48 protein-coding genes and 1 tRNA gene (1 of these 49 running past the window's edge) are annotated in these 57,671 nt (G+C 59.1%); 27 read left to right on the forward strand and 22 right to left on the reverse strand.

Annotated features, from left to right (window positions below):
• Positions 1–246: 246 nt before the first annotated feature.
• Positions 247–333, reverse strand: a tRNA-Leu gene (locus AAEZ03_RS12040).
• A gap of 223 nt (positions 334–556) precedes the next feature.
• On the opposite strand from AAEZ03_RS12040, the gene rnr reads away from it, so the two are divergent.
• From rnr to AAEZ03_RS12080, 8 genes are all read left to right on the forward strand, one after another.
• A complete protein-coding gene (gene rnr / locus AAEZ03_RS12045; RefSeq protein WP_350578868.1) occupies positions 557–3,220 on the forward strand; it encodes a ribonuclease R in 2,664 nt (887 codons plus the stop codon).
• Positions 3,217–3,984, forward strand: a complete 768-nt coding sequence (gene rlmB / locus AAEZ03_RS12050) for a 23S rRNA (guanosine(2251)-2'-O)-methyltransferase RlmB (RefSeq protein WP_048366586.1) — start codon at positions 3,217–3,219, stop codon at positions 3,982–3,984. Before rnr ends, rlmB begins: the two co-directional genes overlap by 4 nt.
• Before the next feature lie 300 nt (positions 3,985–4,284).
• Positions 4,285–4,710 carry a 30S ribosomal protein S6 gene (gene rpsF / locus AAEZ03_RS12055; protein WP_003439045.1) on the forward strand — a complete coding sequence of 142 codons (426 nt, stop codon included), beginning with the start codon at positions 4,285–4,287 and terminating at the stop codon, positions 4,708–4,710.
• Positions 4,711–4,738: 28 nt separating this feature from the next.
• Complete coding sequence (gene rpsR, locus AAEZ03_RS12060) at positions 4,739–4,969, forward strand: 30S ribosomal protein S18 (protein ID WP_003171373.1); 231 nt, start codon at positions 4,739–4,741, stop codon at positions 4,967–4,969.
• Between the two features lie 36 nt (positions 4,970–5,005).
• The gene (locus tag AAEZ03_RS12065; protein ID WP_048366585.1) at positions 5,006–5,902 is read left to right on the forward strand and encodes a YybS family protein; all 897 of its coding nucleotides are present in this window, start codon (positions 5,006–5,008) and stop codon (positions 5,900–5,902) included.
• Between the two features lie 19 nt (positions 5,903–5,921).
• Positions 5,922–6,368: a 50S ribosomal protein L9 gene (rplI, locus tag AAEZ03_RS12070; RefSeq protein ID WP_048366584.1), complete on the forward strand. Its 447-nt coding sequence runs from the start codon at positions 5,922–5,924 to the stop codon at positions 6,366–6,368.
• 122 nt (positions 6,369–6,490) lie between these two features.
• Positions 6,491–7,885, forward strand: a complete 1,395-nt coding sequence (dnaB, locus tag AAEZ03_RS12075; protein ID WP_048366583.1) for a replicative DNA helicase — start codon at positions 6,491–6,493, stop codon at positions 7,883–7,885.
• Between the two features lie 173 nt (positions 7,886–8,058).
• Entirely contained in the window at positions 8,059–10,365 is a 2,307-nt protein-coding gene (locus tag AAEZ03_RS12080) for a YgiQ family radical SAM protein (protein ID WP_123751166.1), read from the forward strand.
• A gap of 166 nt (positions 10,366–10,531) precedes the next feature.
• Here AAEZ03_RS12080 and AAEZ03_RS12085 read toward each other — a convergent pair whose 3' ends face one another.
• Positions 10,532–10,726 (reverse strand): hypothetical protein, encoded by a 195-nt coding sequence (locus AAEZ03_RS12085; RefSeq protein ID WP_123751167.1) that lies wholly within the window; start codon positions 10,724–10,726, stop codon positions 10,532–10,534.
• Between the two features lie 308 nt (positions 10,727–11,034).
• On the opposite strand from AAEZ03_RS12085, the gene azu reads away from it, so the two are divergent.
• Positions 11,035–11,481 (forward strand): azurin, encoded by a 447-nt coding sequence (gene azu / locus AAEZ03_RS12090; RefSeq protein ID WP_048366579.1) that lies wholly within the window; start codon positions 11,035–11,037, stop codon positions 11,479–11,481.
• A 61-nt stretch (positions 11,482–11,542) separates the two neighbouring features.
• Here the strand turns inward: azu and AAEZ03_RS12095 are convergent, their stop codons facing one another.
• Complete coding sequence (locus AAEZ03_RS12095; protein WP_350578875.1) at positions 11,543–12,565, reverse strand: DUF1338 domain-containing protein; 1,023 nt, start codon at positions 12,563–12,565, stop codon at positions 11,543–11,545.
• 223 nt (positions 12,566–12,788) lie between these two features.
• Here AAEZ03_RS12095 and AAEZ03_RS12100 point away from each other — a divergent pair, with 223 nt between their 5' ends.
• Entirely contained in the window at positions 12,789–13,988 is a 1,200-nt protein-coding gene (locus tag AAEZ03_RS12100; protein WP_350578877.1) for an N-acetylmuramoyl-L-alanine amidase, read from the forward strand.
• Positions 13,989–14,000: 12 nt separating this feature from the next.
• On the opposite strand, the gene AAEZ03_RS12105 is transcribed toward AAEZ03_RS12100, so the two are convergent.
• From AAEZ03_RS12105 to AAEZ03_RS12120, 4 genes are all read right to left on the reverse strand, one after another.
• A complete protein-coding gene (locus tag AAEZ03_RS12105) occupies positions 14,001–14,438 on the reverse strand; it encodes a DUF4440 domain-containing protein (RefSeq protein WP_350578880.1) in 438 nt (145 codons plus the stop codon).
• 141 nt (positions 14,439–14,579) lie between these two features.
• Positions 14,580–15,407: an NAD(+) synthase gene (gene nadE, locus AAEZ03_RS12110; RefSeq protein ID WP_278940576.1), complete on the reverse strand. Its 828-nt coding sequence runs from the start codon at positions 15,405–15,407 to the stop codon at positions 14,580–14,582.
• A gap of 3 nt (positions 15,408–15,410) precedes the next feature.
• Positions 15,411–16,625 (reverse strand): nicotinate phosphoribosyltransferase, encoded by a 1,215-nt coding sequence (pncB, locus tag AAEZ03_RS12115; RefSeq protein ID WP_153328482.1) that lies wholly within the window; start codon positions 16,623–16,625, stop codon positions 15,411–15,413.
• 196 nt (positions 16,626–16,821) lie between these two features.
• Positions 16,822–17,718, reverse strand: coding sequence for a LysR family transcriptional regulator (locus AAEZ03_RS12120; RefSeq protein WP_350578884.1), 897 nt, complete (start codon positions 17,716–17,718; stop codon positions 16,822–16,824).
• Positions 17,719–17,870: 152 nt separating this feature from the next.
• Between AAEZ03_RS12120 and amaB the strand changes: the two genes are divergently transcribed.
• The 9 genes from amaB to AAEZ03_RS12165 all read left to right on the forward strand — a co-directional run bounded on the left by amaB (position 17,871) and on the right by AAEZ03_RS12165 (position 28,890).
• On the forward strand, positions 17,871–19,361 hold the full coding sequence (gene amaB, locus AAEZ03_RS12125) for an L-piperidine-6-carboxylate dehydrogenase (protein WP_048366572.1): 1,491 nt from the start codon (positions 17,871–17,873) through the stop codon (positions 19,359–19,361).
• A 122-nt stretch (positions 19,362–19,483) separates the two neighbouring features.
• A complete protein-coding gene (amaA, locus tag AAEZ03_RS12130; RefSeq protein ID WP_350578887.1) occupies positions 19,484–20,767 on the forward strand; it encodes an L-pipecolate oxidase in 1,284 nt (427 codons plus the stop codon).
• A 362-nt stretch (positions 20,768–21,129) separates the two neighbouring features.
• A complete protein-coding gene (locus AAEZ03_RS12135) occupies positions 21,130–22,266 on the forward strand; it encodes a branched-chain amino acid ABC transporter substrate-binding protein (RefSeq protein WP_350578890.1) in 1,137 nt (378 codons plus the stop codon).
• 339 nt (positions 22,267–22,605) lie between these two features.
• Entirely contained in the window at positions 22,606–23,520 is a 915-nt protein-coding gene (locus tag AAEZ03_RS12140) for an ABC transporter permease subunit (RefSeq protein ID WP_048366569.1), read from the forward strand.
• A 2-nt stretch (positions 23,521–23,522) separates the two neighbouring features.
• The gene (gene livM / locus AAEZ03_RS12145; protein WP_153335000.1) at positions 23,523–24,806 is read left to right on the forward strand and encodes a high-affinity branched-chain amino acid ABC transporter permease LivM; all 1,284 of its coding nucleotides are present in this window, start codon (positions 23,523–23,525) and stop codon (positions 24,804–24,806) included.
• An 11-nt stretch (positions 24,807–24,817) separates the two neighbouring features.
• Positions 24,818–25,693 (forward strand): ATP-binding cassette domain-containing protein, encoded by an 876-nt coding sequence (locus tag AAEZ03_RS12150; protein ID WP_048385402.1) that lies wholly within the window; start codon positions 24,818–24,820, stop codon positions 25,691–25,693.
• The gene (locus AAEZ03_RS12155; RefSeq protein WP_350578893.1) at positions 25,690–26,406 is read left to right on the forward strand and encodes an ABC transporter ATP-binding protein; all 717 of its coding nucleotides are present in this window, start codon (positions 25,690–25,692) and stop codon (positions 26,404–26,406) included. The genes AAEZ03_RS12150 and AAEZ03_RS12155 overlap by 4 nt, the downstream gene beginning before the upstream one ends.
• 742 nt (positions 26,407–27,148) lie before the next feature.
• On the forward strand, positions 27,149–27,916 hold the full coding sequence (locus AAEZ03_RS12160; protein ID WP_350578895.1) for an SDR family oxidoreductase: 768 nt from the start codon (positions 27,149–27,151) through the stop codon (positions 27,914–27,916).
• Positions 27,917–27,984: 68 nt separating this feature from the next.
• A complete protein-coding gene (locus tag AAEZ03_RS12165; RefSeq protein WP_048366565.1) occupies positions 27,985–28,890 on the forward strand; it encodes a cation diffusion facilitator family transporter in 906 nt (301 codons plus the stop codon).
• Between the two features lie 119 nt (positions 28,891–29,009).
• On the opposite strand, the gene AAEZ03_RS12170 is transcribed toward AAEZ03_RS12165, so the two are convergent.
• The 6 genes from AAEZ03_RS12170 to AAEZ03_RS12195 form a co-directional block, all read right to left on the reverse strand.
• Complete coding sequence (locus tag AAEZ03_RS12170) at positions 29,010–30,143, reverse strand: AGE family epimerase/isomerase (RefSeq protein ID WP_048366564.1); 1,134 nt, start codon at positions 30,141–30,143, stop codon at positions 29,010–29,012.
• A gap of 133 nt (positions 30,144–30,276) precedes the next feature.
• Positions 30,277–30,888 carry an urease accessory protein UreG gene (gene ureG / locus AAEZ03_RS12175; protein ID WP_048366563.1) on the reverse strand — a complete coding sequence of 204 codons (612 nt, stop codon included), beginning with the start codon at positions 30,886–30,888 and terminating at the stop codon, positions 30,277–30,279.
• Positions 30,889–30,897: 9 nt separating this feature from the next.
• Positions 30,898–31,572 (reverse strand): urease accessory protein UreF, encoded by a 675-nt coding sequence (locus AAEZ03_RS12180; protein ID WP_278938595.1) that lies wholly within the window; start codon positions 31,570–31,572, stop codon positions 30,898–30,900.
• Entirely contained in the window at positions 31,569–32,069 is a 501-nt protein-coding gene (gene ureE, locus AAEZ03_RS12185; RefSeq protein ID WP_048366561.1) for an urease accessory protein UreE, read from the reverse strand. The genes AAEZ03_RS12180 and ureE overlap by 4 nt, the downstream gene beginning before the upstream one ends.
• A 159-nt stretch (positions 32,070–32,228) precedes the next feature.
• Positions 32,229–32,861 (reverse strand): TetR family transcriptional regulator, encoded by a 633-nt coding sequence (locus AAEZ03_RS12190; protein WP_278938594.1) that lies wholly within the window; start codon positions 32,859–32,861, stop codon positions 32,229–32,231.
• 178 nt (positions 32,862–33,039) lie between these two features.
• Complete coding sequence (locus AAEZ03_RS12195) at positions 33,040–33,312, reverse strand: hypothetical protein (RefSeq protein ID WP_048366559.1); 273 nt, start codon at positions 33,310–33,312, stop codon at positions 33,040–33,042.
• Between the two features lie 293 nt (positions 33,313–33,605).
• On the opposite strand from AAEZ03_RS12195, the gene AAEZ03_RS12200 reads away from it, so the two are divergent.
• Positions 33,606–35,672 carry an AsmA family protein gene (locus AAEZ03_RS12200; protein WP_350578902.1) on the forward strand — a complete coding sequence of 689 codons (2,067 nt, stop codon included), beginning with the start codon at positions 33,606–33,608 and terminating at the stop codon, positions 35,670–35,672.
• 118 nt (positions 35,673–35,790) lie between these two features.
• Here the strand turns inward: AAEZ03_RS12200 and AAEZ03_RS12205 are convergent, their stop codons facing one another.
• Together AAEZ03_RS12205 and AAEZ03_RS12210 are read right to left on the reverse strand one after the other, a co-directional pair.
• The gene (locus AAEZ03_RS12205) at positions 35,791–36,321 is read right to left on the reverse strand and encodes a ferritin-like domain-containing protein (protein WP_048366557.1); all 531 of its coding nucleotides are present in this window, start codon (positions 36,319–36,321) and stop codon (positions 35,791–35,793) included.
• A gap of 86 nt (positions 36,322–36,407) precedes the next feature.
• Positions 36,408–37,301, reverse strand: coding sequence for a DMT family transporter (locus tag AAEZ03_RS12210; RefSeq protein ID WP_048366556.1), 894 nt, complete (start codon positions 37,299–37,301; stop codon positions 36,408–36,410).
• A 97-nt stretch (positions 37,302–37,398) separates the two neighbouring features.
• Here AAEZ03_RS12210 and AAEZ03_RS12215 point away from each other — a divergent pair, with 97 nt between their 5' ends.
• The 3 genes from AAEZ03_RS12215 to AAEZ03_RS12225 all read left to right on the forward strand — a co-directional run bounded on the left by AAEZ03_RS12215 (position 37,399) and on the right by AAEZ03_RS12225 (position 39,763).
• On the forward strand, positions 37,399–38,184 hold the full coding sequence (locus AAEZ03_RS12215) for an AraC family transcriptional regulator (protein ID WP_048366555.1): 786 nt from the start codon (positions 37,399–37,401) through the stop codon (positions 38,182–38,184).
• Positions 38,185–38,269: 85 nt separating this feature from the next.
• Positions 38,270–38,557, forward strand: coding sequence for a PsiF family protein (locus AAEZ03_RS12220; RefSeq protein ID WP_048366554.1), 288 nt, complete (start codon positions 38,270–38,272; stop codon positions 38,555–38,557).
• 195 nt (positions 38,558–38,752) lie between these two features.
• Positions 38,753–39,763, forward strand: coding sequence for an AI-2E family transporter (locus AAEZ03_RS12225; RefSeq protein WP_048366553.1), 1,011 nt, complete (start codon positions 38,753–38,755; stop codon positions 39,761–39,763).
• Positions 39,764–39,907: 144 nt separating this feature from the next.
• Here the strand turns inward: AAEZ03_RS12225 and AAEZ03_RS12230 are convergent, their stop codons facing one another.
• Positions 39,908–41,173, reverse strand: coding sequence for an Hsp70 family protein (locus AAEZ03_RS12230; RefSeq protein ID WP_123751181.1), 1,266 nt, complete (start codon positions 41,171–41,173; stop codon positions 39,908–39,910).
• Between the two features lie 279 nt (positions 41,174–41,452).
• Here AAEZ03_RS12230 and cbpA point away from each other — a divergent pair, with 279 nt between their 5' ends.
• The 4 genes from cbpA (at position 41,453) to AAEZ03_RS12250 (ending at position 53,032) form a co-directional block, all read left to right on the forward strand.
• Entirely contained in the window at positions 41,453–42,364 is a 912-nt protein-coding gene (gene cbpA / locus AAEZ03_RS12235; protein WP_123751182.1) for a curved DNA-binding protein, read from the forward strand.
• A gap of 2 nt (positions 42,365–42,366) precedes the next feature.
• Complete coding sequence (locus AAEZ03_RS12240; RefSeq protein ID WP_123751183.1) at positions 42,367–42,672, forward strand: chaperone modulator CbpM; 306 nt, start codon at positions 42,367–42,369, stop codon at positions 42,670–42,672.
• An 83-nt stretch (positions 42,673–42,755) separates the two neighbouring features.
• The gene (locus AAEZ03_RS12245; protein ID WP_350578909.1) at positions 42,756–47,588 is read left to right on the forward strand and encodes a dermonecrotic toxin domain-containing protein; all 4,833 of its coding nucleotides are present in this window, start codon (positions 42,756–42,758) and stop codon (positions 47,586–47,588) included.
• Between the two features lie 143 nt (positions 47,589–47,731).
• Positions 47,732–53,032, forward strand: a complete 5,301-nt coding sequence (locus tag AAEZ03_RS12250; protein WP_350578912.1) for a dermonecrotic toxin domain-containing protein — start codon at positions 47,732–47,734, stop codon at positions 53,030–53,032.
• A gap of 19 nt (positions 53,033–53,051) precedes the next feature.
• Here AAEZ03_RS12250 and AAEZ03_RS12255 read toward each other — a convergent pair whose 3' ends face one another.
• From AAEZ03_RS12255 to ureA, 6 genes are all read right to left on the reverse strand, one after another.
• Positions 53,052–54,182, reverse strand: a complete 1,131-nt coding sequence (locus AAEZ03_RS12255; RefSeq protein ID WP_278938585.1) for a sensor histidine kinase — start codon at positions 54,180–54,182, stop codon at positions 53,052–53,054.
• 178 nt (positions 54,183–54,360) lie between these two features.
• A complete protein-coding gene (gene ureC, locus AAEZ03_RS12260; RefSeq protein ID WP_048366546.1) occupies positions 54,361–56,061 on the reverse strand; it encodes an urease subunit alpha in 1,701 nt (566 codons plus the stop codon).
• A gap of 141 nt (positions 56,062–56,202) precedes the next feature.
• Positions 56,203–56,511 carry an urease subunit beta gene (locus AAEZ03_RS12265; RefSeq protein ID WP_048366545.1) on the reverse strand — a complete coding sequence of 103 codons (309 nt, stop codon included), beginning with the start codon at positions 56,509–56,511 and terminating at the stop codon, positions 56,203–56,205.
• On the reverse strand, positions 56,508–57,041 hold the full coding sequence (locus tag AAEZ03_RS12270) for a GNAT family N-acetyltransferase (RefSeq protein ID WP_123751187.1): 534 nt from the start codon (positions 57,039–57,041) through the stop codon (positions 56,508–56,510). Before AAEZ03_RS12270 ends, AAEZ03_RS12265 begins: the two co-directional genes overlap by 4 nt.
• Positions 57,038–57,571 carry a GNAT family N-acetyltransferase gene (locus tag AAEZ03_RS12275; protein ID WP_350578916.1) on the reverse strand — a complete coding sequence of 178 codons (534 nt, stop codon included), beginning with the start codon at positions 57,569–57,571 and terminating at the stop codon, positions 57,038–57,040. Before AAEZ03_RS12275 ends, AAEZ03_RS12270 begins: the two co-directional genes overlap by 4 nt.
• 9 nt (positions 57,572–57,580) lie before the next feature.
• Positions 57,581–57,671, reverse strand: partial view of an urease subunit gamma gene (gene ureA, locus AAEZ03_RS12280; RefSeq protein ID WP_350578918.1) — the 3' portion only. Its footprint extends 212 nt past the window's final position; the window shows 91 of its 303 coding nt (coding positions 213–303); its start codon lies beyond the right edge, outside the window; it ends in the stop codon at positions 57,581–57,583.

Consider the following 57,671-nt stretch of genomic DNA (forward strand, 5'->3'; position numbering starts at 1 on the left):
ACTCGAACTTCCACGGCCTTGCGGCCACCAGCACCTGAAGCTGGCGTGTCTACCAATTTCACCATCTGGGCAGTATCAGCAACGTTGCCGCTGTTGATGTGGCGCACTATACGGAGAGCTATTTGATCTGTAAACCCCTGTTTTGGTTTATAAATCAAAAATCTTTATGAAACCCCCAAATGCAAAAAACCCGCTTTCGCGGGTTTTGTGTGAGATGCAAGATTGTACTAATCTCACTCTCTAAATTGGTGCCCAGAAGAAGACTCGAACTTCCACGGCCTTGCGGCCACCAGCACCTGAAGCTGGCGTGTCTACCAATTTCACCATCTGGGCAGTATCTGCAACGTCGCCGTTGTCGATGGCGCGCACTATACGGATGCCCCTTTGACCTGTAAAGCGTTGTGATTAAAAATATTCAAAATATTTCGCGGGCGGTGTGTTTGAGCCCGCCAGGCGCGTCAGAACCGGCTAATACGGCACTGCTAGAGTCCGAAATTTCCCGTTTCAATACGCGTATGCCAAACTAACCGCATATAGACAAGGTGAAAACTATCTAATGGCCGATTGGCAGACCCTCGATCCCGAGGCCGCACGTGAAGCGGAAAAATACGAAAACCCTATCCCAAGTCGCGAGCTGATCCTTCAGCATCTGGCTGAACGCGGTTCGCCTGCTGCTCGTGAGCAGTTGGTCGCAGAGTTTGGACTCACGACCGAAGACCAAATTGAAGCCCTGCGTCGTCGCCTGCGTGCGATGGAGCGCGATGCTCAACTGATTTACACCCGCCGTGGCACGTACGCGCCGGTAGACAAGCTCGACCTGATCCTGGGCCGCATCAGCGGTCACCGTGATGGCTTCGGCTTTTTGGTGCCGGACGATGGCAGCGACGACCTGTTCCTGAGCCCGGCGCAAATGCGTCTGGTGTTCGATGGCGACCGTGCGCTGGCCCGTGTTTCGGGTCTGGACCGCCGTGGCCGTCGTGAAGGCGTGATCGTTGAAGTGGTCTCGCGTGCTCACGAAACCATCGTGGGTCGTTACTTCGAAGAAGGCGGCATCGGCTTTGTAGTGGCCGACAACCCGAAAATCCAGCAGGAAGTGCTGGTGACTCCGGGCCGCAATGCGGGCGCGAAGATCGGGCAGTTCGTTGAAGTGAAGATCACTCACTGGCCGACCCCGCGCTTCCAGCCGCAGGGTGATGTGCTTGAGGTGGTGGGCAACTACATGGCGCCCGGCATGGAAATCGACATCGCGCTGCGCACCTACGACATTCCTCACGTCTGGCCGGAGGCTGTGCTTAAAGAAGCCGCCAAGCTCAAGCCAGAAGTTGAAGAGAAAGACAAAGAGAAGCGCATCGACCTGCGCCATCTGCCGTTCGTCACCATTGACGGCGAAGATGCCCGCGACTTCGATGACGCCGTGTACTGCGAAGCCAAGTCAGGCAAGCTGCGCTTGTTCGGCGGCGGCTGGAAGCTCTACGTGGCCATTGCCGACGTATCCAGCTACGTGAAAATTGGTTCGGCGCTGGACGCTGAAGCTCAAGTGCGTGGCAACTCGGTGTACTTCCCGGAGCGCGTGATTCCCATGCTGCCCGAGGAGTTGTCCAACGGCTTGTGCTCCCTGAACCCGAAAGTCGACCGTTTGGCCATGGTGTGCGAGATGACCATCTCCAAAACCGGCGAAATGACCGACTACCAGTTCTACGAAGCGGTGATTCACTCGCAGGCGCGTCTGACCTACAACAAGGTCAGCACCATCCTTGAGCACCCGAAAACCAACGACGCCAAGCAACTGCGCAGCGAATACGCTGATGTGGTGCCGCACCTCAAGCAACTGTACGCACTGTACAAAGTGCTGCTGGGCGCTCGTCATACCCGTGGCGCGATTGACTTTGAAACGCAGGAAACCCGGATCATCTTCGGTTCCGAGCGCAAAATCGCTGAAATTCGCCCAACCACGCGTAACGACGCGCACAAGCTGATCGAAGAATGCATGCTGGCGGCCAACGTGGCCACCGCTGAGTTCCTCAAGAAGCACGAAATTCCGGCCCTGTACCGTGTGCACGATGGTCCGCCGCCTGAGCGTCTGGAAAAACTCCGCGCGTTCCTCGGTGAGTTGGGTCTGAGTCTGCACAAAGGCAAGGATGGTCCTTCGCCGAAGGACTATCAGGCGTTGCTTGAACACATCAAGGATCGCCCCGATTACCACCTGATCCAGACCGTGATGCTGCGCTCGTTGAGCCAGGCGGTGTACAGCGCTGATAACCAGGGCCACTTCGGCCTGAACTACGAAGCCTATACCCACTTCACTTCGCCGATCCGTCGTTACCCGGACTTGCTCACGCATCGGGCGATTCGCAGCGTTATCCACTCCAAGCAGGATACCCCGCACGTTCTGCGTGCTGGCGCGATGACCATCCCGAAAGCGCGCATTTACCCGTACGACGAAGCGATCCTGGAGCAGCTCGGCGAGCAATGCTCGATGAGCGAGCGCCGTGCCGATGAGGCCACGCGTGACGTGACCAACTGGCTCAAGTGCGAGTTCATGAAGGACCGCGTAGGCGAGACGTTCCCGGGTGTGGTGACAGCGGTTACCGGTTTTGGCCTGTTCGTTGAACTGACCGACATTTATGTTGAAGGCCTGGTCCACGTGACCGCCTTGCCGGGCGACTACTACCACTTTGATCCTGTGCATCACCGCCTGGCGGGCGAGCGCACCGGTCGCAGCTTCCGCTTGGGTGACACGGTTGAAGTGCGCGTCATGCGGGTTGATCTGGACGAGCGCAAAATCGACTTCGAAATGGCTGAGAAAACCCTCAGCGCGCCGATTGGTCGTAAAAACCGCACCGACGACAAACCTGTGCGCAAAAACGCGGGCAAATCCGGGACCAAGCCGACTGAGCCGCCACCGGTTGAAGCGGCTAAACCCGCTCGCCGCAGCGCGCCAGCCAAAACCGTGAAAGCGTCTGACGGTGCTTATCGCTCTAGCGACGCAGCGGCCAATAACGCAGAAGTGCGTAAAAGCCGCGAAGTGAAAAAGGCGCTGTTGGCCGATGCGAAAAGCGGCGGTCGAGCGTCGGAGTCGGGAAAGTCGGGGAGGGCAGCACCCGCTAAAGACGCGGGCAAGCCTTCCAAACCCAGCAAACATCGTAAAGGCCCGCCAAAATCGGGCGCTGCGCCTGCCAGCAAAAGCGGCGGGTCGCGCAAACCTAAGGCCAAGTCATGAGTCAGTTGGAAAAAATCTACGGCATTCACGCCGTAGAAGCGTTGCTTCGTCACCACCCAAAACGCGTCAAGCACATCTGGTTGGCTGAAAGCCGCAACGATCCTCGCGTCCAGACCCTGGTCGCGCTGGCTGCTGAAAACCGGATCGACGTCGGTCAGGCCGAGCGCCGTGAAATGGATGCTTGGGTTGAAGGCGTACACCAGGGCGTTGTGGCGGATGTCAGCCCGAGCCAGGTGTGGGGCGAGGCCATGCTCAACGAATTGCTGGACCGCACCGAAGGTGCTCCGCTGATTCTGGTGCTGGATGGCGTGACAGACCCGCACAACCTGGGTGCTTGCCTGCGTACCGCCGATGCGGCCGGTGCACTGGCAGTTATCGTGCCTAAAGACAAGTCGGCAACGCTGACCCCGACGGTACGAAAAGTAGCCTGCGGCGCGGCGGAAGTGATTCCGTTGGTAGCTGTGACCAACTTGGCCGCGACGCTGAAAAAGCTGCAACAACGTGGCTTGTGGATCGTCGGTACGGCGGGCGAAGCCGAGCAGGAGCTGTACGAGCAAGACCTGACCGGCCCGACCATCATGATCATGGGTGCCGAAGGCAAAGGCATGCGCCGCCTGACCCGCGAGCATTGCGACTACCTGGTGCGCCTGCCGATGGCGGGCAGCGTCAGCAGCCTGAACGTTTCGGTAGCGACCGGCGTTTGCCTGTTCGAAGCCCTGCGTCAGCGCAGCGTCAAAGCCAAGGCTCCTGCCAAAAAGAAATAAGCCCGACCTGTAGTCGCTGCCGAAGGCTGCGATAAGGGCCGAAGGACCTTCGCTTTAATAAAGGCGGGGTCGCTTCGCAACCCATCGCAGCCTGCGGCAGCGGCTACAAGGTTAGTGGCGTTTGAATTGTTCAAATAATCACCAATCACCTTGCGTCGCTCTTGTCCCTTCTCTACAATTGCGCCCCTTGCCATCATGGCGGGCGCATATGTGCCTCTCTAGGCAAGACACACAAGTGTCATTCACTCCTTGTCTGACCGCTTTAAGTTAGCGGCAGGCTACAACCCGTAAGGAGCATTCATGCGTCATTACGAAATCATCTTTTTGGTCCACCCGGATCAAAGCGAACAAGTCGGCGGCATGGTAGAGCGTTACACCAAGCTGATCGAAGAAGACGGCGGCAAAATCCACCGTCTGGAAGATTGGGGCCGTCGTCAACTGGCCTACGCAATCAACAATGTTCACAAGGCTCACTACGTGATGCTGAACGTTGAGTGCACTGGCAAAGCCCTGGCTGAGCTGGAAGACAACTTCCGTTACAACGATGCTGTGATCCGTAACCTGGTCATCCGTCGCGACGAAGCCGTAACTGGCCAGTCCGAGATGCTCAAGGCTGAAGAGAACCGCAGTGAGCGCCGTGAGCGTCGTGACCGTCCTGAGCATTCTGACAGCGCCGATGGCGATGACAGCGATAACAGCGACGCCAGCGATAACGCTGACGAGTAATCCACGGACCTTTTGAGGAGCCAATTACATGGCACGTTTCTTCCGTCGTCGTAAATTCTGCCGCTTCACCGCAGAAGAAGTGAAAGAGATCGATTACAAAGATCTCAACACTCTGAAAGCTTACGTATCCGAGACCGGCAAAATTGTTCCAAGCCGCATCACCGGTACTAAAGCTCGTTATCAGCGTCAGCTGGCCACCGCTATCAAGCGCGCCCGCTTCCTGGCCCTGCTGGCCTACACCGACAGCCACGGCCGCTGAGACCGGGCAGTCGACAGGTAGTAAAGGATTGAATGCATGCGTGCCCTAGCTGAGTTCATCATGCGAGGCCGTGTGCAGGCCACGTTAATCGTGGCCGGATGTGCGGCATTGCCGTTTTTGTTCTGGTTGAGTGCTGCTGCAGGTTGCCTTGTGCTCCTGCGGCGCGGTCCGAGAGATGCCTTGAGCATCCTCTCATGGGCTTTACTGCCGGCCTTGGCCTGGTGGTTTATGGGCGAACCCCGCACCTTGATGGTGCTGTTGGGAACCCTGGGATTGGCGATGCTCTTGCGCGCCGGTCAGCCCTGGTACCGCGTGCTGCTGGTCAGCGTAGCGTTGGGTGTGGTGTATGGCGTGGTTCTGGGCACGGTTTTCCGCGAACCCATTGGTGCGATGGCGCAGGAGTTGGAAAAACTTCTGCCGCAGATCCTCAGTGGTCTCTACGACAAGTTATCTGACGTAGAGCGAGCGCGCCTCGGAGCACTGATTGCACCCGTCCTCACCGGTTTGATTGCAGCTTTGATGCAGGTCGTCAGCGTGCTGAGCCTGATTCTTGGGCGTTACTGGCAAGCGCTGTTGTATAACCCGGGCGGTTTTGCCAGCGAATTTCGCAGCATCCGCCTACCGCTGGGACCAGCGCTATTGTTGCTGGCGTGCATGCTTGTAGGGCCGAACTTCGGTCCGCAAATGGCCATGCTAACGCCGTTGTGCAGCGTAGCGTTGTTCTTTGCCGGCCTGGCCCTGATACACGGGCTGGTAGCGAAAAAGCGACTGGCCAAGTTTTGGCTGGTGGGGTTGTACGTCACGCTGCTGCTGTTTATGCAGCTGATCTATCCGTTGCTCGTGGTCTTGGCCATTGTCGACAGCCTGATTGATTTTCGCGGACGTCTGGCGCCGAAAGACGCTGATAAAGGCTCTGCGGACGGTGAAGGTTAAAAGTTAAGAGGATTTTCACATGCAACTGATCCTTCTGGAAAAAGTCGCAAACCTGGGCAACCTGGGCGACAAAGTAAATGTTAAGGCCGGCTACGGTCGTAACTACCTGCTGCCGTACGGCAAAGCTACCGCTGCAACCGCTGCCAACCTGGCTGCGTTTGAAGAGCGTCGCGCTGAGCTGGAAAAAGCAGCAGCTGACAAGAAAGCTTCGGCCGAAACTCGTGCTGCTCAACTGGGCGAGCTGGAAGTGACTATCACTGCCACCGCCGGTGACGAAGGCAAGCTGTTCGGTTCGATCGGTACTCACGACATCGCTGATGCACTGACCGCCTCTGGCGTTGAAGTTGCAAAAAGCGAAGTTCGTCTGCCGAACGGCACTATCCGCAACGTTGGCGAATTCGACGTGGCTGTGCACCTGCACGCCGAAGTTGAAGCAACCGTACGCGTTGTTGTGGTAGCTGCTTAAGCAGTCTTAACTGACTGGCACCGTGTGTGCTGGACGGTTAACATCGGGCACGATCCTGTTTACAGGTCGTGCCCTTTGTCTTTCTGCTGATCCTGATTTTCACCCCAAACTGACACGTGGCCATGAACGATATTTCCGCTCCTGAGCAATACGACCTGCAAACCGCAGCCCTGAAGGTGCCGCCGCACTCCATCGAGGCCGAACAGGCTGTACTCGGTGGTCTGATGCTGGACAACAACGCCTGGGAACGCGTGTTGGATCAGGTCTCGGACGGCGATTTTTATCGGCATGACCATCGCCTGATTTTCCGCGCCATCGCCAAACTGGCCGACCAGAACTCACCCATTGACGTCGTGACCCTTGCCGAGCAATTGGACAAAGAAGGTCAGACCTCGCAAGTCGGTGGTCTGGGCTACCTGGGCGAACTGGCGAAGAACACCCCGTCGGTGGCGAACATCAAGGCCTATGCCCAGATCGTTCGTCAGCGTGCGACGTTGCGCCAACTGATCGGCATCAGCACTGAAATTGCCGACAGTGCCTTCAATCCGGAAGGCCGCACCGCAGAAGAGATCCTCGACGAAGCTGAGCGGCAGATCTTTGCGATTGCCGAGGCCCGGCCTAAAACCGGCGGCCCGGTAAGCGTCAACGACCTGTTGACCAAAGCCATCGACCGTATCGACACCCTGTTTAATACCGACGAAGCCATTACCGGCTTGTCCACCGGCTATACCGACCTCGACAACATGACCAGCGGCTTGCAGCCAGCCGACTTGATCATCGTCGCGGGTCGTCCATCGATGGGTAAAACCACCTTCGCCATGAACCTGGTTGAGAACGCCGTGTTGCGCAGCGACAAGGCGGTACTGGTTTACTCGCTTGAGATGCCAGGTGAATCGCTGATCATGCGTATGCTCTCGTCCCTTGGGCGTATCGATCAGAGCAAGGTGCGTGCGGGCCGCCTCGAAGATGACGACTGGCCACGCCTGACCTCAGCGGTCAACCTGCTCAACGATCGCAAGCTGTTCATCGATGACACAGCGGGTATCAGCCCGTCCGAGATGCGTGCCCGTACCCGGCGCCTGGTGCGTGAGCACGGCGAGATTGGCATGATCATGATCGACTACCTGCAGTTGATGCAGATCCCGGGTTCGGGCGGCGATAACCGAACCAACGAGATTTCTGAAATTTCGCGGTCCCTGAAAGCGCTGGCCAAGGAATTCAACTGCCCGGTGATTGCCCTGTCGCAGCTCAACCGTTCCCTGGAACAACGGCCCAACAAACGCCCGATCAACTCCGACTTGCGTGAATCCGGAGCCATCGAGCAGGACGCCGACGTCATCATGTTCGTGTATCGGGACGAGGTGTACCACCCCGAAACCGAGCACAAGGGCGTTGCTGAAATCATCATCGGCAAGCAGCGTAACGGCCCGATCGGCACGGCACGTTTGGCCTTTATCGGCAAATACACGCGCTTCGAAAACCTCGCGCCGGGCAGTTACAACTTCGACGACGAGTAACCAGTAGCCCGCTGTCAGCAACGCCCGCCATTGGCTCCTGCTACAGCTGGCCTTACACTTGCCAATTCCGACCGCCGCCGTCGGAATTGGTCATTTTTTGTGCTATATTCCGCGCCCGCGAATTTCTCAGTAAATGTCGCGCCCTTTTTTTGCACTCAACACCGGTCATCGACATGCAAGCAGCGAAGCCAATTTTTGACTATCCGAAGTACTGGGCCGAATGTTTCGGGCCAGCGCCATTCCTGCCCATGAGCAGGGAGGAGATGGATCAGCTTGGCTGGGATTCATGCGACATCATCATCGTGACCGGTGATGCGTATGTCGATCACCCGTCGTTTGGCATGGCCATCATTGGCCGTTTGCTGGAGTCCCAGGGTTTCCGTGTGGGCATCATTGCCCAGCCGAACTGGCAGTCCAAAGACGACTTCATGAAGCTGGGCGAGCCGAACCTGTTTTTCGGCGTCGCGGCCGGCAACATGGACTCAATGATCAACCGCTACACCGCCGACAAAAAAGTCCGTTCCGATGACGCCTACACCCCCGGTGGCATGGCAGGCAAACGTCCGGACCGCGCGAGCCTGGTGTACAGCCAGCGCTGTAAAGAAGCCTACAAAAATGTCCCGATTGTGCTCGGTGGCATCGAGGCCTCCCTGCGCCGCATTGCCCATTACGACTACTGGCAAGACCGCGTACGCAACTCGATCCTGATCGACGCTTGCGCCGACATCCTGCTGTACGGCAACGCCGAGCGGGCCATTGTCGAAGTTGCCCAGCGCCTGTCCTATGGCCACAAGATCGAAGACATCACTGACGTGCGCGGTACCGCGTTCATTCGCCGTGACACGCCCAAAGACTGGTACGAAGTGGACTCCACGCGTATCGACCGTCCGGGCAAGATCGACAAGATCATCAACCCGTACGTGAACACCCAGGACACTCAGGCCTGCGCCATCGAGCAAGAAAAAGGTCCGGTTGAAGACCCGAACGAAGCCAAGGTCGTGCAGATCCTGGCCAGCCCGCGCATGACCCGTGACAAGACGGTGATTCGCTTGCCGTCTGTTGAAAAGGTCCGTGCTGACGCGGTGCTGTACGCTCACGCCAACCGCGTGCTTCACCTTGAAACCAACCCGGGCAACGCCCGTGCGCTGGTGCAAAAGCATGGCGAAGTGGACGTGTGGTTCAACCCGCCTCCGATTCCGATGACCACCGAAGAGATGGACTACGTGTTTGGCATGCCTTACGCACGTATTCCGCACCCGGCCTACGGCAAGGAAAAAATCCCGGCCTACGACATGATCCGTTTCTCGGTGAACATCATGCGTGGCTGCTTTGGTGGCTGCACCTTCTGCTCGATTACCGAGCACGAAGGCCGGATCATCCAGAACCGTTCCGAAGAGTCGATCATTCGTGAAATCGAAGAGATCCGCGACAAGGTGCCGGGTTTCACCGGCGTCATTTCCGACCTCGGCGGCCCGACCGCGAACATGTACCGCATCGCCTGCAAGAGCCCGGAAATCGAATCCGCGTGCCGCAAGCCGTCATGCGTGTTCCCGGGTATCTGCCCGAACCTGAACACCGACCACTCGTCGCTGATCCAGCTGTATCGCAGCGCCCGTGCCCTGCCGGGTGTTAAGAAGATCCTGATTGCTTCCGGCCTGCGTTATGACCTTGCGGTCGAGTCGCCGGAGTACGTTAAAGAGCTGGTAACCCACCACGTGGGCGGTTACCTGAAGATCGCCCCGGAACACACCGAGGAAGGTCCGCTCAACCAGATGATGAAGCCGGGCATTGGCACCTATGACCGCTTCAAGCGCATGTTCGAGAAGTACACCAAGGAAGCAGGCAAAGAGCAGTACCTGATCCCGTACTTCATTGCGGCGCACCCTGGCACCACTGACGAAGACATGATGAACCTGGCGCTGTGGCTCAAGGGCAACGGTTTCCGGGCAGACCAAGTACAGGCGTTCTATCCGTCGCCCATGGCCACGGCCACGGCGATGTACCACTCGGGCAAGAACCCGCTGCGCAAGGTCACTTACAAGAGTGACGGCGTGACCATCGTCAAGAGCGAAGAGCAGCGTCGTCTGCACAAGGCGTTCTTGCGTTATCACGACCCTAAAGGCTGGCCGATGCTGCGCGAGGCACTGACCCGCATGGGCCGTGCTGACTTGATCGGCTCGGGCAAGGATCAACTGATCCCGCTGCATCAGCCGGCGACCGACAGCTACCAGAGCGCGCGCCGTAAAAACTCGACGCCGGCTGGCAGTCACAAGGTTGCCGGTGGCAAAACCACCAAGATCCTGACGCAACACACCGGCTTGCCGCCGCGTGCCAGCGATGGTGGCAACCCGTGGGACAAGCGTGAAGAGGCCAAGGCTGCGGCGTTTGCCCGTAACAAACAGGCGGCCAAAGAGCGCCAGGAAGCCGCCAAGGGCGGTAAAGGCAAGAAGCCTGTGCGCAAGCCCGTAGTCCCGCGCTAAATGCCTGTGTAGCCGCTGCCGCAGGCTGCGATCGAGCCCGAAGGGGTCGCGCTTTTTCAGAGCGAAGGTCCTGCGGCCCTTATCGCAGCCTGCGGCAGCGGCTACACAGTGATGCCTACACCAACGCCAGCCTTCGGGCTGGCGTTGTGCATTCTGGGGTGTGGGGTTATGCGTGGGGGGCTGGGGTTTCGGTGGCGTCAGCGTCTTCTTGCGCGACCTCGTGTTCTGCATCAACGTCTTGATCGTTCTCTACAGGAGTGCCTTCTGCTGCGGCTTTTTTGCGCGCGAGCTTTTCCTCTTTCTTCTGCTCTTTAGCCAGGTCTCGTTGACGTTTGGCGAAGTTATAGTTGGGTTTGGCCATGAGCGATCCTCTTGGGGTCGAAGGTGAGGTTGAGCGGCGCGTATTCTGCCCTGTATTAGTGCCTTGCCGTTAGCTGGGTTTTTGCCATCAGGCTGTTTGCGCGCAAAACACGACTCTACACCCAGATGCCGATTAAACCCCGAAAAAGCCCAAAATGGCCTAAGGATGCTGGTCTTACGTTCGTTTGCCTGATAGAAGGTCATGACAAAAAACGTCAGGACGTGACGTGGGTCATTGGAACAACGCCCGTTTTCGTGCATCCTGTATACAAATAATGGATTTTTTGTACCCTACCTCGGAGAAAAACCATGTTTGCAAAAGTTGTTGCGGTATCTCTTTTGACCTTGGCCAGCGGCCAATTGTTAGCAGCTGAGTGCAAGGTCACCGTTGATTCGACCGACCAAATGTCGTTCAACACCAAAGCTATCGAGATCGACAAGTCCTGCAAAACTTTCACCGTAGAGCTGACACACTCCGGTAGCTTGCCAAAAGCAGTCATGGGCCATAACTGGGTACTGAGTAAAGAAGCCGATATGCAGCCTATCTCCACTGATGGTCTGAGCGCGGGTATCGACAAAGACTATCTGAAGGATGGCGACACGCGCATCATCGCGCACACCAAGGTGATTGGCGCTGGCGAAACCGACTCCGTGACCTTTGATGTCTCCAAGCTCAAAGCGGACGAGAAGTACGGGTTCTTCTGCTCGTTCCCGGGCCATATCTCGATGATGAAAGGCACCGTCACGCTGAAATAAGCGCAGGTCCCTCAAACAGCCCTGACGTGCGTTGCGCCGTCGGGGCTGTTTGCATTCAGGCTCAGGCTTTTGAGTCGGTCATCTTGAAAATGCCTTGGGCGTTGCTGCTGTCGAAGTTCAGGTCGATGCGCCCGGTGTCCGGGTCGACCTTGCGCTGAATAAATTCGACAAACGAGCCCGGCACTTGATGCTCGCGGCACTGACCTTGGGCATCGATCAGCTCGCGGGTGACGGTGCAGGCGCGGTAGGCCGTCTGCATGACCCGCCCCGAAGCTGACACCTCAATGCTGTCTTTCATTGGCCGCTGCAATTCGCGCTGCTGGGCGACGCAGGCGTTCAGGTCCTGCACGCGGTCGGTCAAATGGTTGAAGCTGTTGCCCTCGGTGGCGATCCAGGCCATTTCTGCGCTTTCGTTGAGCAAGCACTGGTAGTCCGCAGCGTGGACCACGCCGTGTTGGCGGCCAAAGGCGCGGTGCAAGGCGGGCAACAGCGTGCGGGCCTCGCTCAGGCTGCAATGGCGGGTCAGGCTCAGGCGGTTGAGCAGGCTCAGGTGTTCAGGCTGCAGCGGGTCGAGGCTTGAGCCGACCACGCGGCTGACAGCGTGCTGAAAGGCCTCGCTGAAGCGCCCGGGGTGCAATTCCGAGACAAAAAACTGCGCAATGTCTTCAGGCAGGTCCATCTGGCGATAGCCCCAGCCGGTCATGCTCAGTTTGGTCAGCGGGTAGGTGCGCACATCGGTAAAGCCCAGCGGCTCCAGCAAGCGCGCAAACGCCTGACGGCCGCGCGGCAATTGGCCGTTAATGGGCCAGTCCACCGTGCGAATGGCGCCGTGATCAAACACCACCTTGCGCCCTTGCCGGGTTTGTTCTTCGACATACCGTCGGCCATCTGGCACAGCGTTGACCAAGGTGTGGAACAAACACAGGTTCAGCGCTTGCGCGAGCCATACGCGGTGCAGCGACTGTTCGCTCCAGTTAAAGCGCTGCAAGGCAGGGGGCACCTCAACATGCTCGCGCAACCAGTGAGCGGTTGGCTGATCGAGTGCCGATTCAACCAAAGAGAACAAACCATCGAAAGAAGACATGGGGCAGGGCTCTGACGACCAAATAGAGGTCTATCAAAGCCGCTAAGCCCCGTGCGGACAAGCGAAAAAAAATGCGGGGTTCATTCCGTTTTTTCTGGCTGTGACGCAGACAGGTCTGCGCGGTCTTTTGATGATAAAACCTGCCCGTCAAAATCTTCATCTAGCCGTTATAACGTAACGAGTAAGATGACGCGACCGGAGTATTCGAGTGCGTGGAAGGTGTATGGACAGACGTAGCGTGGTGAAATTTCTCTTGGCCGGGTTGGCATTGCCGACGCCACTTATAGCGTATGCCTCACAAGCAGTGCGGCGTGTGAGTGTCAGTCGAGTGCAAGGTTCGACCACGCTGCTGTTTGACCTCAGCGGGCCGGTCATCGCCAACAGCTTTACCCTCGAGTCGCCGCCCCGCGTGGTGATTGACCTCAAACGTGCAGTGTTGGCAGCGCCCTTGGAAGGGCTGGTGCTGGACGGCACGCCTGTCACCGCCATCCGCAGCGGCAAAACCCCGGCGGGTGATCTGCGCATCGTGCTGGACCTGGCAGATGCCGGTGTGCGCGCAGCGCTTCGGCCCTTGTCGGCCAATGGCCACCGCCTGGAGCTACAACTGACGGGCCAGCCGGCGAAAGCAGTTGCCTCATCAGCTGTCACGCCCAGCGCCCCCGAGCGCCCGGTAGCCAAGCGCAACCGGGACCTGCTGGTGGTCATTGATGCTGGCCACGGTGGCAAAGACCCCGGCGCGGTGGGTTCCAAGGGCGAACAAGAAAAAATCGTTGCGCTGCAAATCGCCAAGCTGCTGGCCAAGCGTATCGACGCGCAAAAAGGCTACAAGGCCAAGCTGGTGCGTACCGATGACATCTTTATTCCGCTGCGCAAACGCGCCGAAGTGGCGCAAAAGCTCGATGCCGATCTGTTTATCTCTGTGCATGCCGATGCGGCGCCGAGGTTGACGGCGTCTGGCGCGTCGGTCTTTGCGCTCTCGCAAAACGGGGCGACGTCTTCGATGGCGCGCTGGATGGCGGATCGTGAAAACGACGCCGATTCGGTGGGCGGCGGCTTGAACGTCAAGCTGCACAAGGACGACCCGATGGTGGCGGGCGTGCTGCTGGACATGTCGATGAACGCGACCATCTCCACCAGCCTGGACCTGGGGCATCAGGTGCTGTCGCAACTGGGCGGTATTGCGCGGCTGCATCAGTCCAGGGTTGAGCAGGCCGGGTTTGCCGTGCTCAAGTCGGCGGCGGTGCCGTCGATTCTGGTAGAGACCGGGTTCATTTCCAACGTCAACGATTGCCAGCGGCTGCATGACACCCGCCACCAACGCAAAATCGCCGAGGCGATCTTTGCCGGGGTGGACCAGTACTTCCGTCAGCGCCCGCCCGCTGACAGCCTGATCGCGGCAAAGGTCAGAAACGAGTCTGCCTGAGCCCGTAACGGGTCACGCTTCGATAGAGGAGTGATGGCCCGTAATCAGCCACACGTCATTGATGCGTTCGAAGGTGAACAGGAACCGCGCCGGTACCAGGCGCTGTTCGTTGTTTGCCCGGTAGGAAAAGGTGTAGAGGCCGCCCACGACCACGGTGCCGAGTTTGCGGCTGACGCGCTTTTTGAACACCTGGATGTCACACACCAAGCCATCATTGGCCAAAAAGTTCTCGAAATAGTTGCGGCGGCTGTCGTCGCAATCACGCACCTGATTGGACAAAGTCGGCACCAGGATGGCGTCGGGGGCATACAGCGCGAGGATTTGTTCGACGTCACGGGTGGCAATGGTTGCAGCCCAGCGAAAGAGGGCGGCTTTGGCACCTACGAGGCATGCCAGTTCGGTATCGGCAAACGGTTCGTTGGCTGGCGGTGAGGAAGGGGCTTGGCTCATCAAGGCTGACCTATGGGGGTTCTAAAGTGCGGAAACGGCCCCATGCTACAGCATTGCTGTTACTTTATAGCGTGCAAGTTACAAGTTGTTTCTGAGACGTGCAGGTGGCGAAGAATGCATCGCCGCCTGCGCAGCCAGGCCTCACGGCGCGAACGGCATCTCGCGCTTGTGGTGGGTCTTCTCATAGGTGCTGCAGATGATGTTGAACGCCTCTTCGCGCACCGGCTCGCCGTGCAGGAACGCGTCAATCTCGGCATACGTCACGCCATGGGAGACTTCGTCGGGTTTGCCCGGCGCGAGGTCTTCGAGGTCGGCGGTGGGGACTTTCTCGACCAGAAACTCCGGTGCACCCAAATGCCGGGCAATGGCCCGTACCTGGTTCTTCACCAGCCCGCTGAGCGGGGCCAGGTCGCACGAGCCATCGCCAAACTTGGTGAAAAAGCCCATCACGGCTTCGGCGGCGTGGTCGGTGCCGATCACCAGCCCGCCCGTGGCGCCAGCGATGGTGTATTGCGCCACCATGCGCATCCGCGCCTTGGTGTTGCCCAGCACAAAGTCCACGGTTTCTGGCTTTTTGCCTTCAAACGCGCTGACCTCAGCGGCCAGGGCTTTGACTGCCGGGCCGATGTTCACGGTCTGGCGCTCATCGGGGTTGATAAAGTCGACGGCCGCGGTGGCATCGGCTTCGTCTTGCTGCACGCCGTAGGGCAGGCGCACGGCAATAAAGCGGTATGCCTTGTCGCCGGTCTGCTCGCGCAGCTGCTGCACGGCCTTCTGAGCCAGCAGGCCTGCGGTCAACGAGTCGACGCCGCCGCTGATGCCCAGCACCAGGGTCTTGAGCCTGGCATTGTGCAGGCAGCACTGAATAAAGGTGATGCGCCGTGCAATCTCGGACTCAAGCGCGGCGGTATTTTTAAACGGCGGTTGGACCTTGAGATCTTCAGCAATCTGACGCTGTACGGCCTGCATGATTCACTCCTTGGAGGATTGTTCAGGAACATTGAAAACGTGGCGCAAATAGGCGGCGAAGTTTGGATCAGAGCAATGGGTCTTGCCAGGCTCATCCGATATCTTGGCGACGGGCGAGCCATTACAGGCGGTCATTTTAAGCACGATGCTCATCGGCTCAACACCCGGAATGTCGCAGGTCAGGTTAGTCCCGATACCGAAGCTGACGTTGATACGCCCGCGCAACGCCCGGAAAATCTCCAGCGCGCGGGGCAAAGTCAGGCTGTCGGAAAACACCAGGGTCTTGCTCATCGGGTCGATGCCCAGGTGATGGTAATGCGCGATGCATTTTTCGGCCCACACCACCGGGTCACCCGAGTCGTGGCGCAAACCGTCGAACAGCTTGGCGAAGTACAGATCGAAGTCGGCCAAAAAGGCGTCGGTGGTGATGCAGTCGGTCAGGGCGATGCCCAACAGGCCACGGTACTCACGCACCCAACAATCGAGCGCGGCGCTTTGGCTGTCGATCAAGCGCGGGCCCAGTTGTTGGTGCGCCATGATCCATTCGTGGGCCATGGTGCCCAGCGGCTTCATGTCCAGCTCGCGGGACAGGTTGACGTTGCTGGTGCCGACAAAGCGCCCGGGGAAGTCATGCTTGAGCACCGTGACGACTTCTTCCTGCACCCGGTAAGAAAACCGGCGACGCGTGCCGAAATCGGCGACTTGCAACTCAGCCAGTTCGTCGGCATTGGCGTTGGCTTGCAGCCAGTCAAACTTGCGATACAACTGCTCGCGGGCCTCTCGCAGCAGCGTGCCGGCATAGCGTGAGCGGTTGCGCACTTCACTGACAATCGCCAGCAGCGGCACTTCAAACAGAATCACATGCAGCCACGGGCCGCGCAGGCGGATAAACAGCTCGCCGTTTTCGATGCCGGTGTGCACGTAGCGCAGGTTGAAGCGGAACAGGCCCAGAAAGCGGATGAAGTCGGGCTTCATGAACGTGATACGTTCCAGGAACCCGAGTTGGTCCGGGGTCATGCTCAGCTCAGCGAGACGTTCGATCTGGTGGCGAATCTCGCTCAAATACGGGCGCAGGTCCTCGCTGTTACGGCAGCGGAACTCCCATTCGACTTCAACGTTGGGGTAGTTGTGCAGCACCGCCTGCATCATGGTCAGTTTGTAGAAATCGGTGTCGAGCAAGTTCTGCACGATGCGGTCGGCAAACACACTCTCGCTCATAGCGGCAATCTCCATGCTGCCCGTGCCTGATAGCCACGGCGTTCAGCTTTTTCAATGAATGGCGATAGTGGCGCATATTCGCAGACCGTATTGCCAGCGGTTTTTGTATTGATGACTGCAATCCCCCTGTAGGAGCGAGCTTGCTCGCGATCTTTTGATCTTTTAAAAGCTCGCGAGCAAGCTCGCTCCTACACGGTTATGTGTCATCCAGATGTTCCATCATCCAGTTCACAAACGCCTTGACCTTCGGCACGCCCGCCGAGTGTTCGGGATAGGCCAGGTAATACGCATCGCGGCTCGGCATCGGGTGCTGCCAGGCAATGACCAGCTTGCCTTCGCTCAGTTCTTCTTCCACCAGAAACCTCGGCAGCAAGGCCACGCCGCAGCCCACCTGCGCCGCGCGGATGCACATATAAAACGTGTCGAACCGTGGCCCGTGATAGCTGTGATCGGTGTGATAACCCTGGCTTTCAAACCATTCGTGCCAGGCCTGCGGGCGTGAGGCGTTTTGCAGCAGCACCAGGTCGGTGAGTTGCGTGGGGTCGTCGAAGGGATGGTCGGGCAAGCTCGACGGCGCACACACTGCGACCAGTTCTTCACCGAACAACCTCACCGACTCGGTGCCGGGCCGCGATCCCTGACCAAAATAGAACGCCAGATCACTGCGCCCTTGCAACAGGTCATCGGCGGGCTGTTCGTTACACACGTCCAGATGAATATGCGGGTGCCGCAGCCGCCAGCCCTTGAGGCGCGGCATCAGCCAGCGGGCGCCAAAGGTCGATGGCGTCGACACGCGCAACACCTCGGTTTCGCCGCCATACGAGCGCAGGGTGTGGGTCGACATCTCGACTTGGGTCAGGATTTTTCGGACTTCTACCAGGTACAAGTCGCCAGCGGGCGTCAGTTGCAGGCGGCGCCGCACCCGGCGGAACAACAAGTGCTGAAGCAGTTCTTCCAGCTGTGCGACCTGCTTGCTGACCGCACTTTGGGTCAGGTTCAGCTCTTCGGCGGCGCGGGTAAAGCTCAGGTGCCGGGTCACCGCCTCAAAACACTGCAACGCCGTGATCGATGGCAGATAACGCTTGTTCAGCATAAAGACCCCCCAGTGCTGGTTGTTCGCCGACTTTACCCGTGTAGCATGAATTTTCGGAATGATATCTCGCTTAAAGGTCGTTTGTTACCGCCGGATGAGCCAGCTACAACTAAAGGCCTAAGAACCTGTTTATTGAATCTAAGGAGTGCCCCATGGTTGCTGCATTACTGGATCGTCTTGGCGTAAACCCGGCGCTGTATCAACGCGGCAAGCAGCCGGTCTACACGCCGATTGATGGCAGCCAGATTGGCACCGTGCAGTGGGAAGGGGCGGCCGAGGTTGAGCAGCACGTGACCCGCGCTGAACATGCGTTCGAGGCCTGGCGCAAGGTCCCGGCGCCACGCCGGGGTGAGCTGGTGCGTCAGTTCGGTGACCTGTTGCGTGAATATAAGGCGGACCTAGGCGAGCTGGTGTCGTGGGAGGCGGGCAAGATCACCCAGGAAGGCCTGGGCGAAGTGCAGGAGATGATCGACATTTGCGACTTCGCCGTTGGCCTGTCGCGTCAGCTCTACGGCCTGACCATCGCCTCGGAACGTCCAGGCCACCACATGCGCGAAACCTGGCACCCGCTGGGCGTGGTCGGGGTGATCAGCGCCTTTAACTTCCCGGTGGCCGTGTGGGCGTGGAACACCACCCTGGCGCTGGTGTGCGGTAACGCGGTGATCTGGAAGCCGTCCGAGAAAACCCCGCTGACCGCGCTGGCCTGCCAGGCGCTATTCGATCGCGTGCTGAGCAACTTCAGTGACGCGCCCCAGTACCTGAGCCAAGTGGTGATCGGTGGTCGCGACGCCGGTGAAGCCCTGGTCGATGACCCGCGTGTCGCGCTGATCAGCGCCACCGGCAGCACCCGCATGGGCCGCGAAGTGGCGCCTAAAATCGCCGCGCGTTTTGCCCGCAGCATTCTCGAACTGGGCGGCAACAACGCGATGATCCTCGGCCCCAGCGCCGATCTGGACATGGCCGTGCGCGCCATCCTGTTCAGCGCCGTCGGCACCGCCGGGCAGCGTTGCACCAGCCTGCGCCGGTTGATCGCACACGAATCGGTCAAAGCAGACATCGTCACCCGGCTCAAAGCGGCGTATTCCAAAGTGCGCATCGGCCACCCGCTGGAAGGCAACTTGGTCGGCCCGCTGATCGACCAACACAGCTTCGAAAATATGCAAAACGCCCTGGAACAAGCCCTGAGCGAAGGCGGGCGGGTGTTTGGCGGCGAGCGCCAGTTGGCCAGCCAATACCCGGACGCGTACTACGTGGCCCCGGCCATTGTGGAAATGCCGGAACAAAGCGAAGTGGTGTGCAGCGAAACCTTTGCACCGATCCTGTACGTGATCGGCTACAGCGACTTTGCCGAGGCCTTGCGCCTGAACAACGCCGTGCCGCAAGGCTTGTCATCGTGCGTGTTCACCACCGACGTGCGCGAGGCCGAGCAATTCATGTCGGCCACCGGCAGCGACTGCGGCATCGCCAACGTCAACATTGGCCCGAGCGGTGCAGAGATCGGCGGTGCCTTTGGTGGCGAAAAAGAAACCGGCGGCGGTCGTGAATCCGGCTCCGACGCCTGGCGCGGCTACATGCGCCGTCAGACCAACACCGTGAACTACTCGCTGGAACTGCCGTTGGCGCAGGGCATCACCTTTGACTAACTGACAAACGCACCGTAGGAGCTGCCGCAGGCTGCGATCTTTCAAGATCAAAAGATCGCAGCCTGCGGCAGCTCCTACGAATGACGTCAGATCATCACCCGGTTTCATTGCTGGAGCCCCCCATGCCACTACAAGAACAATGCTTATGGGAAACCCTGACGCCTCAACGTCCGCAAGCGCCCGCGTTTAAGGGCGAATTGAGTGTCGATGTGTGCGTCATCGGCGCCGGGATCACCGGCCTGTCCGCCGCCATCCATTTGCTCGAACAAGGCAAACGCGTGTGCGTGCTTGAGGCCCACCGCACCGGGCACGGCGGGTCCGGGCGCAACGTTGGGCTGGTCAACGCGGGAATGTGGATCCCGCCGGACGACATCGAGGCCGGTTTCGGTGAGGCCGTCGGCAGCCAGCTCAATCGCATGCTCGGCGCCGCACCGTCGCTGGTGTTCAGCCTTGTCGACAAATACCGCATCGACTGCCAGTTACGCCGCGAAGGTACGCTGCACATGGCCCACAACGCCCGCGGCGAAGCCGACTTGCGCAGCCGCGAGCAACAATGGAAACGCCGTGGCGCGCCGGTCGAGTTGCTCACCGGCTCTGCCTGTGCAGCCGCCACCGGCACCCAAAAAATTGCCGCCGCCTTGCTCGACCGTCGCGCCGGTACGCTCAACCCCATGGCGTACACCTCGGGGCTGGCGAAAGCCGCCAGTGATCTGGGCGGGCACCTGTTTGATCATTCGCCCGTCACCGGGCTGGAGCGCCAGGGCGCGCGCTGGTCGGTGCAAACGGCGCACGGAGCGGTCAGCGCTGAACAGGTGGTGCTGGCCTCCAACGCGTACACCGAAGGCGAATGGACTGACCTGCGGCGTAACTTTTTCCCCGGTTACTACTACCAAGTGGCCTCTAAACCTCTGACCGATGACAGTGCCAACAGCATCTTGCCCGGCGGCCAAGGGTCGTGGGACACGCGCCAGGTGCTCAGCAGCATTCGCCGCGACGCCGAAGGCCGTTTATTGCTCGGCAGCCTGGGCAACGGCAATCAAAAGCCCACCTGGTTCTTGAAGGCCTGGGCTGACCGCGTGCAACAGCATTACTTCCCGTCATTGAAAGGTGTGGAATGGGAGTGCACCTGGACCGGCTGCATCGCCTTCACCCCCGATCACTTGATGCGTTTATTCGAGCCCGCGCCCGGTTTAGTGGCGGTCACAGGCTATAACGGTCGCGGCGTGACCACCGGCACCGTGGTGGGCAAAGCCTTTGCCGATTACCTGTGTCACGGCGATGCCAGCGCGCTGCCGATTCCTTTTTCGGCCATGCAATCGGTGCCGCATGCGGGCTTGCGCAGCTGTTTGTATGAGGCGGGATTTTCGCTTTATCACGCTGGCCAATGCCTGAGAATTGTTATCTAAAGGTGATATTTAATCGCCAGCACGACGTTTGCGCGAACAGCGACTAGCCTCAGGTGGTGCGCCATGTAGCAGTCATGCACCGCGAGTGTGCAGATCGGTGACGCGCTGGGTTACAAGGAGAATGCCAAGGCTAGCGCAACCCGGTTGCAACGTGTGTTGAGCCTGGTGGCACTTTGAACACATAAACGGTTTTACCTTCCTCGGTTTAGACGGTTGCACGCCCAATGAAAAAGGGCCCGAAACAGTCGACATAACAATAAAACAACGGCTTTTCCCAGAATAAAAAACCAATGGCACGCGCCTTGCTCAGCGCTTTATGTGAAGTCGCAGTGCCAACTAAAAAAACTCAGGAGCACCACCTCATGTCGCAGACGTTCTACAAGAAAGGTTTTCTGGCTCTCGCGGTAGCAGCCGCGTTGGGCGTTTCTTCGTTTGTTCAGGCCGATGTGAAAATCGGTGTAGCGGGGCCGATGACCGGCGCCAACGCGGCATTTGGCGAGCAATACATGACCGGGGCGAAGGCGGCGGCTGAGGTTATAAACGCCAAGGGCGGGATCAACGGCGAGAAAATCGTCCTGGTGGCCGGTGACGATGCCTGCGAACCCAAACAGGCCGTGGCGGTGGCCAACCGTTTGGTCGATCAGGACAAGGTCGCCGGGGTGATCGGCCATTTCTGCTCCTCCAACACCATTCCGGCGTCTGAGGTGTACGCCGACGCGGGTGTGATCATGATCACGCCGGGCTCCACCAACCCGCAGGTGACTGAGCGTGGCCTGGACGCGGTGTTCCGCATGTGCGGGCGTGATGACCAGCAAGGCATTGTGGCCGGTGACTACATTGTCGATGTGCTCAAGGCCAAGAAAGTCGCGGTGATCAACGACAAGGACACCTACGGCAAAGGCCTGGCTGACGCCACCAGTGCGCAGTTGACCAAGCGCGGCGTCAAGCCAGTGCTTGAAGAGGGCCTGACCCGTGGCGAGAAAGACTTCAGCGCCCTGGTCACCAAAATCCGCGCGTCCGGCGCCGACGTCGTGTATTTCGGCGGTCTGCACCCGGAAGCCGGCCCACTGGTGCGTCAACTGCGTGAAGCGGGCCTCAAGGACGTGAAGTTCATGTCTGACGATGGCGTGGTCACCGACGAATTGGTCTCCACCGCAGGCGGCAAACAGTACGTTGACGGCGTGTACATGACCTTCGGCGCCGACCCGCGCCTGCTGCCGGACAGTAAGGCCGTGGTCGAAGAGTTCCGTAAAGCCGGCAAAGAGCCAGAAGGCTACACCCTGTACGCCTACGCTTCCCTCCAGGCCCTGGCGGATGCCTTCAACGGCGCCAAGTCCAACAAAGGTGAAGACGCCGCCAAGTGGCTCAAGGCCAACCCTGTTGCCACCGTCATGGGCAAGAAAGAGTGGGACGCCAAAGGCGATCTCAAAGTCTCTGACTACGTGGTTTACCAGTGGGACAAAGACGGCAAGTACCACCAGCTGGAACAGCAGAAGTGAGATGAGCTGCTCGCTTGAACGGCGCTTTGCGTCCGTTCAGGCGGGAATGAGTCTGCACAACCTGCCTTTTTTCCAGGAGCTGCGTAAACCGCACCACCCAGGTTAATACCTGTCAGTTAAGCGAACGCTGTTTTAAATGCAGCAAAAAACCTGTGGGAGCCTGGCTTGCCAGCGATACAGGCGATGCGGTCTTTGTGTTGAACCGCGTCGATACCATCGCGGGCAAGCCCGCTCCCACAGGTGATACGCGTTAACGGGCCGGCATCAACCATCCAGGCCGCTTTTGGCGGTGTGGCGGGCGCGAGTTTGCGCAATCGCTCAACTGCGTGAGATTGCGTTATGGACGGTATTTTCCTGCAGCAACTGCTGAACGGCCTGACCCTCGGGTCTGTCTACGGCCTGATCGCCATCGGCTACACAATGGTCTACGGCATCATCGGCATGATCAACTTCGCCCACGGCGAGGTGTACATGATTTCCGCTTACCTCGCGGCAATCAGTCTGGCTCTGCTGGCGTACTTCGGTATCGAATCCTTCCCATTACTGATGTTGGGCACCCTGATCTTCACCGTGGTGGTCACCGGCGTGTATGGCTGGGTGATCGAACGCGTGGCCTACAAACCGCTGCGCAACTCGACCCGGCTGGCGCCGCTGATCAGCGCCATCGGCATTTCGCTGATCCTGCAAAACTACGTGCAAATCGCCCAAGGCTCGCGCCAGCAGGGCGTACCGACACTGCTGAGCGGCGCCTGGCGCGTCGATATCGGCACCGGCTTTGTGCAACTCACCTACACCAAAGTCTTCATCCTCATCGCCGCGTTTGTCGGCATGGGTTTGCTGACCTACATCATCAAGTACACCAAGCTGGGCCGCATGTGCCGGGCCACGCAACAAGACCGCAAAATGGCCTCGATTCTGGGGATCAACACCGACCGGGTCATTTCCTACGTGTTCGTCATCGGCGCCGCCATGGCCGCGCTGGCCGGTGTGCTGATCACCATGAACTACGGCACGTTCGACTTTTATGCCGGCTTCATCATTGGCATCAAAGCGTTTACCGCTGCGGTACTCGGCGGGATCGGATCACTGCCCGGCGCCATGCTCGGGGGGATCATCCTGGGGGTGTCCGAGTCACTGTTTGCCGGGTTGATTAACTCGGACTACAAGGACGTGTTCAGCTTCTCACTGCTGGTGGTGATTCTGATTTTCCGTCCCCAAGGCCTGCTGGGTCGTCCACTCGTGGCGAAGGTGTAAGTATGTCTGCAGCCATTAATAAACCGATTGATATCAAAAAGAGCGTCGTCGATTCGATCCTTGCCGGGTTGATCTCACTGATTGTGTTCGGGCCGATCGTGGGGGTCGTGCTCGACGGCTACAGCTTTAATCTGCAACCGGCGCGCGTCGGCTGGCTGGTGGCAATTGTGATGGTCGGGCGCTTTGCCCTGAGCCTGTTCCTGCAAACCTCCCGTGGCCTGAAGATTCTCCACGGGTTTGAATCCACAGGTTCAGGCGTGCACGTGTTGCCACCCGACTACAAATCGCGGCTGCGCTGGATCATCCCGCTGCTCATCGTGATTGCCATCGTGTTCCCGTTCTTCGCCAATAAATACGTGCTGACGGTGGTGATTCTGGGGCTGATCTACGTGTTGCTCGGCCTTGGTCTGAACATCGTGGTGGGCCTGGCTGGGCTGCTCGACCTCGGTTACGTGGCGTTCTACGCCATTGGTGCCTACGGCCTGGCGCTGGGTTATCAGTACTTGGGGCTGGGTTTTTGGTCGGTCTTGCCGCTGGCGGCGATTGCGGCGGCGCTGGCGGGGTGCATTCTCGGGTTTCCGGTGCTGCGCATGCACGGTGACTACCTGGCCATCGTGACCCTGGGCTTTGGTGAAATCATTCGCCTGGTGCTCAACAACTGGCTGTCGTTTACCGGCGGGCCCAACGGCATGCCGGTGCCATCGCCAACCTTTATGGGCCTGGAATTTGGTCGGGTGGCCAAAGAGGGCGGGATACCGTTTCACCAGTTCTTCGGGCTGGACTACAACCCCAACGTCAAATTCCTGTTTATCTACATCGTGCTGTTTTTGGTGGTGCTGCTGGTGCTCTACATCAAGCACCGCCTGACCCGCATGCCGATTGGCCGGGCGTGGGAAGCACTGCGCGAAGACGAAATCGCTTGCCGCGCCATGGGCCTGAACCACGTGCTGGTCAAGCTCTCTGCGTTCACCCTCGGGGCATCGACCGCAGGCTTGGCCGGGGTGTTTTTCGCCAGTTACCAAGGCTTCGTCAACCCGTCCTCGTTCACCTTCTTTGAGTCGGCGCTGATCCTCGCGATTGTGGTGCTCGGCGGTATGGGCTCGACGGTGGGCGTGGTGATTGCCGCGTTCGTCCTGACCGTGGCCCCGGAACTGCTGCGCAGCTTTGCCGAGTACCGCGTGTTGCTGTTCGGCGTGTTGATGGTGCTGATGATGATCTGGCGCCCGCGTGGCCTGATCCGTATCAGCCGTGTCGGGGTAACACCGCGTAAAGGAGTGGCGCCATGAGCAAGCCTTTGATGGACAAAGACGTGGTGCTCTCGGTCGACAAACTGATGATGCATTTTGGTGGGATCAAAGCCCTGAGTGACGTCAGCCTCAAGGTCAAACGTAACTCGATCTTTGCCTTGATCGGCCCGAACGGCGCGGGCAAAACCACAGTGTTCAACTGCCTGACCGGGTTTTACAAAGCCACCGGCGGCAAGATCGAAATCACCGCCCGTGGTGCCCACACCAACGTGATCAAGTTGCTGGGCGAGCCGTTCAAGCTCAGCGACTTTGTTTCACCGAAAACCTTTGCCAGCCGCCTGTTCTACAAAATGTTCGGCGGCACCCATTTGGTTAACCGCGCAGGGCTGGCCCGTACCTTCCAGAACATTCGCCTGTTCAAGGAAATGTCCGTGCTGGAAAACCTGCTGGTGGCGCAGCACATGTGGGTCAACCGCAACCTGCTGGCGGGCATCCTCAACACCAAGGGTTACCGTAAATCCGAAAGCGATGCCCTCGACCATGCGTTTTACTGGCTGGAAGTGGTTGATCTGGTCGACTGCGCCAACCGGCTGGCCGGTGAATTGTCGTACGGCCAGCAGCGGCGCCTGGAAATCGCCCGGGCCATGTGCACGCGGCCGCAGATCATTTGCCTCGACGAACCTGCCGCCGGGCTCAACCCCCAGGAAACCGAAGCCCTGAGCGCGATGATTCGCCTGCTGCGCGACGAGCACGACCTGACGGTGGTGCTGATTGAGCACGACATGGGCATGGTCATGAGCATTTCCGATCACATCGTGGTGCTCGACCACGGCAACGTGATCGCCGAGGGCGGGCCGGAAGCGATCCGCAACGACCCCAAAGTGATTGCAGCCTATCTGGGTGCTGACGAAGAGGAGCTGATATGACGAGCACGATCCTCGAACTCAAGGAACTGGATGTGCACTACGGGCCGATTCAGGCCCTGAAAAAAGTCTCGCTGCACATTGAAGAGGGCGAAACCGTGAGCCTGATCGGCTCCAACGGCGCGGGCAAGTCTACGCTGCTGATGTCGATCTTTGGGCAGCCCCGCGCCAGCGGCGGGCAGATTCTGTACCGGGGCGTGGACATCACCCAGAAGTCCTCGCACTACATCGCCTCCAACGGCATTGCCCAATCGCCGGAAGGGCGGCGCGTGTTTCCGGACATGACCGTGGAAGAAAACCTGATGATGGGCACCATCCCCATTGGCGACAAGCACGCCAGCGAAGACATGCAGCGCATGTTCGAGCTGTTTCCACGGCTCAAGGAGCGGCGTACCCAGCGGGCCATGACCATGTCGGGCGGCGAGCAGCAAATGCTCGCCATCGCCCGGGCGTTGATGAGCCGGCCCAAGCTGCTGTTGCTGGATGAACCCAGCCTGGGGCTGGCGCCGATTGTGGTGAAACAGATCTTTGCCACCCTGCGTGAACTGGCCAAGACCGGCATGACCATCTTTCTGGTGGAGCAAAACGCCAACCACGCCCTGCGTTTGTCCGACCGCGCCTACGTGATGGTCAACGGCGAAATCCGCCTGACCGGCACCGGCAAGGACCTGCTGAGCAACGAAGAAGTGCGCAACGCCTACTTGGGCGGGCATTGAGCAACCCTACCTCACTGTAGGAGCGAGCTCGTCTCGCGATCTTTTGATCTTTTAAAAGATCGCGAGGCTAGCTCGCTCCTACAGGGTTGCGGCAAATTGTGGAAAACAATATTGCAACCCTACGAAAGCGCGACATATAGACGCGATAAATCCCTGTTTTGTCATCATTTTGACTTGTCCCCGTTTGCTGTGGAGGCGGCTGTGGGTAACGTGGGAGTAGTTGGCTGAAGGCCACGTTATACAAGGCTTTCAGCGCTGTGGTTGTTTTTTGATCAGCGCTTTTTGCTGGGTGTGCTGCGTGATTTGTCAACAGGTTTATTGGCATATGCGGTGTTTTAAAATGTTGTCACCAACCTGTGGATAAGTCTGTGATTAAACTCTGGAAAGAACGCGGCAGAGGGCGGAATGACTGGCTTGTGGCTATCGTTGCGCTGTAACGGTTCTGCACTCTTTTGGGGCATTTGCATGCCGGGTGTGTGCAGGTCAAGTTAAAAACACTTCAAGCTGCGCTACAGGCCTTGTGCACAAAGGCTTTTGCGCCATTCGAGTTGCCCCCAAAGACTGTGGGCGGGCCTGTGGATAAGATGAGTGTAAACAGCGCTAGCCCATATAGACCGTGGCTTGCAAAGGTTTGGTTGTTTTTTGTACAAATTCTCGGCCTTGCTGCTGACTCTTGAGCCGGGCATTCTGCTGTGGATCTTATTTCAACGGCGGCCCAAGCCCGCCAGCCAAGGAGAACACGATGACTTCCACGTTGTTTATTACCGGCGCTACCTCCGGATTTGGTGAGGCGTGTGCGCGCACATTTGCCCAAGCCGGCTGGAAACTGGTCCTGACTGGCCGCCGCGAAGAGCGCCTGAACGCGCTGTGCGAAGAACTGTCCCAGCACACCGAAGTGCATGGCCTGGTGGTGGACGTGCGTGATCGTGCCGCCATGGAGCACGCCATTGCCAACCTGCCGCCTTCGTTCAGCAAGCTGCGCGGACTTATCAACAACGCCGGCCTGGCCTTGGGCACAGACCCGGCGCCCAAGTGCGACCTCGACGATTGGGAAACCATGGTCGACACCAACATCAAGGGCCTGATCTACACCACCCGCCTGCTGTTGCCGCGCCTGATCGCCTACGGCCGGGGTGCCGGTATCGTCAACCTGGGCTCCGTGGCGGGCAGCTACCCGTACCCGGGCAGCCACGTCTACGGCGGCACCAAAGCGTTCGTGAAACAGTTCTCGCTGAACCTGCGCTGCGATTTGCAGGGTACCGGTGTTCGCGTCAGCAACGTTGAGCCAGGCCTGTGTGAAAGCGAGTTCTCGCTGGTGCGTTTTGCCGGTGACCAGGCGCGTTACGACGCTACCTACCAAGGTGCCGAGCCGATCCAGCCGCATGACATTGCCGAGACGATTTTCTGGGTACTCAACACCCCGGCGCACATCAATATCAACCGTCTGGAACTGATGCCGGTCACCCAGTCGTGGAGCGGTTTTGCCATCGAGCGCCGCGCCAAGGAGTAAACTGGCGCCTGCCAGCCTACCCGCGACCTCCCAAAGAGGTCGCATTCAACGGGCTGAAAGGAGTTTGTGTGAGTAACCGTGGTGAGCAGCAACTGCTCAAACAATCAACCGTTCTAATGTTCGCGGTGGCCATTGCCGGCATCGTGACCGGCTTCGTTTCGGGGTCGCAATCCATCTTGTTCGATGGCTTTTTCTCGCTGATCGCGACCTTCATCAAAGTGCTGATGCTGATAACCGCGCAGTTGATCGCCAAAGAAAGTAACCAGCGTTTCCAGTTCGGCTTCTGGCACCTTGAGCCCATGGTGTTGTTGATCGAAGGCAGCTTTTTGCTGTTGATCGCGATCTACGCCTTTCTCAACGGCGTGTTCGGCATCATCAATGGCGGGCGCGATATCGAGCTGGGGCTGGTAATCGTCTACGCGGCGGTATTTACCGTCGTCGAATTCGGCTACTACTTCTGGATCCGCCATAAAAACCGCACCCTCAAATCAACCTTGATCCAGTTCGACAACATCAGTTGGCTGGTCGACGCCATGTTGTCGGCGGGGCTGTTGATAAGTTTCGTCACCGCGTTGGTGCTCAAGCAGCAAGGTTATGCACAGTGGGCCGCGTACGTGGACCCGGCGATTTTGATCTTGCTGGCGCTCAGCATGCTTGCACCGGCGTTCAAAATCCTCCGGCCTGCCTTGCGCGACGTTCTGGGCATCGCCCCGGACGCGCTGGATGACAAAGTACGTGATGTGCTCGAAGCTGTCTCGGCGCGGCATGGTTTTGAAGGCTACAAAACCTATGTGCAAAAGCACGGGCGGGCGCGTTTTATCGAGATCCACATTGTGTTGCCGGCGGGTTATCCCCTGGCCGGGGTGCAGACCCTGGATGCACTGCGTGAAGAAATCTCGGGCATGCTGGGCACGGCTGACAGTGCACGCTGGCTGACCATCAGCTTTACCGGGGATCGCAAGTGGATTGCGTAACCTGGGTTTGATGATCTTTTAATGTGGGAGCGGGCTTGCTCGCGATGAAATCAGCGTGGTCTTTCTGACAAACCGCGTCGTTCGCATCGCGAGCAAGCCCGCTCCCACAGGGTGAAGTATCAGCTTATGTACTGCGCCAACCCGCTGTAGCAGGTGGCCAAGTGATACGGCGTGGTTGACGGCATGTCTTCGCGGCTGACGTTGCCCTGGCCATCACGGCACTCGTACCAGCCGCCTGTGTATAAAAAGCGCTGCTGCAACGCCAGCAATTGGCGTTGCACACGCTCGGCGCCCTCTGGGCGCAAGGTCAGGGCGCGCAGGTACTCGGCTTGAGCCCAGATGCGCTGGGTGCCATCACGCAGGGTCCCGTCCGGTGCCAGCATGCCGCACACCGCGCCGGTCTGCGGGTCTACGCCAACCTGCTCGGCAAAGCCAAACGCGCGGTCCAGCGAGCCATGCAAGGCGGTGCCGCGCAGCAGCGGCGACGAGGCCAGCAAGAACAACCATTCAAACTGATGCCCCGGCTCAAACCAGTTATCCACAGCGCCACGTGGCTTCTCCAGCATCACGTTATGCACAGGCTCGATAAAATGCTGTTGCATGCCGTCGGTCAGTGCCAGCAGGGCGCTTTGAACCGTTGGGTCTTCGCGCACCGAGAGCGTCGCCAAAAAGGCTTCGGCCAGGTGCATCAACGGGTTCTGCAATGGCCCGCTGCCCAGTGACGACCAGTCTTGCTCAAGGCTCGCCTCATACAAGCCGTTGCCCGTGCTGAACTGCTCAAGCACCACTTGCAGGGCGGCATTGAGCACCGACTCCACCAGCGGCTCGCGCACTTTGGCCCAGTAATGGGCGCAGGCGAAGATGATGAAGGCGTGGGTGTACAGGTCTTTGCGTTGATCCAGCGGTGCGCCGTGGGGGTCGATGCTGTAGAACCAGCCGCCGTGTTCGGCGTCGTGAAAGTGGCTCTGCAACGAACGGAACAGCGCCGCCGCGCGCTCGGCGGCGGCCGGGAACGCCGGGTCGTCGATCAGGCTGGCAAACACATACAACTGGCGTGCACAGGCCATGGCGCGATAGCGCTGGGGCGGCAGGGGTTGATGGGCGGGGCTGAGCGCCTCGTAAGGCAGTGCCAGTTCGGCGTTCCAGCCGGGGCCTTGCCACAGCGGCACGATGACCTGACGGAAATGTGCTTGCACGGCCGCAAAGGTTGCGGTCAGTTCTGGCGAAAAGGCGGAGTTGGCTACATCAGGCATCGGCGGACGTCGTCACGGCTGGGGCGTTTGCGCGACATGATACACCGTGAGCCTGAACTCTGTAGGAGCGAGCTTGTTCGCGATCTTTTCAACGATCAAAAGATCGCGAGGCAAGCTCGCTCCTACACAGGGTTTAAGGCACCAGCAGGCCCTGTTTCTCGATAAACGCCACGATGGTGTCCAGGCCGTGCCCGGTCTTCTGGTTGCTGAACACAAACGGCTTGCCGTTGCGCATGCGCGTGGTGTCGCTGTTCATCAGCTCCAGCGACGCACCCACCAACGGCGCGAGGTCGATTTTGTTGATCACCAGCAAGTCAGACTTGCAGATCCCCGGCCCGCCCTTGCGCGGTAACTTGTCCCCGGCCGACACGTCGATCACGTAGATGGTCAGGTCCGACAGCTCCGGGCTGAAGGTAGCGGACAAGTTATCCCCACCCGATTCCACCAGAATCAGATCCAGCCCCGGAAAACGCCGGTTCAACTGGTCCACCGCTTCGAGGTTGATTGAGGCGTCTTCGCGGATGGCCGTGTGCGGGCAACCGCCGGTTTCGACACCGATGATGCGCTCAGGCGCCAACGCTTCGTTGCGCACCAGAAAGTCGGCGTCTTCGCGGGTGTAAATGTCGTTGGTGACCACTGCCAGGTTGTATTTGTCGCGCAGGGCCAGGCACAGGGCCAGGGTCAGCGCCGTTTTGCCGGAGCCCACCGGGCCACCGATGCCGACACGCAAAGGGTGTGTGTTCATTACATTCTCCTAGGAACGAAACAGGCGGCTGTACTGGCGCTCGTGGGCCATGCTTGCCAAAGACAGGCCGAAAGCGGCGCTGCCCAAGTGGGATAAATCGAGAGAGCTGGCGTGCTGCTGGGCTTGCTGCAATGTCGGCGACAGCTCGCTGGTCATGCGCTGAGCCGCTTGCTGGCCCAGCGGCAAGGTTTTCATCAGCACTGCCAATTGGTTTTCCAGCCAGCTCCACAGCCAGGCGGCGAGGGCGTCTTGTGGGCTGATGCCCCAGGCGCGCGCGGCCAATGCCCAGCCAAGGGCCAGATGCGGCTCGTGTTGTTGTGCGAGAAACAGCCGGGCTGGGTCGTCCAGTTCGGGTAAGCCGTTGAGCAATTGCTGCAACGAGTAGCCCATTTGCCGGCTTTCCTGGTGCAGCTCGCGGGTTTCACGGCTGGCGCGGTGCTCGTCGCAAAAACGCTGCAAGGCGTTCCAGTCCTGGTCGGCGGCGGCCTGACAATGGGCCAGCAACAGCGGCGCTTCAAAGCGCGCAAGGTTGAGCAGCAACTGATCGCGGATCCACCGTGTCGCCGTGATCGGGTCGTTGACGCGACCATCGTCTACGGCCATTTCCAGCCCTTGGGAATAGCTGTAGCCGCCAATCGGCAACTGCGGGCTGGCCAGGCGCAACAGCGCCCATGCCGGACTCACAAACGCACACCAAACTGATGCAGGCGCGGCGCGTAGTTGAAGTCTTCTTCGCCCGCCCGTGAATGGTGATGCCCGCCGCCGTAAGCGCCATGTTCTGGCTGGAACGGCGCTTCAATGGATTCGGTGGTCGCGCCCAGTTGATCGAGCATGGCCTTGAGGACGTAATCATCGAGCAGGCGCAGCCAGCCATCACCCACTTGCAAGGCCACGTGGCGATTGCCCAGGTGATAGGCGGCGCGGGTCAGTTCAAAAGCGTTGGGGCAGGTGACGTGTAGCAGTTTTTCGGGGCTGGCGCACACGCGCACGATGCGTCCGTCCTGCGCTTGCAGAAAATCACCGTCACGCAGCGGCGGCTGGCCGCGCTCAAGGAACAGGCCAACGTCTTCGCCTTCATGGCTAAAGCAGCGCAGGCGACTTTTGCTGCGGGCTTCGAAATTCAAATGAAGCTCGGCGCTCCACACGGGGTGGGTTTCGACTTTGCGATGAATCACCAACATTGGAAGGCTTCCTGCAATTAACAATAGAACAGGCACAGCAAGGTGCTTGCCAACCTGGGGCAGGCGGCAAACTGTAGGCTCAAACACAGTGCAGAAAGATGAAGATGTTCTAAAAAAGTGCGGATAAGCAGACGGTGCGCACCAATTGGGTGCGCGCGGTTATTCGGTGCTGCCCAGCCCTTGCCAATGCTTGAGCCCGATAAAGATAAAGCGCAGTTGCTGGCTGATTTTGGCTTGCGGCTGCAAGTAGTCGGGCAGCGCCTCGGCCGGAGGGTCGATGATATCTGGCAAGGCGGCGAACACGCTTTTCACCACCAGATCGGCAATCACCGTCAGCGCCGCGTGGTTCAAGTGCTGCAGCTTGGGCTTGGAACCGAGGTCGGTCGCCAGGTCCGACGTGATGTCTTCACGCAGCGCGCCAATGGCCTGGCGAACCGGCTGTGAGCCGCCGTACTGCTCGCGGGCCAAGAACAAAAACTGTGAGCGGTTGGCCTCTACGACATCCAGAAAGATGCGCACCGAAGCGTTGATCACGCCGCCCATAAACAGCTCGTTATGGCGCACCAGGCGAATGGTTTCGCGAAAGGTCTGGCCCACTTCACTGACCAGCGCCAAGCCCAGTTGGTCCATGTCGCTGAAGTGGCGATAAAAGCCTGTAGGCACGATCCCCGCGGTTTTAGCGACTTCGCGCAGGCTCAAGCTACCAAAGCCGCGATCCGATTCCATTAAGTGGCGGGCAGCATCCATCAGCGCGAGGCGGGTTTGTTGCTTCTGTTCGGCGCGAGGCAGCATTGGGGCGGATGTTCCAGACAAGTACAGCCGGGCACTCTAGCAAATCGGCTTTGAAGGCAGTAGTGATGACATGCACAAACCCAGTGGGAGCGGGCTTGCTCGCGATGGCGGCGTTGCGGTTTATCGGGGCATCGACGTTGACGCTATCGCGAGCAAGCCCGCTCCCACACGGTCATGCTCAGCTTGCACGCTGATTGCGCTCGGCCAGACGGTCTGCGCCGCCTTCAGCGACAAAGGTGCTGCCTTTGGTGCGATCGTAGCCATCTTCAGCCACGCGTTTTTGTTGGTCCAGGGTGCGTTGTGCACCGTCTTCAGCGAGCTGATTGAGCGGCTGGCTGACGCTGCTGGAGGCCGGTTGGGCCATTGGGGTTGGCTCTTCGTCAGCGGGCATGGCGAACGCGTTAAAGGCCAGCAGTGAAAGAGAAAGGCTAAACAAGACAGGGCGTTTCATGGTGTGTGCTCCGTAGCAGTGCAACTCAGGGTTGATGGAGGCAATGCTACGCTTGCAGGCTCGATATCAAAGTTCATACGGCCAATGGTGATAATCGACACAATTGATATTCCCGCGACAAGGCCTCTAGCCTGCGCAGTTGAGGGCACACAGATGCACGTTCACAACGCCTGTGCAGGCGATGCCGAGGTTTTTTTCCGGGAAAACACTGCTCGGATTAAACCTTGGGCCGTCTTTGCCAGTCGTACCTTCATAGTCACCAGGACGTTGAGTCGTCATAAAGGAGCCGCACCATGACGCGCACCCGTAAAACCCTTGCCTGGATAGGCGGTAGTGTTGTCCTGCTGGTGGTCGTATTGGTGGTGATCATTTCTACCTTCGACTGGAACCGCCTCAAGCCGACCATTAACGCCAAAGTGTCCGAGGTGCTGCACCGCTCGTTTGCCATTAACGGCAACCTGGCCGTGCGCTGGCTGCGCGAAGACGGCCAGGGCGGCTGGCGTACCTGGGTGCCGTGGCCGCATGTGATTGCCGAAGACCTGACCCTGGGCAACCCCGACTGGTCAAAAAACCCCGAAATGGCCAGCCTCAAGCAGGTTGAACTGCGCCTGTCACCGCTGGCGCTGTTGAGCCAGACCGTGGCTATCCCGCGTATTGACCTGAAGGAGCCCAAAGCCAAACTCGAACGCCTGGCCGATGGTCGGGCAAACTGGACCTTCACGTTCGACGCCGCCGACCCAAAGGCCGAGCCCTCCAACTGGAAAGTGGACATTGGCGCAATCGGCTTTGATAAAGGCCAGGTGTCGCTGAACGACCAAACCCTGAAAACCCGGCTCGACGTGCTGATCGACTCGCTGGGCAAACCGATCCCGTTTAGCGAGATCGTCGGCGAAAAAGAAGCGAAAAAGAGCCAAGACAAGGGTGCTGTGCCGCAGGACTACGCCTTTGCCCTGAAGGTCAACGGCGAGTACCACGGCCAGAAACTCCACGGCACCGGCAAAATCGGTGGCTTGTTGGCGTTGCGTGATACCAACCAGCCGTTCCCGCTGCAAGCGCAAGTGAGCATTGCTGACACCAAGGTCGCACTGGCCGGCACTCTGACCGACCCGCTGGACCTGGGGGCGCTGGACCTGCGCCTGAAGCTGGCAGGCAGCAGCTTGAGCAACTTGTATCCGCTCACCGGCGTGACCTTGCCCGACTCGCCGCCGTACTCCACCGACGGCCATCTCACCGCCAAGCTGCGTGAGGCCACTGGCGCGACGTTCACGTACGACAACTTCAACGGCAAGATTGGCAGCAGCGATATTCATGGTGACCTGAGCTTTGTGGCGAGCAAGCCACGGCCCAAGCTCACCGGCAAACTGGTCTCCAACCAACTGCTGATGGTCGACCTGGCGCCACTGATTGGCGCGGACTCCAACGATAAACAAAAGGCCCGTGGAGGCAGCAGCAAGCAACCGGCGGACAAAGTGCTGCCGGTCGAAGAGTTCCGCACCGAGCGCTGGCGCGACATGGACGCCGATGTCGAATTCACCGGCAAGCGGATTGTCCAGAGTGCCGACCTGCCGTTCACCGACCTGTACACCCACGTGGTGCTCACTGACGGTGTGCTGAAGCTGGAGCCGCTGCGTTTCGGCGTGGCCGGCGGCAAGCTGGATGCACAGATCAACCTCAATGGCCGCGACACCCCGTTGCAAGGCCGGGCCAAGCTGACGGCGCGCAACTTCAAGCTCAAACAGCTGTTCCCGACCTTTGAGCCGATGAAAACCAGTTTTGGTGAACTGAACGGCGATGCCACGATTTCCGGCACCGGCAACTCGGTCGCTCGCTTGCTGGGCACGGCCAATGGCAATTTGAAAATGCTGATCAATGACGGCGCGATCAGTCGCAGCCTCATGGAAATCGCCGGGTTGAACGTCGGCAATTACGTGGTGGGCAAAATCTTTGGCGACCAGGACGTGAAGATCAACTGCGCGGCGGCTGATTTCGGGATCAAGGATGGCCTGGCCACGTCCCGGTTGTTTGTATTCGACACCCAGAACGCAATCATCTACATCGACGGCACGGCCAACTTCGCCACCGAACGGCTGGACCTCAAGATCACCCCGGAATCCAAGGGCTTTCGTGTGTTCTCGCTGCGCTCACCGTTGTACGTGCGCGGCACCTTTGCGCATCCGAATGCCGGGGTCGAGGCGGTGCCTTTGCTGTTGCGCGGTGCGGGGATGGTGGCGTTGGGCGTGATTGCCGGCCCGGCGGCGGGGCTGCTGGCGCTGGTCGCCCCGAGCGGTGACGTCCCCAACCAATGCGCACCGCTGCTGCAACAAATGCAGCAGGGCAAAGTGCCGAAAACGGTGAAATAAGCGGCCCTCAGACAGCACTGTGGGAGCGGGCTTGCTCGCGATGGGGTCGATGCGGTGTCACTTAATCACCGTGTCGATGCCATCGCGAGCAAGCCCGCTCCCACCAGTTGGGTGATGCTTACAGGTCTTGCAGAATATCCGCCATGTCGTCGGCGTGTTCTTCCTCTTGCGCCAGGATGTCTTCAAAGATCCGGCGTGTAGTCGGGTCTTTGTCGCCGATGTACTGGATGATTTCACGGTAGCTGTCGACCGCAATCCGTTCAGCGACCAAATCCTCGTAGACCATTTCTTTCAGGGTCTTGCCCGCCACGTACTGCGCATGTGCGTTTTTGGACAGCAGGTCCGGGTTGAACTCCGGCTCGCCGCCCAGTTGCACAATGCGCTCGGCCAGTTTGTCGGCGTGTTCCATTTCCTGGTTGGCGTGCTCCAGAAACTCGTCGGCAGCCACGCTGGCCTTGAGCCCGTTGGCCATGAAGTAGTGGCGTTTGTAACGCAGCACGCACACCAGTTCAGTGGCCAGGGATTCGTTGAGCAGCCGCAGGATTTCTTCGCGGTTGGCGTGGTAGCCCTCGGTGACGGCACCGTCTTCGACATTTTTGCGAGCGCGGTCGCGCAGGGTGTTTTTATCGGTCAGATGGATCTCGGTCATTTCTATCTCCTCACTAATCCGGTGGCCGCTTCGCTCTGTTGGCGAGGTCGGTTCGTTAGTTGTGAGTTCAGCGCGCCGAGAAAGTTTTATCTATTTTCAACCGGTCTGGATTTACCCAGCGGTGTCGTCCAGCGCTCAGACAAAATCACCCCGCCCAGGGTCAACGCGCCGCCGATCAGGTGGAAGATATGCAGTTGCTCCTTGAGCACGACTGCCGCAATCAGCGCCGTAATCAGAGGCAGCAAGTTGAAAAACAGCGACGTGCGGCTCGGGCCGAGGGTAGCCACGGCCTTCATCCAGGCCAGCGGCGCGAGCATCGAAGCGAGGATGCAGGCGTACATCACCAGGCCGATGTTGTGCACGCTGGGGCCCATTTTGGGCGACAGCAGGTACATCGGAAACAACACCACAATGGCCACCAGCACTTGCAAGTAGAGCATCTGCAACGGCGGCAGGCGCAGCTGCCACTTTTTCAGCAGGGTGCTGTAAATCGCATACGCCAGGGTGGCGACCAGCATCATCGCGTCGCCCAGGTTCAGGCCGTGGGCGAGCAGCACGCTCAAACTGCCGCTCGACACCACCACCAGCACCCCGACAAACGACAGGACGGCGCCCACCAGCGCGCCACGGGTCAGGCGCTGGCCCAGGCTGATGATCGACATGGTCAGCACCATCAGCGGCATCAACGAGAGGATGATGCCCATGTTGGTGGCCGAGGTGAGCGCGGCGGCGAAGTACGCCAGGCTCTGGTACACCGCCATGCCCAGAACGCCAAGGATAAAAATCTTGCCCAGGTTGGGGCGGATTACTGACCAGTTGGCGATCACCGGCTTGAGCATGAACGGGGTAAACAGCAGCCCGGCCAGCAACCAGCGGTAAAAGCCGATCTCGGACGGGAAGATCGCCCCGACGGCCAATTTGTTGACGACGGTATTGCCAGCCCAGATCAAAATGGCCAGCAGCGGGAAAGCGTATTGCATCAGAAACAACCACAGGGTGAGTAAGCGGCAATTATCCGCTTGTCTGTCTGCACGCCTATACTGCGATCCAGCCAACCTCCGCTTGAATCCAGACAGCATGCGCAAAAAATTGATTTGTGTTCCCGAGTTCGAGCAACTGCCTGCGCCGGTGTATTTTCGGTATGCCGAGTTTGATGCCGACAGCCATTCCACGCCCCATCTGCACAGCTGGGGGTCGCTGGGTTATGTGTCTAACGGCGTCATGCGCTATGAGGTCGGCGGGCGACGTTTTATGTCGCCGCCGCAGTACGCACTGTGGGTGCCGCCCAATACCGAGCATAGTTCCTACAACTCCCACGCGATTGTTTACCGCTCGGTGTATCTGGATGCCGTGCTGTGCGAGCAATTGCCCCGTGAGCCGGTGACGCTGGCCATCAGCGATATTCTCAAAAGCATCCTCAGCGACTTTGCCCGCCGCGACATTCACATCCCGCAGACCGAAGCGGATATCCGTCTGGCCCAGGTGTTGGTCGACCAACTGCAACAAGCCCCGGTGCACCAGTGTTATTTGCCCTATGCCAGCCATCCGGGGTTACAACGGGTGCTCGAAGCGTTACAGGCCCAGCCCGGCGATAATCGGCCGCTGGGCGAATGGGCAGAGCAGGCGCATGTCAGCGAGCGCACCCTGGCGCGCTTGTTTGTGCGTGAACTGGCCATGAGTTTTGGGGAGTGGCGCCAGCGCCTGCGCTTTCTGGCCGCGATTGAGGCGCTGGAATCCACCCGCAGCGTGCAAGACGTCGGGTTTGACCTGGGTTACAGCACGTCTTCGGCGTTTATCGCGATGTTTCAGCGCCAGGCCGGGTGCTCGCCAGAGCAGTATCGACGGCAGTTACGACCGCGCTGAACACGTCGTCGGTAGCTGTAACAGAGTTTGTCTACACTGTGATGAACGTCGCTGCCACCCGGTGCGGCCATAAGGAGAAAACTCCATGAAGATGCTGCGTGTTCCTCTGCTGCTGATGGGTTTACTGCTGTGTTCGCACAGTTTTGCTGACACCGCTCAACAAAACAAAATGACCACCTGCAACGCTGATGCCAGCGCCAAGGCCCTCAAGGGCGATGAGCGCAAAGCGTTTATGAGCAACTGCCTCAAGGCCACCCCTGCGGCCACGACCCCGCAAGAACGTATGAAAAACTGCAACGCCACCGCCACCACCCAAGCCCTCAAGGGCGATGCGCGCAAAGCCTTTATGAGTGACTGCCTGAAGAAGAAATAATTAGCATCTTGTGGGAGCGGGCTTGCTCGCGATTGGGACGGCGCAGTGTTACTGAAAGAACGTAGCGTTTGTATCGCGAGCAAGCCCGCTCCCACAGGGAACAACAGCAGGTTTCCGTCAGTCACATTTTGTAGTGATCCCCGCTGAAGGCTGGCAGACTGCCCATCCTTTTTGCGCTGCTTGTTTTGAGGCTGTATGCCATCGTTTTCTCAGCGTCACATTTTGTTCGCCAGTTACATCATCATCGCTGGCAGTCTGTTACTGGTCTTTCCGCTGCGCCTGTTGCCCAGCTTGCTCGCGGGTTTGCTGGTGTTCGAACTGGTCAACATGCTCACCCCGCAACTGCAGCGCCTGATCGCCGGGCGCCGAGCGCGCTGGTTGGCGGTGGCATTGCTAGGCACGTTGGTGGTCAGCTTTTTGGCGTTGATTTTTGCCGGTGCCATCAGCTTTTTGCTGCATGAAGCGGAAAATCCCGGCGCTTCGCTGAACAAGTTCATGGTGGTGGTCGATCGGGCGCGCGGGCAATTGCCGCCGTTTCTGGACGGTTATCTGCCTGCCAGCGCGGCTGAGTTCCGGGTCGCCATTGGCGACTGGATGAACAAACACCTGAGTGAACTGCAACTGGTGGGCAAAGACGCGGCGCACATGTTCGTGACCTTGCTGATCGGCATGGTGCTGGGGGCGATCATGGCCTTGCAGCGCATCCCCGACGTCAGCCGCCGCAAGCCGCTGGCAGCCGCACTGTTCGACCGTCTGCACCTGCTGGTGCAAGCGTTTCGCAATATCGTTTTTGCACAGATCAAAATCGCCCTGCTCAACACGGTGTTTACCGGGATTTTTCTGGCGTTGGTATTGCCGATGTTTGGCGTCCACCTGCCGCTGACCAAAACCCTGATCGTGCTGACCTTTTTGCTGGGCTTGTTGCCTGTGATCGGCAACCTGATCTCCAACACCCTGATCACCATCGTCGGCTTGTCGCTGTCGATCTGGGTGGCGGTGGGCGCGTTGGCGTACCTGATTGTTATCCACAAGCTGGAATACTTTTTGAACGCCAAAATCGTCGGTGGGCAGATTAGTGCCAAGTCGTGGGAGCTGTTGCTGGCGATGCTGGTGTTTGAAGCCGCCTTTGGCCTGCCCGGCGTGGTGGCCGGGCCGATCTACTACGCGTATCTGAAGAGTGAGCTCAAGCAGATGGAGCTGGTGTAGCGACTACAACGCTTAAACCTTGCGAAAATCCTGTAGCCGCTGTCGAGGTACGAGGCTGCGATGGGTTGCGAAGCGACCCTGGGCGGCGGTCCTGCGGCCCGCATTGCAGCCTCGTACCTCGTCAGCGGCTACAGGTTGTAGTGTTTAGCCATACCGCTTTTTAGCCTCAATCGCCAAACCGCTACCGATGCTGCCGAAGATGTTGCCTTCTACATGGCGTGCATTGGGCAGCATGGCCGAGACGCTCTGGCGCAAGGCCGGAATGCCGCTCGAACCACCGGTGAAGAACACGGTGTTGACTTGCTCAACGCCCACACCGGCATTGCTCAGCAATTGCGTCACGCTGTTGCGGATGCGTTCGAGCTGGTTGTCGATGGCGGCTTCGAACAGCGCCCGGCTCAGGTCTACGCTCAGGCCGGCTTCGACTCGGTCCAGCGGCACGTGACGGCTGTCGCTGTGGGTCAGTTCGATTTTGGTTTCTTCGATTTCCATCGCCAACCAGTGACCCGCGCGCTGTTCGATCAACTTGAACAGGCGGTCGATGCCGCCGGTGTCTTCGATGTCGTAGCGCATGCTGCCCAGCGCCAGCTGGGATTTTTGCGAATACACCGAGTTGATGGTGTGCCAGGTCGCCAGGTTCATGTGGTGGCTGGTGGGCATGTAGGCGCCGCTTTTCATGCGGCTGCCGTAGCCGAACAACGGCATCACGCCTTGCAGGCTCAGCTGTTTATCAAAGTCGGTACCGCCCACGTGCACACCGCCGGTGGCCAGAATGTCGTCGTGGCGGTTGTCCAGGCCGCGACGCTCGGGTGACAGGCGCACCAGCGAGAAGTCAGAAGTACCGCCGCCGATGTCGACGATGAGCACCAGCTCTTCGCGCTCGATGGTCGACTCGTAGTCGAAAGCGGCCGCAATCGGTTCGTACTGGAACGAGACTTCCTTGAAACCGATGGCGCGGGCGACGTCGGCCAGGGTGTTTTCGGCTTCCTGGTCGGCCAGCGGGTCTTCATCGACGAAGTACACCGGGCGACCCAGCACCACCTCTTCAAACTCCCGACCAGCGGCAGTTTCGGCGCGTTTTTTAAGCTGGCCGATAAACAGCCCCAGCAGGTCCTTGAACGGCATGGCCGTGCCCAGCACGCTGGTGTCGTGCTTGATCAGCTTGGAACCCAGCAGGCTTTTGAGCGAGCGCATCAGGCGGCCTTCGTAGCCTTCCAGGTACTCATGCAGCGCCAGACGGCCATACACCGGGCGGCGTTCTTCAATATTGAAGAACACCACTGAGGGCAGGGTGATCTTGTCGTCCTCCAGCGCAATGAGGGTTTCCATGCCGGGGCGTAGCCAGCCGACAGTGGAGTTGGAGGTGCCGAAGTCGATGCCGCAGGCACGGGCTGGAGAGGCGCTTTTCATGTCTTTCAAGTTCCGGTTAAAAAACGGCCGCGCAGTGTATGCCAGTCGCTCAAAGAATCGAAGGGCGACGAATCGTTAATTCGCAGGTTTTAATCCACTTGAAAGACTATCCTTCACCCCCAAACTCTCAGACATTGGCGTGGTAGCCATTGGGCTGCCGATAAACTTTTGCTGCGCTGTCCAGTCACAAGATTGAGACCGGTCAATAGACAGGCCGGTCGACCAGAGCATTCTGGGGCATTGTGCGGCGCGATTTTGATAACGGATGGTGAGCCTTACATGGACTTCAAAGACTATTACAAGATCCTGGGTGTCGAGCCCACGGCTGACGACAAGGCGATCAAGACCGCCTATCGCAAGCTGGCGCGCAAATATCACCCGGATGTGAGCAAGGAAAAAGACGCCGAGGAGAAATTCAAGGACGTCAATGAGGCGTATGAAGCGCTGAAAAGCGCCGATAAACGCGCCGAATACGATGAAATGCGTAAATACGGCCAGCATGGTCAGCCCTTCCAGGGGCCACCGGGCTGGCAAGGCCACGCGGGCGGTGGCTTCGAAGATCAAGGCGATTTTTCAGACTTCTTCAGCTCGATCTTCGGATCGCGCGGCGGCGGCTTTGGTGGGCAATCTGGCCGCAGTGCGGGCCGTCGTGGGCAGGACGTTGAAATGGAATTGCCGATTTTCCTTGAAGAAACCCTGTCCGGCGAATCGAAGCCCATCAGCTTCCAGATCGGCGGCGTGAGCAAGACCCTCAACGTCAAAATCCCGGCCGGTGTGACCGACGGCGAGCGCATTCGCCTTAAAGGCCAAGGCGGCCCGGGTGTGGGCGGCGGGGCCAATGGTGATCTATACCTGATCATTCGTTTTGCGCCGCACCCCAAGTTCGACGTGGAAGGCCACGATCTGGTTATCACCGTGCCGGTGGCACCGTGGGAAGCCGCGTTGGGCACCAAGGTGCAAGTGCCGACCTTGACCAGCAAGCTGAACCTGACCGTTCGTCCGGACAGCCAGTGCGGTCAACGTTTGCGCATCAAGGGCCACGGCCTGGCAGACAAAAAAGGCCAGCGTGGCGATTTGTACGCCCAACTGAAAGTGGTCATGCCTAAAGAAAGCGATGAGGCGGCCAAAGCCCTGTGGCAAGAACTCGCCGACAAAGCAGCATTCGACCCGAGAGCCCAATGGAGTAATTGATCATGAGCAGCACCCTGATCGTTCAGCTGGACATGGAAAGGTTCTGCGAAGAGGCCAATATCCCGGCCACTTACGTGATAGAGATTGTCGAACACGGAATTATCGAACCTCAGGGCCGCACGCCGGACGTGTGGCGTTTTGCCGACTATGAGCTGTCTATTGCAAGGCGTGCGGCCAAGCTGCACCAGGACCTGGAGATTGAGTGGGAAGGGGTGGCGCTGGCGCTGGAACTCATCGATGAAGTGCAGCAGTTGCGCGTCGAGAACCAGCGGCTCAAGCATCGACTGGCGCGTTTCTCGGTGGATTGATCGCCGTGAATAGATAAGTACCGCGTGCACCTGCGGGTGGCTCGATAACGTGATGACCTGTCCCCGTCTTTCAGGTCATCACGATGATAGTTCCCTCCACGCCGCCTGCTGGCGGCACGCTGCCCGACCACGATCAGGCACTGACGGCCGTTGATGAGTTTTCGGCGCTGGCCAAAGAGCGCATGCCGGACTGGTTGCTGTCAGCCGACAGCGAACTCAGGCCACGGGTCATTCAGGCCCTGATCAATCATCACCGTGACGAAGCCGCGCTGGCCACGCGACTCAAAGCCATCACGTCCCCTGTGACGTTTGCCCGGCCTTTGCTGATCAAGGCACTCGAAGACTTGCCGGTGACAGGGTTTGATGTCGATCACAATGTTCTGGTACGCATCAAACGCCTGTCGCTCAACCCCTTGGGGGATGCGATTAAAGACCCTGTGCAATTTGTCTTACCCACGGCATTGATTCCGATCGTCAATACAACGCACATGACGCTGCTTGAAGCGGCGTTGCAGAACGTGTCGAGTGCCGAACTGAGCGACGCGTTGGGCGGCGAGGCGTTTATTCTGGAGCGCAGCAACAGCCAGGCGCGCTCGCCATTGAACCCGTTGCAATTTGCCAACCTGTGCCGGTCCCTGAACCTGGGCGAGCAGTATCAGCGTTATCTGAAAACCGTGTTCCCGCCCGTGGAAACCACGGGGGCAGATTTACTGCCCAGCAGCATTGCCCCCGATCTTATTGCCCATGAAAAAAGCCGCCTTGAATGGCTGAGTCACAAGGCGTACTTGAATCAGGACATCAGCCGCTCGGGCCACGCCCTGTTGCAGCAGTGGCTAAGGGGCGAGGCCCAATTGCGTTGGGGCATTTGGGAAGTGCGGGTGTGCAGCCTCAGCCTGTTGTCGATCAAGCTCGACAGTGACCGTTACGGCCCGTGTCCGTTGCACGGTGCCTTGCTGTTTATCGGCAAGGCCAGGGCGGGCGAAACGATGCTGCCCTGCATGGTGTATATGCCCCATGACAAAGAGCGGCCCCTGTTCGAATACCCTTCGCTGGAGTCCTTCAATAACCTGTTTGCGCTTCGCCTGCGTGATGCCGGCCCGCGCATGGCGCTGAAAAAGACCGTGGAGTTGCGTTATCAGTCGGCATTGATGACGCAGTTGCAGCGCGCACTGCGCTTTAAGGGGCTTACGACATCCGGTGTGCCTGTCATTGAATGGCGCATGGACCCGAAGTTGAACATTGCCCTGCACGATAGCGGTGAGCCGCCCTGGTTTGCCTTGTACCGACAGTATTCGGCCTTGAGTCTGAATAACGCCCGCACCCTGGTCGTGCCCACCGATCATGAGACAGCACAATCCTTTGCCCAGCGCGTCGTCTCCTTGTTTGAAAGCGGTCAGCCGGTGTTCAACCTGGCGGCCTTTTTTGTGCCGGGGCTGGGGGAAATGCTGATGCTGGCCACGGCGGTGCAATTACTGTCCGAACTCTATACCGGGGTTGAGGACTGGAGCCATGGCGAAGTTAAAGAGGCGTTTGCACACTTCGGTTCCGTGGCGCAAAACCTGCTGGTGATGGGTGTCGGGGCTCACGCCAGTTCGGCATGGGCCTCGATCAAGCCGCCGCTGATCCAGCCCGCCTTGTTGAACCGGATGGCGCCTGTTATCGAGGCGAGCGGTGATAAAAAGCTGTTCAAGGTCGACCTCACACCCTATCGCAGCAAGGTCGTGCTGGATCCGTACCTGGAGCCTGATGCCCAAGGCATTTACCGCGTCCAAGATCGTCAATACGTGCATATCCATGGTTATGCGCATGAGGTTCGTTTCGACGTCGGCAAGCAGCGCTGGCAGGTGCAGCATCCCACCCGCCCCGATGCTTACTCCCCGACCATCGAACATAACGAACACGGTGCCTGGCAGTTGGCACTGGAGCGGCCGGCCGAGTGGAATCATGCTCAGGCCCTGCACAGGGCATGGCCCTATAAATACCCGCTGAGTGAGGCAAAAATCGAGCAAGTCAGCCGCATTGTCAGCCCCTATGAACATGCGCTTCGCTGGAGTCACGTCCAGCGGGAGCGCCCGCCGGGTCTGGTGCTCGATACCCTCAAGCGCTTCAAGATGGCCGAGGAAGTCGAGCAATTGATTGCCCGGCTGCAAGCCCCGCGCACGGTGCGCTGGGAAGACAGCCCGGACATTCTGCACCTGATGCTTAAACTGCCTGGCTGGCCAGAAGGCCGCGGTGTTCAATTGCTGGATGCCGAAGGCACGGTTCTTTCCTATGTGTCGCTGAACGGGCGCGGTGCACAGGACTTGCGCATCGTTAGCGCAGACCTTGCGCGAGACGGCGTATTCACCACCACCGCCGCCTTGATTGCGCAGACCGATGCCACGGCGTTGTTCGGGGCTGCGGCAGTCACACCCGAACAGCGCGCCACGGCCCTGACCGAACGTGTCGCTTCGTTCGCGAATACGCAGAAGCAAGCTTTGTTCAACCTGCGTTATGCGCGCAGCGAACGTTTTGCTGAAGGTTTGATGGCCACTATTCATCAGCAATACCCGAGCTTGCCCACCAGCGTGGTCAATGAAGTGATCGAGCGGGCGAGCGTCAGCGAGATAAAGGCCTTTGAGGCTCACCGCAAAGTGCCCCTGCGTCTGGCCGAAGAACTGCGGCTGTATGCCCATGAGGTAAAAACCGCACGGGCGCTGGAAGGCTGTTTTCTGGATGTGACAGATCCGGTACTCAGTCTCAAGCTGATCACGGCGTTTTTTGCTCAGACGGCGCGAGGTAAACATTATCTGGACAAGGACCCTGTGCTCTACCAACGGCGACCTGACCTGACGTTGACCCCGTTGCAAGCTCAGCATGCCCTTGGCTTGATGAAGACCGACCGGGGCTTGCGCAATGACTTCGCGCAGCATGTGCACAACCACCCTGAGCAAACACGGACTGCGCTGGAGTTGCAGCCGATAAAACCCTGGTTCAAGTCACCCATGCGCCTTGCCAATGGACGGCTGGGCTACCCGCTGAGCGGGGAGCGCGGAGCCACGCGTACCGGCTTGCTGGTTCGTCGCCTGCAAGCTATTTATCCCGCCTATACCCCAGAGCAATGCCTGGAGCTGGTGAGCGCCCTGGAAACCCGCAAGGTGTGGCCGGAGGCCGAGCTGGCAAGGCTTCAACTGGAGAACGAGGCTCTGGAAGATACCTTGCGCCAATGGTGCAGTGCGCCGTTACCCGAACATTCTGCCGCCGCCCGCCGGGATGTCTTGCCGCAGACCATCAAACGCGCCGCCAGCCATGCCATCCGCCGTGCCTGGCGCCGGGAAAGCTGCGTGCAGCAACACTCGGGCGGCATGCCTGGCTACCTTGAGGCCGGACGGCTGTCACCTACGGACTTGCCCGACATGCGCGGCTACATGCTTGACCTGAGCGGTATGCCTGCCGGCGACTTGCCCAAGCTTGTCGGTGATTTCAGTCATGTTTCGGTACTGGTCATGGATGACATGGCCTTGAACAGCGTGCCTGAGGCATTTCTGGAGAGCTTCCCTCAGGTGCGCTGGTTGTCAATGCGGTACAACCAACTCACGAGCGTGCCGTTGGCGCTCACAAAAATGAAAGCCCTGCAAAAGCTCGACCTGAGCAATAACCTCATCGAGCTGACCCCGCAGAGCGTCAAGGCTTTGGCTGGGCAGGTGAACATCAAAGAGCTGGACCTGTCCGCCAATCCACTGGGCATGCCATTGGATGTCAGTGGCATGGAACAGCTGCGATACCTCAATCTACGGAAAACACAATCGACAGAGTGGCCGGTGGGGGTGGATACAGTGCGCACTCTCAGAAGCCTGGACTTGCGCGATAACGCCATCAGTGTGATCCCCGATGCGGCGCTCAGCAGCCCGTCAAAGCTGGGCGAGGTGACCTACCTGCATGGCAATCTGCTGGCGCCGGCGTCGCAGGAGCGACTGGATCTGTATGTCAGGCGCACCGGTATCAGTCTGGGCGACACCTCTGAGCGCATCCCCCACAGCGTGACCGATCAGCACCGTCATGCCTGGTTGCTGAGTGGTGTGGATGACAGCGCTGCCAGGCGTACAGCGATCTGGAAAAACCTGGAACAGGACCCATTCGCTGACGACTTGCGCGGGTTTTTGGGCGGGCTGCGCGACAGTCCCGAATACGTCAATGAACGTACGCGCGCGGCATTTGCCAAACGCGCCGGTGCTGTCTTGCAAGCACTGGGGGAGAGCAATGAGTTACGCGAAACGTTGATCGCGCGTACCCGTATCGGGTCAACCAGTGCTGAGTCGAGTGCGTTGACCTTCAGTGACTTTGAGCTATTGACGTCGGTTGAGCAGGCGAAGGCTGCGACCGATCAAGGGGGTAATGAGCAGGCGCTGTTGCGCTTGGCGCGCAGTGTGTACCGCCTGGATCAGGTGGAAGGCTTGGCCCAGTATTTGCGGGATGAGCGGTTGGCTTATCGATTTCTGGACGGCATGGGCGCTCAGGACGTTGTGCAATTGCAAGACCTGCGTCTGGTATTGCGCATCGCCTTGGCGGAGCTCCTGGAACTGCCAGCACAACCCCGTGCCGAGGCGTTTGAGAGCTTGCCGTCTGTTCCGGCATCAGGGCTGGAGAGCCTTCGCCGGCAAGTGTTGCGCGAAGAGGCATCAGGCAACCAACTGCTGGACTTCATCGCTGCCCGAGGCTTTTGGGTCGCGTTTTTGAAAAGCAAATACCGCGACCGGTTCACCCAGGTGCGCGATACGTACATCAGTCAGTGCGATCAATTGGAGTTTGGCGTACGCCTACTCTCCGATGAGCTCTACCAAAGCAGCCTGGAACTGATCAGGTCAGCCCATAACGCGGCAGAAAGAACGTTGATCAAACAACTCACCCGCCAGGAAATGGCAGACCATCCGTTTTGACGAGCAATGACGGGTCTCGAACCCAAGGCGCGCACCGACCCGCGCCTTGGTTTTTTTACCGTTCAGTCCATACATAGATAGCCCTTGAGCGCCGTCCCCGCTCGATAACCTGAGGATTCATTTCAGTCACTCAGGTAATTCCGATGTCCGATCCACACATCCCCCATTCTTCTGGCAATGCGCCTCTTAGTGTCAAAGGCAAACACGATGCGTTCATCAAGCAATCCATTCCAGACCATCTGATTACACTCTCACCCGCCCGGCGCACGGCATTAAAAGCTGTCAAACCCGGCCCGATGCAGTGGTACACGACGGTGACCGCTGAACAGCGAACCGAACTGCATAAGCGGGTGGTGGCCCGGACCAAAGCGCAGGACAAACTCGACAAGACTATGGGCAGGATCCAGCCCCTCACTGTTTTTGCCAAGCCGCTGCTTGAGGCCGCGTTGAAAGACATCGGTCATACGATGGACGTCAACGAGGTGCATCTGCGGCTTTACAGCACCACCGAGGATGACGATTTCGGCCTCTCCAGGGCCTACAACGTTCGCACCCTGTCATTGCTGCAGGCGGCGCTGCATAACTTCGAGGAAGTAGAGACCGGCGACGGGCATTTCTCCGATGATTCCGGCTTTATCACCCGCCCCAATGAACAGGGGCATTTCAAACCGTATGTCACGCTTCTCTCGATTCAGGTGTTTGTCCAGTTGTGTCGATCTCTGGATCTGGGCACGTTGTACCAGACCTACTTGAAGACTTTTCTCGACTCCAAAAGCGAGATTTATCAGTCCCGGCTGCAATCTCACTACATTGATCACCATAAATCGGTGCTGATGGCAGATGCTTATGTGGCCATGCTCAAGGGCGATATCACCGCTGCGCATCACCAGATGCTATTGGGGGTCATATCGGGGCCTCAGCCAGCCAGGATTGAGGAAAAACAGGTCTGGTACCGATCGGTCCGTTTGTGGGATATGACCCTCAGGGGCTGTGTGGTGTTTGAGCCGCGGATCAAATACTTTCCCGCGTCATGGATCATTGTCTGGATCCCCGGCGATCCGCAGCATCCGCTCAAGTACTACCCGTCGCATGACGCGTTTCAAGCCGATTTGACGAAAAAACTGACGCCCGAGCGCCTGACAGTGCCCAGAAGCTCTGAGCTGACGCCCTATCAGCAGTTTCTGAGCCAGTTTATCGACCAGGACAAGCATCCGGAGTATTACAACCACCTGACCGAGCCGTTGACCTTCGCACCGGCGCCGCCCTTGGTGCTGCCTGGTGGCACGGTGACGGATGACGGGCGTTGGAGCAATTGGGCCAACTCGCCAGTGGACCTGCATGTTTACACGTCGCATATGCCGCCTGGCGGCACGGGGACGGGGTTGACCATCAGGGACAACTCGCCGGTCGACCTGCCTGATTACACGTCGCGGGTGCTGTCGGCAGCGCCTGCGGTTTACGTCGGCGTAGTACCGATGAACCCTCGCGATGAGTGGTACCAGCCGGATCTGTGGCAAAAGTTATTGGAGGTCATGATCAAAAAAAGCTTCGCGGATGGGCGAAGCCTGGCCATTTCCACTGAAGACGCAGATTCCGCCTACCTTGCGCGGCGTACGTCGCACTACCTCAACCTTTTTTCGGTGGCGCTCAATACGGTGTCGTTCGTCGTGCCGGAGTTGGGCCTGGTCATGCTGGCGGTCATGGCCGTTCAGCTGTTGCACGAAACCATTGAAGGCATTGTGGACTGGTCTGAGGGAGACGTGCACTCCGCCTGGGCACACTTCTCGGATGTCATCGAAAACCTGGCCATCGCTGCAGCCGGGGCTGTGCTGGTGCATATCGGGGTCAACCCGGTCATTGAGAAACTCAAATCCATCACACTGTTCGGCGGCAAGACCCGCCTGTGGAAACCCGAGCTTGCGCCTTATGAACGGGCGCGGGGGCTTGCGGCGAGCTCGCGGCCCAATGACGCGGGCTTGCATGTGGTCGGGGAGCAAGAAGTCCTGGCCCATGAAGGTAAGCATTATGAGCTCAAGGCGGACCCTGTCACCGGTGAATACCGGGCTCAGCACCCCACGCGCAGCGACGCGTATCAACCGGTTTTCCGGCATAACGGCGAGGGTGTCTGGGTGAATGAAACCGAGCAGCCCCTGACCTGGAGTGACGAGACCCTCAGGCAGCGCCTGGGCACCGTGGCACAGGGGTGGAGCGATGCTGAATTCAGGCAGGCGTTACGCATCAGTGATGTGTCCTTTGATGATCTGCGGCGGATGTACGTCGAAAACGAGCCCATTCCCGCCGCGCTCAAAGACACGCTCAAACGCTTTGCCGCCTATTCGAAGGCTCGCGGTGTCGGCCCGCACATCCTGGCCGGGCGCATACCGCGTGAGACGTGCACCTTTGCCGTGACCTTTACCCTTGAATTTCCACGCTGGCCACAGAACGTCGCGTTTGAGGTGTATGAGGCCGCGAGCCCGCTCACGACCGTCAAACGGTTTGGCAATGCTCAGGCCACCGGGGCAGACGTCATAAAAATCAGCGACGTTGACCTGATGAACGGAAAGCTGCCGGAGCGCGTGGTCGACCGTTTCTCGCGCTCTGAACTTGAGCAGTTGTTGGGCGTGTCGGTACCTTTTGAGGTTCAGGAGCGCGCCCAACTGTTTAAAGAGCAACTGGCCACGCACGCTTCGGACAACTACGGGCGTTTGTTTGAGAGCATCTTCAATGACGTTATCCCTGAGAACGACCCTGATGCGGCAGCGCTGGGGTTGATTCAGCGGGCTTATCCGCGGTTGACCGCGTCGCGCATTCGCGGCTTGCTGGCTGAGGCGTCACCGGCTGAAAAAGCGGTGTTACAGCAAGGCAAAATCCCGATGAAGCTCGGACTCGACGCCTTGCACGTCCAGCGCGCGATGCGCATTGAACAAGCGTATCTGGGGCTTTACCTGGATGGTTTGGTCACCGCCGATACTGAGATTTTGGTGATGAACTCCTTGGAGACACTGCCCGGCTGGAAAGATGACGTGCGCCTTGAGGTGCGTGATGGCAACCGCGACGGCACGCTGCGAAGCCAGTACGGCGCCGAAAACGCCAGCCAGCGAAAAGTGTTGGTCAGGGATGCCGATGGCCGTTACGAGACATTCGATTCACAGGGGCAGTCTTTGCACGGGCAGGATGATTTTATTGCCAGCTTGCAGTACGCGTTGCCGGATGCGCACCGCACCTCAATTGGTTTGCCGCATACCGGTCAGGGCGAGGCGCTAAAAGTATTGATACGCGAGCATGCCATTACACGATCACGCTTGCGCCAATTGCTGAAAATACCGCCCGACGAGTTGCCGTTTTTCAAGTCGCCAGTTCGGCTGTCGCCCAAGCGTTCAGGCTACCCGTTGAGTGGTCGGGGTGTTGGCGAGGCAGCGGCCCACCTCAAGCTTCAGGCGCTTAAAGAGCGCTTCAGGGCGCTGTTCCCGGAAAAGACCGTGCAGCACCGCTGGGACCCGGCCAGCCCTGACATTTACACCGACTTCCTGGAGTTCCAGCGTGTGCATGGGGAGGCCGTCGAAGAGAAAATCAGCCTGCTTGAGCAGGAGTTCCGGCAGATGGATGCCAGCCTGAATCAATGGATCCGCTCACCGATCAACGATCAGCCACTGCCGCCACGGTTGACACGGGAACAGGGTCAGGTAATTCGTCTCCGTCAGCACATCCACAAGACACTCACTGCTGTCTGGCAGAAGGCCACTCATCTGGCGGTACGTGAAGCGGGCCGCGAGTTGGGGTTCAGCATCAATTTTGAAGACGTGCCAGGGCTGGGTGAGGTGCTCGGTACGCTGCCACCGCTGGAGGCCAACTTTGATCATGTCCGGGATATCAATCTCAATGGGACCGGTGTGACCGATTCGATCGATGGTTTTCTGTCAAATTTTGAGCGCATACGCTCGTTACAAGCTGATAAAAATCGGCTGACGCGTCTACCTGAAGCGTTGGGCTCCATGCGCAACCTGGCGTTTCTGGTCCTGACTGAAGGCACGGTACACCTGACAGAGAGCAGCATCGCCGCTTTGAAGGAATTGACCCTGCTGGAGCATTTGGGGCTTTCGCTTAACCCGTTAGGGTTAGCTCCGGACATCAGCCGCATGCCTGCCCTTGAGGTTCTCGAGCTTTCCCAATGCGGGCAGCGCAACTGGCCGACCGGGTTGTTTGATCAGCTAAGGCCCGAGACATTCAGCTTGAACCTTACCGCCAATGAACTGACCAGCATTCCCGATGTTGAGCCGGGTTCTGATCAGGCCAGAACATTGGCCAGAACCCGGTTGAGCCGCCATCGAGTTTCAGATGCCGTGCTGGAGAAATACAACGCCTACAAAACCTCTGTCGGCATAGACCCCGAACGCATCAACCCACCTTCAGGCGTGCAGGGGCGACGCCAATGGACCCGCGGGCCGGGTGTCAAAGACAAGGCTGAGAAGCAGGCGCTTTGGGACCGTTTAGAACAGGCGCACGGCTCGGAACCGTTTTTCAATGAGCTGGCCCGGCAAGGGGATGACCTGCGCAACAGGCCTGATGACTTTAAGCGCAACATGGAAACCCGGGTCTGGCAGATGCTCGAAGTCATGGATGAAAGTGTGGCCGTGCGCGAAAAGCTGTTCACCATGGCCAATGCGCCTATTACCTGTACGGACGCCGGGCTGCAGGTGTTTAACGCCATGGGGGTCGAAGTGTTGCTGTATGAGGCATTGCGCCTGGAGCCCATCAATCTGGCCCTGAGCAAGCTCGAACTGTTTAATCTGGCGCGTGGTCGGGCTCGTCTGGATCAACTGAGCCGAATTGCCCGGGCGCGAGTGCGTGAGTTAGTGGCGCAAGGTCGCTCATTTCCAAAATACGATGCGCAAGACCTTGTTATTCCCCAGTTTGATGCTCAAGGCAATCGGTTGAAAACGATCGACGAGGTGGAGATCCATCTCGCCTACACCACTTTGCTGGCCAAGCGTCTGGACCTGCCTTGGCAGTTGGAAATGTTCTTCGCCGAGCCCGACGTGACCCCCGCCATGCTTGACGCTGCGTACAGCCAAGTGCTGGCGCTGGAAGAGGGGGAGGGGTTGCGTAATCAGTTGATTGAAATCCCGTTCTGGCGCGAGTTCATCGAGCGTACCAACAGCGCCCGATTCGCGGCGCTGGATGAAAAGGCTTTGGCCCTGTTTGAATACCAGAGCGAACAAAAGACCCTGGGGCTCAACAGCCAATTACCGGCGCTGGCACAACGGGCGTTGCGAAAATCCATCGATGCCGCGGCCCGTCATTTGGGCATTGCGCCCACGGATGTTGTGTATGGCCGCGCCATGACCGACCTTGAATACGACGCCATGACCCAGTCATTCCTGGACGAGAAAGACGCGTTAACGAAGTCTCTGACCGATCAGGTCGCAGGCCGTCAAGCCACTTGAACCTTGCAGCCGGGGGCGTTCAGGCCTTCGGCAGCACCACGGTAAATGTCGTGCCCTGGTCTAGCGTCGAGGTCACGGTAATTTCGCCGTGGTGCGCGTCGACCACTTCTTTCACGATAAACAAGCCCAGCCCCAGGCTGGTGGTCGCGCCGGGCAATGTGGCGTCTTCGCTTGGGCTGCGCACCAGCGGGTCAAATAAAGAGACCAGTGCATCTTTAGCAATCGGAATGCCCAGGTTGTGTACGCACAGCCTGACGGCGTCACTGCTCCCCACGACACTCAAGTTGATTTCGCCCTGCCTGGCACCATGTTGCAGGGCGTTACCAATCAGATTTTGTAACAGTTGCCCGATGCGGCTCGGGTCCCACAAGCCTTCAACGTCGCCCTCTATGTGCAGGGTCGGTGTGCAATTGGGCTGCCCTGCACAGGCTTCTTCAAGGGCTCTCTGGCAAGCGTCAGCCAAATTCATCAAGCGCCTTTCAATGGGCATTCCGCTGCCCAGCCGGCTGCGCACAAACTGCAACAAATCACTGATCATCGCCCCCATGTAGTGGGTGCCATTTTTGATCGCAGCCACGTAAGTCAGCGCCTGGTCATCCAGTTTGGCTTTGCGTTGGAGCATTTCGGTGGAAAAGCTAACAGCCTGTAAGGGGGCGCGCAGATCGTGGCCCAAAATGGCCAAAAAGATGTCCCGCGATCGATTGACCTGCTCGGCATAGGCCGCCGTGGATTCAGCCAGCGCTTCATCAATCGCCTCGTTAAAGCGAATCATGTCGTGAAGGTGGTTCTGATCCGGGCTTTCGACGTTTTTTACCCACAGACGAATGACGCAAGCACGCAGGTGGCGAAACTCTGAGGTCATCTGCACCAGGTCAAACCCGACGGCGTGGCGCAATTCACCGTGGCTGGCAGACGCGCGGTCCAGGCTTGGGGTTTTTTCCGGGCCTTCACCCTCAGCCTTGGCCTGTTGTTCGCTGGCGGTTTGTGCCGTGACCATGTCGCGTGAGGCCGCCAGCAAAATGGCTTTGGCGTGGTCGCGCAGGGCTGCGCTGTCCATCGTTTCGGCGGCCGGGGTGATGGTGGCGGCGAACTGCTCCCATTCATCGACGATACGATCAACATTTTCCACGATGAACTGGGATAGGCGCATGGCCGTACACCTTGCTGCAAGAGCGGTAGTCATAAAAAGGTGACGCATAGTACGCCTTCATACAACGTCCTTCATCCAGCTTGGTCCCGAGCGGCAAAAAATCAAGCCCCCGACGGCATCACTGAGGGCTGCACGCGAGGGTCCGATCGCGTGCAGCTTTATTCACTGCAGCCTGTTGTCAGAACAAAAAGTACCGCTGCGCCATCGGTAGCACGTCGGCGGGCTCGCACCACAACAACACGCCGTCAGCCTTGACCTGATAGGTCTGCGGGTCAACGTCGATGTGGGGCAAGTAGCCGTTGTGGATCAGGTCGGTTTTTTGCACATCGCGACAGCCTTTGACCACGCCAATCTGCTTTTTCAGCCCGAGCTTTTCCGGGACCCCGGCGTCGGCCGCCGCCTGACTGATAAAGGTCAGGCTGGTGGCATGCCGCGAGCCGCCGTAGCTGGCGAACATGGGGCGGTAATGAACCGGCTGCGGCGTTGGAATCGAGCCGTTGGCGTCGCCCATCAGGCTCGATGCAATGGCACCGCCTTTAAGAATCAACGTGGGTTTGACCCCGAAAAACGCCGGGCGCCACAGCACCAGATCGGCCCATTTGCCCACCTCAATCGAGCCCACTTCATGGCTGATGCCGTGGGTGATGGCCGGGTTGATGGTGTATTTGGCGATGTAGCGTTTGGCGCGGAAGTTGTCGTTGCCGGGCGTGTCTTCTGGCAACGGGCCGCGTTGTTTCTTCATTTTGTCGGCGGTTTGCCAGGTGCGCGTAATCACCTCACCCACCCGGCCCATGGCCTGGCTGTCGGAGCTGATCATCGAGAACGCGCCCAGGTCGTGAAGAATGTCTTCGGCGGCAATGGTCTCGCGGCGGATACGGCTTTCAGCGAAGGCCACGTCTTCGGCAATGCTCGGGTCCAGGTGATGGCAAACCATCAGCATGTCGAGGTGTTCGTCGATGGTGTTGCGGGTAAACGGCCGGGTCGGGTTGGTCGAACTGGGCAGCACGTTGGTGAAACCGCAGGCCTTGATGATGTCCGGGGCGTGGCCGCCGCCTGCACCTTCGGTGTGGTAGGTGTGAATGGTGCGGCCCTTGAACGCGGCCAGGGTGGTTTCGACAAAGCCGGACTCGTTCAGCGTGTCGCTGTGAATCGCCACCTGCACGTCGTACAGGTCGGCCACGCTCAGGCAATTATCGATTGAGGCGGGCGTGGTGCCCCAGTCTTCGTGCAGCTTGAGGCCGATGGCGCCGGCTTCGACCTGCTCGATCAACGGCTGCGGCAGGCTGGCGTTGCCCTTGCCGGTAAAACCCATGTTCATCGGGAACGAATCGGCGGCTTGCAGCATGCGCGCCATGTGCCAAGGGCCGGAGGTGCAGGTGGTGGCGTTGGAGCCGGTAGCGGGACCGGTGCCGCCGCCGATCATGGTGGTCACGCCGCTGTTCAGCGCTTCATCGATTTGCTGGGGGCAGATGAAATGAATGTGCGTGTCGATGCCGCCTGCGGTGAGGATCATGCCCTCACCGGCAATGACCTCGGTGCTGGCGCCGATGGCGATGGTCACGTTGGGCTGGATGTCCGGGTTACCGGCTTTGCCTATGCTGTGGATGCGGCCGTCTTTTAGGCCCACATCGGCTTTGACGATGCCCCAGTGGTCGATGATCAGCGCGTTGGTGATCAGCGTGTCGACTACCTCGGCGGCGAGCAACTGGCTCTGGCCCATGCCGTCGCGAATTACCTTGCCGCCGCCGAACTTTACTTCTTCACCGTAGGTGGTGAAATCCTGCTCGACCTCGATCCACAACTCGGTATCGGCCAAGCGAACCTTGTCACCCACAGTAGGACCGAACATGTCGGCATAAGCCTGGCGGGATATTTTCATTGCACGTTCCTAAGCGTTGAGTCGAACCCTGTAGCCGCTGCCGAAGGCTGCGATGAGGGCCGAAGGACCTTCGTTCACTCTGAAAAAACCGGGGCCGCTGCGCGACCCATCGCAGCCTGCGGCAGCGGCTACAGATTTGGGTTAATCCAGATTGCCCATCACACGCCCGGCAAAGCCGAACACGCGACGCAGCCCGGCCAGTTCCACCAGTTCCACTTCGCGGGTTTGCCCGGGCTCAAAGCGCACCGCTGTGCCCGCCGGAATGTTGAGGCGCATGCCACGGCTGTCGCCGCGATCAAACATCAGCGCGTCGTTGGTCTCGAAAAAGTGATAGTGCGAGCCCACCTGAATCGGCCGGTCGCCACGGTTGGACACGCTGAGGGTGTGGGTGCGGCGACCGACGTTGAGTTCGATCTCGCCCGCTTCAATCCGGTATTCGCCTGGAATCATTGCGGTTCACTCAAGGTTTTGTAGTAGATGGCTGTCGGCGCGTAGGTGCCGTTAGGGTTTTGGCAATAGTTGGGCAGTTCGCCGACACGGGTGTAGCCCAGCGCGCTGTAGAAGTTTTCGGCGGGTGAACCGGCCTCGGTATCAAGGTGCAGCAGGCCGCGTTTTTGCTCGCGTGCGCCTTGCTCCAGCGCATGGATCAGCACTTGGCCCAGACCACGGCGGCGGGCTTCGTTGAGCACCAGCAGCTTTTGCACTTCGGCGCGGTTGAGGCCGTTGGCCCGTTGGCACAGCGCCAATTGCACGCTGGCCAGCACGCGCTGATCCTCGACCAGCACCCATAGCAGCAGGTTGCCCTGTGCCAGTTGCGTGTGCACATCGTCGAAGTAACGATTGGCCTGGGCCAGGTCAAAGTCGCCCATAAAGCCGACCGAAGCTCCGTGCTTTACGGCGTCGACCAGCAGCTCGATCAAGCCTTCGCGGTACTGCGCGAACGTGGACGCGGTGACTTGAATCGGTTGTTCGGTGGTCATTGCCCACCCTCCTGTGGTGGAAGTGCGCCGGGGTTGAGCATCAGTTGCATAAAGGTCAGGTCGAGCCAGTTGCCGAATTTGATCCCGACCTGCGGCATGCGCCCGCTGGTGACGAAACCCAGTTGTTTATGCACATGAATCGAGGCCGCATTGCCGCCTTCGATGGCCGCCACCATCACGTGCTTGCCGCAGCATCGGGCGCGTTCAATCAGTGCGGCGAGCAGCTTGGGACCCAGTTTTTTGCCGCGCTGGTCGGGGTGCACGTACACCGAATGCTCGACGGTGTTGCGAAAGCCTTCAAAGGGCCGCCAGTCACCAAAGGAGGCATAGCCCAAGGCAATATCGGCATCGTCGACGATCACCAAAATCGGATACCTCTGGGCCTGGCGGGCGTTGAACCACTGCTGGCGGTTGTCGAGGTCGACGGTTTGCTCGTTCCAGATCGCCAGGGTGTTGAGCACGGCATCGTTGTAAATGTCGAGAATGGCAGGCAAGTCGCCCGCGACGGCATCACGAATAACGTAAGACATGGCGCAGCCTCAGGAGATGGGTTGGTGGACGGTGACCAGCTTGGTGCCGTCAGGGAAGGTGGCTTCAACCTGAATGTCGGGGATCATTTCCGGGATGCCT

This window comes from Pseudomonas sp. HY2-MNA-CIBAN-0224, assembly GCF_040310285.1.
In the GTDB taxonomy this organism is placed as follows: domain Bacteria; phylum Pseudomonadota; class Gammaproteobacteria; order Pseudomonadales; family Pseudomonadaceae; genus Aquipseudomonas; species Aquipseudomonas helleri.

Bases quoted from the DNA above. Each gene is read 5' to 3' on its own strand.
- rnr (WP_350578868.1), top strand. From the start codon at position 557: ATGGCCGATTGGCAGACCCTCGATCCCGAGGCCGCACGTGAAGCGGAA.
- rlmB (WP_048366586.1), top strand. From the start codon at position 3,217: ATGAGTCAGTTGGAAAAAATCTACGGCATTCACGCCGTAGAAGCGTTG.
- rpsF (WP_003439045.1), top strand. From the start codon at position 4,285: ATGCGTCATTACGAAATCATCTTTTTGGTCCACCCGGATCAAAGCGAA.
- rpsR (WP_003171373.1), top strand. From the start codon at position 4,739: ATGGCACGTTTCTTCCGTCGTCGTAAATTCTGCCGCTTCACCGCAGAA.
- AAEZ03_RS12065 (WP_048366585.1), top strand. From the start codon at position 5,006: ATGCGTGCCCTAGCTGAGTTCATCATGCGAGGCCGTGTGCAGGCCACG.
- rplI (WP_048366584.1), top strand. From the start codon at position 5,922: ATGCAACTGATCCTTCTGGAAAAAGTCGCAAACCTGGGCAACCTGGGC.
- dnaB (WP_048366583.1), top strand. From the start codon at position 6,491: ATGAACGATATTTCCGCTCCTGAGCAATACGACCTGCAAACCGCAGCC.
- AAEZ03_RS12080 (WP_123751166.1), top strand. From the start codon at position 8,059: ATGCAAGCAGCGAAGCCAATTTTTGACTATCCGAAGTACTGGGCCGAA.
- AAEZ03_RS12085 (WP_123751167.1), bottom strand. From the start codon at position 10,726: ATGGCCAAACCCAACTATAACTTCGCCAAACGTCAACGAGACCTGGCT.
- azu (WP_048366579.1), top strand. From the start codon at position 11,035: ATGTTTGCAAAAGTTGTTGCGGTATCTCTTTTGACCTTGGCCAGCGGC.
- AAEZ03_RS12095 (WP_350578875.1), bottom strand. From the start codon at position 12,565: ATGTCTTCTTTCGATGGTTTGTTCTCTTTGGTTGAATCGGCACTCGAT.
- AAEZ03_RS12100 (WP_350578877.1), top strand. From the start codon at position 12,789: ATGGACAGACGTAGCGTGGTGAAATTTCTCTTGGCCGGGTTGGCATTG.
- AAEZ03_RS12105 (WP_350578880.1), bottom strand. From the start codon at position 14,438: ATGAGCCAAGCCCCTTCCTCACCGCCAGCCAACGAACCGTTTGCCGAT.
- nadE (WP_278940576.1), bottom strand. From the start codon at position 15,407: ATGCAGGCCGTACAGCGTCAGATTGCTGAAGATCTCAAGGTCCAACCG.
- pncB (WP_153328482.1), bottom strand. From the start codon at position 16,625: ATGAGCGAGAGTGTGTTTGCCGACCGCATCGTGCAGAACTTGCTCGAC.
- AAEZ03_RS12120 (WP_350578884.1), bottom strand. From the start codon at position 17,718: ATGCTGAACAAGCGTTATCTGCCATCGATCACGGCGTTGCAGTGTTTT.
- amaB (WP_048366572.1), top strand. From the start codon at position 17,871: ATGGTTGCTGCATTACTGGATCGTCTTGGCGTAAACCCGGCGCTGTAT.
- amaA (WP_350578887.1), top strand. From the start codon at position 19,484: ATGCCACTACAAGAACAATGCTTATGGGAAACCCTGACGCCTCAACGT.
- AAEZ03_RS12135 (WP_350578890.1), top strand. From the start codon at position 21,130: ATGTCGCAGACGTTCTACAAGAAAGGTTTTCTGGCTCTCGCGGTAGCA.
- AAEZ03_RS12140 (WP_048366569.1), top strand. From the start codon at position 22,606: ATGGACGGTATTTTCCTGCAGCAACTGCTGAACGGCCTGACCCTCGGG.
- livM (WP_153335000.1), top strand. From the start codon at position 23,523: ATGTCTGCAGCCATTAATAAACCGATTGATATCAAAAAGAGCGTCGTC.
- AAEZ03_RS12150 (WP_048385402.1), top strand. From the start codon at position 24,818: ATGGACAAAGACGTGGTGCTCTCGGTCGACAAACTGATGATGCATTTT.
- AAEZ03_RS12155 (WP_350578893.1), top strand. From the start codon at position 25,690: ATGACGAGCACGATCCTCGAACTCAAGGAACTGGATGTGCACTACGGG.
- AAEZ03_RS12160 (WP_350578895.1), top strand. From the start codon at position 27,149: ATGACTTCCACGTTGTTTATTACCGGCGCTACCTCCGGATTTGGTGAG.
- AAEZ03_RS12170 (WP_048366564.1), bottom strand. From the start codon at position 30,143: ATGCCTGATGTAGCCAACTCCGCCTTTTCGCCAGAACTGACCGCAACC.
- ureG (WP_048366563.1), bottom strand. From the start codon at position 30,888: ATGAACACACACCCTTTGCGTGTCGGCATCGGTGGCCCGGTGGGCTCC.
- ureE (WP_048366561.1), bottom strand. From the start codon at position 32,069: ATGTTGGTGATTCATCGCAAAGTCGAAACCCACCCCGTGTGGAGCGCC.
- AAEZ03_RS12190 (WP_278938594.1), bottom strand. From the start codon at position 32,861: ATGCTGCCTCGCGCCGAACAGAAGCAACAAACCCGCCTCGCGCTGATG.
- AAEZ03_RS12195 (WP_048366559.1), bottom strand. From the start codon at position 33,312: ATGAAACGCCCTGTCTTGTTTAGCCTTTCTCTTTCACTGCTGGCCTTT.
- AAEZ03_RS12200 (WP_350578902.1), top strand. From the start codon at position 33,606: ATGACGCGCACCCGTAAAACCCTTGCCTGGATAGGCGGTAGTGTTGTC.
- AAEZ03_RS12205 (WP_048366557.1), bottom strand. From the start codon at position 36,321: ATGACCGAGATCCATCTGACCGATAAAAACACCCTGCGCGACCGCGCT.
- AAEZ03_RS12210 (WP_048366556.1), bottom strand. From the start codon at position 37,301: ATGCAATACGCTTTCCCGCTGCTGGCCATTTTGATCTGGGCTGGCAAT.
- AAEZ03_RS12215 (WP_048366555.1), top strand. From the start codon at position 37,399: ATGCGCAAAAAATTGATTTGTGTTCCCGAGTTCGAGCAACTGCCTGCG.
- AAEZ03_RS12220 (WP_048366554.1), top strand. From the start codon at position 38,270: ATGAAGATGCTGCGTGTTCCTCTGCTGCTGATGGGTTTACTGCTGTGT.
- AAEZ03_RS12225 (WP_048366553.1), top strand. From the start codon at position 38,753: ATGCCATCGTTTTCTCAGCGTCACATTTTGTTCGCCAGTTACATCATC.
- AAEZ03_RS12230 (WP_123751181.1), bottom strand. From the start codon at position 41,173: ATGAAAAGCGCCTCTCCAGCCCGTGCCTGCGGCATCGACTTCGGCACC.
- cbpA (WP_123751182.1), top strand. From the start codon at position 41,453: ATGGACTTCAAAGACTATTACAAGATCCTGGGTGTCGAGCCCACGGCT.
- AAEZ03_RS12240 (WP_123751183.1), top strand. From the start codon at position 42,367: ATGAGCAGCACCCTGATCGTTCAGCTGGACATGGAAAGGTTCTGCGAA.
- AAEZ03_RS12245 (WP_350578909.1), top strand. From the start codon at position 42,756: ATGATAGTTCCCTCCACGCCGCCTGCTGGCGGCACGCTGCCCGACCAC.
- AAEZ03_RS12250 (WP_350578912.1), top strand. From the start codon at position 47,732: ATGTCCGATCCACACATCCCCCATTCTTCTGGCAATGCGCCTCTTAGT.
- AAEZ03_RS12255 (WP_278938585.1), bottom strand. From the start codon at position 54,182: ATGCGCCTATCCCAGTTCATCGTGGAAAATGTTGATCGTATCGTCGAT.
- ureC (WP_048366546.1), bottom strand. From the start codon at position 56,061: ATGAAAATATCCCGCCAGGCTTATGCCGACATGTTCGGTCCTACTGTG.
- AAEZ03_RS12265 (WP_048366545.1), bottom strand. From the start codon at position 56,511: ATGATTCCAGGCGAATACCGGATTGAAGCGGGCGAGATCGAACTCAAC.
- AAEZ03_RS12270 (WP_123751187.1), bottom strand. From the start codon at position 57,041: ATGACCACCGAACAACCGATTCAAGTCACCGCGTCCACGTTCGCGCAG.
- AAEZ03_RS12275 (WP_350578916.1), bottom strand. From the start codon at position 57,571: ATGTCTTACGTTATTCGTGATGCCGTCGCGGGCGACTTGCCTGCCATT.